Source organism: Burkholderia reimsis (assembly GCF_003294055.1).
Lineage (GTDB): Bacteria > Pseudomonadota > Gammaproteobacteria > Burkholderiales > Burkholderiaceae > Burkholderia > Burkholderia cepacia.
In genome coordinates this window covers 1-43,843 of the sequence record NZ_QMFZ01000056.1, presented here as the reverse complement: position 1 = coordinate 43,843, position 43,843 = coordinate 1, and the positions used below count along the sequence as shown (strand labels likewise).

The 43,843-nt window shown below is 66.8% G+C and carries 44 protein-coding genes and 1 tRNA gene; 36 read left to right on the top strand and 9 right to left on the bottom strand.

The annotated features are described in order from the left end of the window. Nucleotides 1-123 precede the first annotated feature (123 nt). From fliL to DPV79_RS37805, 16 genes are all read left to right on the top strand, one after another. Complete coding sequence (gene fliL / locus DPV79_RS37880; protein WP_048024006.1) at nucleotides 124-660, top strand: flagellar basal body-associated protein FliL; 537 nt, start codon at nucleotides 124-126, stop codon at nucleotides 658-660. A gap of 22 nt (nucleotides 661-682) precedes the next feature. Then, nucleotides 683-1,681: a flagellar motor switch protein FliM gene (gene fliM, locus DPV79_RS37875; protein WP_021162234.1), complete on the top strand. Its 999-nt coding sequence runs from the start codon at nucleotides 683-685 to the stop codon at nucleotides 1,679-1,681. Next, on the top strand, nucleotides 1,674-2,165 hold the full coding sequence (fliN, locus tag DPV79_RS37870; protein ID WP_021162235.1) for a flagellar motor switch protein FliN: 492 nt from the start codon (nucleotides 1,674-1,676) through the stop codon (nucleotides 2,163-2,165). Before fliM ends, fliN begins: the two co-directional genes overlap by 8 nt. Next, on the top strand, nucleotides 2,162-2,734 hold the full coding sequence (gene fliO / locus DPV79_RS37865; protein WP_113047809.1) for a flagellar biosynthetic protein FliO: 573 nt from the start codon (nucleotides 2,162-2,164) through the stop codon (nucleotides 2,732-2,734). Before fliN ends, fliO begins: the two co-directional genes overlap by 4 nt. A 36-nt stretch (nucleotides 2,735-2,770) precedes the next feature. Continuing rightward, nucleotides 2,771-3,532, top strand: coding sequence for a flagellar type III secretion system pore protein FliP (gene fliP / locus DPV79_RS37860; RefSeq protein WP_027788754.1), 762 nt, complete (start codon nucleotides 2,771-2,773; stop codon nucleotides 3,530-3,532). A 19-nt stretch (nucleotides 3,533-3,551) separates the two neighbouring features. Then, a complete protein-coding gene (fliQ, locus tag DPV79_RS37855; protein ID WP_021162238.1) occupies nucleotides 3,552-3,824 on the top strand; it encodes a flagellar biosynthesis protein FliQ in 273 nt (90 codons plus the stop codon). A gap of 25 nt (nucleotides 3,825-3,849) precedes the next feature. Further along, nucleotides 3,850-4,632, top strand: coding sequence for a flagellar biosynthetic protein FliR (gene fliR, locus DPV79_RS37850; protein ID WP_113047808.1), 783 nt, complete (start codon nucleotides 3,850-3,852; stop codon nucleotides 4,630-4,632). A gap of 511 nt (nucleotides 4,633-5,143) precedes the next feature. Next, nucleotides 5,144-6,502: a TolC family outer membrane protein gene (locus tag DPV79_RS37845; protein WP_244321874.1), complete on the top strand. Its 1,359-nt coding sequence runs from the start codon at nucleotides 5,144-5,146 to the stop codon at nucleotides 6,500-6,502. Further along, on the top strand, nucleotides 6,499-7,758 hold the full coding sequence (locus DPV79_RS37840; RefSeq protein ID WP_021162243.1) for an HlyD family secretion protein: 1,260 nt from the start codon (nucleotides 6,499-6,501) through the stop codon (nucleotides 7,756-7,758). Before DPV79_RS37845 ends, DPV79_RS37840 begins: the two co-directional genes overlap by 4 nt. A 40-nt stretch (nucleotides 7,759-7,798) precedes the next feature. Then, nucleotides 7,799-9,946: a peptidase domain-containing ABC transporter gene (locus DPV79_RS37835; RefSeq protein WP_113047806.1), complete on the top strand. Its 2,148-nt coding sequence runs from the start codon at nucleotides 7,799-7,801 to the stop codon at nucleotides 9,944-9,946. Nucleotides 9,947-10,051: 105 nt separating this feature from the next. After that, nucleotides 10,052-10,366: a colicin V precursor gene (locus DPV79_RS37830; protein ID WP_021162245.1), complete on the top strand. Its 315-nt coding sequence runs from the start codon at nucleotides 10,052-10,054 to the stop codon at nucleotides 10,364-10,366. Nucleotides 10,367-10,417: 51 nt separating this feature from the next. Further along, entirely contained in the window at nucleotides 10,418-10,657 is a 240-nt protein-coding gene (locus DPV79_RS37825; protein ID WP_059568812.1) for a hypothetical protein, read from the top strand. A gap of 184 nt (nucleotides 10,658-10,841) precedes the next feature. Continuing rightward, nucleotides 10,842-11,393 carry a fimbrial protein gene (locus DPV79_RS37820; protein WP_060048910.1) on the top strand — a complete coding sequence of 184 codons (552 nt, stop codon included), beginning with the start codon at nucleotides 10,842-10,844 and terminating at the stop codon, nucleotides 11,391-11,393. Nucleotides 11,394-11,539: 146 nt separating this feature from the next. Next, complete coding sequence (locus DPV79_RS37815; protein ID WP_165843616.1) at nucleotides 11,540-12,310, top strand: fimbria/pilus periplasmic chaperone; 771 nt, start codon at nucleotides 11,540-11,542, stop codon at nucleotides 12,308-12,310. Between the two features lie 164 nt (nucleotides 12,311-12,474). After that, nucleotides 12,475-15,066: a fimbria/pilus outer membrane usher protein gene (locus DPV79_RS37810; RefSeq protein WP_244321873.1), complete on the top strand. Its 2,592-nt coding sequence runs from the start codon at nucleotides 12,475-12,477 to the stop codon at nucleotides 15,064-15,066. 77 nt (nucleotides 15,067-15,143) lie between these two features. Continuing rightward, the gene (locus DPV79_RS37805; protein WP_059493833.1) at nucleotides 15,144-16,103 is read left to right on the top strand and encodes a fimbrial protein; all 960 of its coding nucleotides are present in this window, start codon (nucleotides 15,144-15,146) and stop codon (nucleotides 16,101-16,103) included. Between the two features lie 8 nt (nucleotides 16,104-16,111). Here DPV79_RS37805 and DPV79_RS37800 read toward each other — a convergent pair whose 3' ends face one another. Continuing rightward, complete coding sequence (locus tag DPV79_RS37800; RefSeq protein WP_051392351.1) at nucleotides 16,112-16,756, bottom strand: response regulator; 645 nt, start codon at nucleotides 16,754-16,756, stop codon at nucleotides 16,112-16,114. Nucleotides 16,757-17,267: 511 nt separating this feature from the next. Between DPV79_RS37800 and DPV79_RS37795 the strand changes: the two genes are divergently transcribed. The 9 genes from DPV79_RS37795 to DPV79_RS42350 all read left to right on the top strand — a co-directional run bounded on the left by DPV79_RS37795 (nucleotide 17,268) and on the right by DPV79_RS42350 (nucleotide 29,291). Continuing rightward, nucleotides 17,268-18,272, top strand: a complete 1,005-nt coding sequence (locus tag DPV79_RS37795; protein ID WP_021162252.1) for an ABC transporter substrate-binding protein — start codon at nucleotides 17,268-17,270, stop codon at nucleotides 18,270-18,272. Between the two features lie 114 nt (nucleotides 18,273-18,386). Beyond that, nucleotides 18,387-19,184, top strand: a complete 798-nt coding sequence (locus DPV79_RS37790) for an ABC transporter ATP-binding protein (RefSeq protein ID WP_027788757.1) — start codon at nucleotides 18,387-18,389, stop codon at nucleotides 19,182-19,184. Nucleotides 19,185-19,222: 38 nt separating this feature from the next. After that, nucleotides 19,223-20,080 carry an ABC transporter permease gene (locus tag DPV79_RS37785; RefSeq protein ID WP_104767571.1) on the top strand — a complete coding sequence of 286 codons (858 nt, stop codon included), beginning with the start codon at nucleotides 19,223-19,225 and terminating at the stop codon, nucleotides 20,078-20,080. 88 nt (nucleotides 20,081-20,168) lie between these two features. After that, nucleotides 20,169-21,536 carry a sensor histidine kinase gene (locus DPV79_RS37780; RefSeq protein ID WP_021162255.1) on the top strand — a complete coding sequence of 456 codons (1,368 nt, stop codon included), beginning with the start codon at nucleotides 20,169-20,171 and terminating at the stop codon, nucleotides 21,534-21,536. 13 nt (nucleotides 21,537-21,549) lie between these two features. Then, entirely contained in the window at nucleotides 21,550-22,227 is a 678-nt protein-coding gene (locus tag DPV79_RS37775; RefSeq protein ID WP_021162256.1) for a response regulator, read from the top strand. 281 nt (nucleotides 22,228-22,508) lie between these two features. Next, entirely contained in the window at nucleotides 22,509-23,639 is a 1,131-nt protein-coding gene (locus tag DPV79_RS37770; protein WP_059709599.1) for a porin, read from the top strand. A 350-nt stretch (nucleotides 23,640-23,989) separates the two neighbouring features. Continuing rightward, the gene (locus DPV79_RS37765) at nucleotides 23,990-26,008 is read left to right on the top strand and encodes a site-specific DNA-methyltransferase (RefSeq protein WP_059490348.1); all 2,019 of its coding nucleotides are present in this window, start codon (nucleotides 23,990-23,992) and stop codon (nucleotides 26,006-26,008) included. Continuing rightward, nucleotides 26,008-29,034, top strand: coding sequence for a type III restriction-modification system endonuclease (locus tag DPV79_RS37760; protein ID WP_113047803.1), 3,027 nt, complete (start codon nucleotides 26,008-26,010; stop codon nucleotides 29,032-29,034). The genes DPV79_RS37765 and DPV79_RS37760 overlap by 1 nt, the downstream gene beginning before the upstream one ends. 14 nt (nucleotides 29,035-29,048) lie before the next feature. Then, nucleotides 29,049-29,291 (top strand): hypothetical protein, encoded by a 243-nt coding sequence (locus tag DPV79_RS42350; RefSeq protein WP_133295764.1) that lies wholly within the window; start codon nucleotides 29,049-29,051, stop codon nucleotides 29,289-29,291. 56 nt (nucleotides 29,292-29,347) lie between these two features. Here DPV79_RS42350 and DPV79_RS37755 read toward each other — a convergent pair whose 3' ends face one another. The 4 genes from DPV79_RS37755 to egtB all read right to left on the bottom strand — a co-directional run bounded on the left by DPV79_RS37755 (nucleotide 29,348) and on the right by egtB (nucleotide 32,453). Then, a complete protein-coding gene (locus tag DPV79_RS37755; protein ID WP_113047802.1) occupies nucleotides 29,348-29,602 on the bottom strand; it encodes a hypothetical protein in 255 nt (84 codons plus the stop codon). 37 nt (nucleotides 29,603-29,639) lie between these two features. Further along, complete coding sequence (locus DPV79_RS37750) at nucleotides 29,640-29,945, bottom strand: hypothetical protein (RefSeq protein WP_027788766.1); 306 nt, start codon at nucleotides 29,943-29,945, stop codon at nucleotides 29,640-29,642. A 287-nt stretch (nucleotides 29,946-30,232) separates the two neighbouring features. After that, on the bottom strand, nucleotides 30,233-31,246 hold the full coding sequence (gene egtD, locus DPV79_RS37745) for an L-histidine N(alpha)-methyltransferase (protein ID WP_059493823.1): 1,014 nt from the start codon (nucleotides 31,244-31,246) through the stop codon (nucleotides 30,233-30,235). After that, on the bottom strand, nucleotides 31,230-32,453 hold the full coding sequence (gene egtB, locus DPV79_RS37740; protein ID WP_113047801.1) for an ergothioneine biosynthesis protein EgtB: 1,224 nt from the start codon (nucleotides 32,451-32,453) through the stop codon (nucleotides 31,230-31,232). The genes egtD and egtB overlap by 17 nt, the downstream gene beginning before the upstream one ends. A gap of 558 nt (nucleotides 32,454-33,011) precedes the next feature. Between egtB and DPV79_RS37735 the strand changes: the two genes are divergently transcribed. Together DPV79_RS37735 and DPV79_RS37730 are read left to right on the top strand one after the other, a co-directional pair. Beyond that, complete coding sequence (locus tag DPV79_RS37735; protein ID WP_113047800.1) at nucleotides 33,012-33,488, top strand: carboxymuconolactone decarboxylase family protein; 477 nt, start codon at nucleotides 33,012-33,014, stop codon at nucleotides 33,486-33,488. Then, the gene (locus tag DPV79_RS37730) at nucleotides 33,488-34,369 is read left to right on the top strand and encodes a sigma-70 family RNA polymerase sigma factor (protein ID WP_113047799.1); all 882 of its coding nucleotides are present in this window, start codon (nucleotides 33,488-33,490) and stop codon (nucleotides 34,367-34,369) included. Before DPV79_RS37735 ends, DPV79_RS37730 begins: the two co-directional genes overlap by 1 nt. A gap of 107 nt (nucleotides 34,370-34,476) precedes the next feature. Here the strand turns inward: DPV79_RS37730 and DPV79_RS37725 are convergent, their stop codons facing one another. Together DPV79_RS37725 and DPV79_RS37720 are read right to left on the bottom strand one after the other, a co-directional pair. Next, nucleotides 34,477-34,992 carry a DUF2628 domain-containing protein gene (locus DPV79_RS37725; RefSeq protein WP_113047798.1) on the bottom strand — a complete coding sequence of 172 codons (516 nt, stop codon included), beginning with the start codon at nucleotides 34,990-34,992 and terminating at the stop codon, nucleotides 34,477-34,479. 321 nt (nucleotides 34,993-35,313) lie between these two features. Then, nucleotides 35,314-35,390 (bottom strand) — tRNA-Val (locus DPV79_RS37720). A 587-nt stretch (nucleotides 35,391-35,977) separates the two neighbouring features. Here DPV79_RS37720 and DPV79_RS37715 point away from each other — a divergent pair. The 7 genes from DPV79_RS37715 to DPV79_RS37685 all read left to right on the top strand — a co-directional run bounded on the left by DPV79_RS37715 (nucleotide 35,978) and on the right by DPV79_RS37685 (nucleotide 40,085). Next, entirely contained in the window at nucleotides 35,978-36,232 is a 255-nt protein-coding gene (locus DPV79_RS37715; RefSeq protein ID WP_059650048.1) for a hypothetical protein, read from the top strand. A 25-nt stretch (nucleotides 36,233-36,257) separates the two neighbouring features. Then, complete coding sequence (locus tag DPV79_RS37710) at nucleotides 36,258-36,569, top strand: Imm53 family immunity protein (RefSeq protein ID WP_113047797.1); 312 nt, start codon at nucleotides 36,258-36,260, stop codon at nucleotides 36,567-36,569. Further along, nucleotides 36,566-36,784 (top strand): hypothetical protein, encoded by a 219-nt coding sequence (locus DPV79_RS37705; protein WP_034195832.1) that lies wholly within the window; start codon nucleotides 36,566-36,568, stop codon nucleotides 36,782-36,784. The genes DPV79_RS37710 and DPV79_RS37705 overlap by 4 nt, the downstream gene beginning before the upstream one ends. A 107-nt stretch (nucleotides 36,785-36,891) precedes the next feature. Then, complete coding sequence (locus tag DPV79_RS37700) at nucleotides 36,892-37,500, top strand: hypothetical protein (protein ID WP_165843615.1); 609 nt, start codon at nucleotides 36,892-36,894, stop codon at nucleotides 37,498-37,500. Nucleotides 37,501-37,516: 16 nt separating this feature from the next. Continuing rightward, on the top strand, nucleotides 37,517-38,434 hold the full coding sequence (locus tag DPV79_RS37695) for an Imm72 family immunity protein (RefSeq protein ID WP_244321872.1): 918 nt from the start codon (nucleotides 37,517-37,519) through the stop codon (nucleotides 38,432-38,434). Between the two features lie 15 nt (nucleotides 38,435-38,449). Continuing rightward, nucleotides 38,450-38,767: a hypothetical protein gene (locus DPV79_RS37690; protein ID WP_059620799.1), complete on the top strand. Its 318-nt coding sequence runs from the start codon at nucleotides 38,450-38,452 to the stop codon at nucleotides 38,765-38,767. 751 nt (nucleotides 38,768-39,518) lie between these two features. Continuing rightward, complete coding sequence (locus DPV79_RS37685; protein WP_113047795.1) at nucleotides 39,519-40,085, top strand: hypothetical protein; 567 nt, start codon at nucleotides 39,519-39,521, stop codon at nucleotides 40,083-40,085. A gap of 247 nt (nucleotides 40,086-40,332) precedes the next feature. Here DPV79_RS37685 and DPV79_RS37680 read toward each other — a convergent pair whose 3' ends face one another. Further along, nucleotides 40,333-41,091 carry an anti-sigma factor family protein gene (locus DPV79_RS37680; protein ID WP_059591613.1) on the bottom strand — a complete coding sequence of 253 codons (759 nt, stop codon included), beginning with the start codon at nucleotides 41,089-41,091 and terminating at the stop codon, nucleotides 40,333-40,335. After that, nucleotides 41,088-41,609 carry a sigma-70 family RNA polymerase sigma factor gene (locus DPV79_RS37675; RefSeq protein ID WP_059857553.1) on the bottom strand — a complete coding sequence of 174 codons (522 nt, stop codon included), beginning with the start codon at nucleotides 41,607-41,609 and terminating at the stop codon, nucleotides 41,088-41,090. The genes DPV79_RS37680 and DPV79_RS37675 overlap by 4 nt, the downstream gene beginning before the upstream one ends. A 156-nt stretch (nucleotides 41,610-41,765) precedes the next feature. On the opposite strand from DPV79_RS37675, the gene DPV79_RS37670 reads away from it, so the two are divergent. Together DPV79_RS37670 and DPV79_RS37665 are read left to right on the top strand one after the other, a co-directional pair. Then, entirely contained in the window at nucleotides 41,766-42,860 is a 1,095-nt protein-coding gene (locus DPV79_RS37670) for a catalase family peroxidase (RefSeq protein WP_113047794.1), read from the top strand. Beyond that, a complete protein-coding gene (locus DPV79_RS37665) occupies nucleotides 42,860-43,390 on the top strand; it encodes a cytochrome b (RefSeq protein ID WP_208866770.1) in 531 nt (176 codons plus the stop codon). Before DPV79_RS37670 ends, DPV79_RS37665 begins: the two co-directional genes overlap by 1 nt. Nucleotides 43,391-43,843: the final 453 nt, after the last annotated feature.

The following is a 43,843-nucleotide window of genomic DNA, read 5'->3' as shown; positions in this document are numbered from 1 at the left end:
GCCCCCGGCCGGTTTCCCCCGCCGTTCCTGCCCTGCATCGAGCCGCGCCGGCCGACAATCGGCTGAGATAGCCGCAAATCCCCCCTCTTTTCCGCCCATCAGGCTCGGCCCGGATGCCGAACAATGCATGCTACGAGACATCACGCACGCATCCACATGGCCTCCACGACCGCAAACCCGACCGCCGACAAGCCGGCTTCGTCCGGCAAGTTCAAGCGCATCGCGCTCATCGCCGTCATCGCGCTGGGCGCGGCGGCCGCCGCAGCCGGCGGCATGTACGTGTTCCTGAGCAAGGCAGGCGTCGGCCATGCGAGCGCGCCCGCCGAGCCGGCGCCGCTGGCCGCGCCGGTGTTCTTCCCGCTCGACCCGCTGACCGTGAACCTGCAGTCCGACGACGGCGCGCAGCACTACCTGCGGGTCGGCCTGTCGCTGAAGCTCACCGACCCGAAGGCGCAGGAGCAGCTGACCGCGCGGATGCCGGAGATCCGCAGCCGGATCCTGCTCGCGCTGTCGAACAAGCATCCCGAGGATCTGGCGACGCCGGACGGCAAACGTTCGCTCGCGAAGGAACTGCGGGAACTGATCGAACAGCCGACGCAGCCGGGCAACCAGCGCGCGAAGGTCGACGACGTGCTGTTCACCGAATTCGTCGTCCAGTAACGCGGCCGCGAAAGGAGCGCGTATGGGCCACCAGGAGTTCATGTCCCAGGAGGAGGTCGATGCCCTCCTCAAGGGCGTCACGGGCGAAACCGATTCGGTCGACGAGCAGCGCGACACGTCGGGCGTCCGCCCCTACAACATCGCGACGCAGGAGCGGATCGTCCGCGGCCGGATGCCCGGCCTCGAGATCATCAACGACCGCTTCGCGCGCCTGTTGCGGATCGGCATCTTCAACTTCATGCGGCGCACGGCGGAAATCTCCGTCAGCCAGGTGAAGGTGCAGAAGTACAGCGAGTTCACCCGCAACCTGCCGATCCCGACGAACCTGAACCTCGTGCACGTGAAGCCGCTGCGCGGCACGTCGCTGTTCGTGTTCGACCCGAACCTCGTGTTCTTCGTCGTCGACAACCTGTTCGGCGGCGACGGGCGCTTCCACACGCGCGTCGAGGGCCGCGATTTCACGGCCACCGAGCAGCGGATCATCGGCAAGCTGCTGAACCTCGTGTTCGAGCACTACACGACCGCGTGGAAGAGCGTGCGGCCGCTGCAGTTCGAATTCGTGCGCTCGGAGATGCACACGCAGTTCGCGAACGTCGCGACGCCGAACGAGATCGTGATCGTCACGCAGTTCTCGATCGAGTTCGGGCCGACGGGCGGGACGCTGCACATCTGCATGCCGTACTCGATGGTCGAGCCGATCCGCGACGTGCTCGCGTCGCCGATCCAGGGCGAGGCGCTCGAAGTCGACCGCCGCTGGGTGCGCGTGCTGTCGCAGCAGGTGCAGGCCGCCGAGGTCGAGCTGACGGCGAATCTCGCCGAGATCTCGTCGACCTTCGAGAAGATCCTGAACCTGCGCGCGGGCGACGTGCTGCCGCTGGAGATCGAGGACACGATCACCGCGAAGGTCGACGGCGTGCCGGTGATGGAATGCGGCTACGGAATTTTCAATGGTCAATATGCGTTGCGCGTGCAGAAGATGATCAGCGCGGGCGACGCGATGAAGGAAGGTGGATATGAGTGAGCTGAACCAGACGCCCGAGGACGACGCGCAAGCGATGGCCGACGCGGCCCTCGCGGCCTCGGCCGCCGCCGCGCAGGCGGCACCGGCCGCAGCGGAGGAAGATCCGGGCATGGACGACTGGGCCGCCGCGCTCGCCGAGCAGAACCAGCAGCCGGTGCAGCCGGGCGCGACGGGCGCCGGCGTGTTCCAGCCGCTGTCGAAGGCCGCGGCCAGCTCGACGCACAACGACATCGAGATGATCCTCGACATCCCGGTCAAGATGACCGTGGAGCTCGGCCGCACGAAGATCGCGATCCGCAACCTGCTGCAGCTCGCGCAGGGTTCGGTCGTCGAGCTGGACGGCATGGCCGGCGAGCCGATGGACGTGCTCGTGAACGGCTGCCTGATCGCGCAGGGCGAGGTGGTGGTCGTCAACGACAAGTTCGGCATCCGCCTGACCGACATCATCACGCCGGCCGAACGCATCCGGAAGCTGAATCGATGAACGTGGCGAAGCCCGGCCGCCGTGCGCGCGTCGCGAGCGCGGTGGCGGCTGTCGCGGCCATCGCGGCGTCGCTCGCGTGCGCACCGGCCGGTGCCGCCGACATGAACGCGGTGAACCACGCCGGGGCGATCGCGTCGAGCGTGACCGTCGGTTCGGCCGCGCCGTCGCTGGGCATCGGCGCGGTGCTGCAGACCCTCGTCGGGCTCGCGGTCGTGATCGGTCTCGTGTTCGCGTGCGCGTGGCTCGCGCGCCGCTTCGGCTTCCAGCACGTGCGCCGCGGCGGCCCGCTGAAGGTCGTGTCGAGCGTCGCGGTGGGCGCCAAGGAAAGCGCGACGATCGTCGAGATCGGCGACACCTGGCTCGTGCTCGGCGTCGCGCCGGGCAACGTGCGGCTGCTGCATGCGCTGCCGGCCGGTTCGGCGGCGGCCGGTGCGACGACCGCCTCGACCGGCGCACCTTCCGGCGCCGCACCGTCCGAAGGCGGCCTGCCCGGCACGTTCGGCTCGCGGTTTCGCGACGCGCTCGCGGGCGAAGCCGCGAAGCGCTTCGGTCGCGGCAAGGACCGCTGACATGGCGCCGCGCCCTCTTTCCGACTCCGCATTTCGATGAAACACGCATTCCTGCATCGCGCGGCGCGCTTCGCGCCCGTGCTGATCCTCTGCCTCGCCCCCGCGCTCGCCTGCGCGCAGGCGAACGGCCTGCCCGCGTTCAACGCGAGCCCGGGCCCGCACGGCGGCACCACCTATTCGCTGAGCGTGCAGACGATGCTGCTGCTCACGATGCTGTCGTTCCTGCCGGCGATGCTGCTGATGATGACGAGCTTCACGCGCATCATCATCGTGCTGTCGCTGCTGCGCCAGGCGCTCGGCACCGCGACGACGCCGCCGAATCAGGTGCTCGTCGGCCTCGCGATGTTCCTCACCTTCTTCGTGATGTCGCCGGTGCTCGACCGGGCCTACAACGACGGCTACAAGCCGTTTTCCGACGGCTCGATGCCGATGGAGCAGGCCGTGCAGCGCGGCGTCGCGCCGTTCAAGACCTTCATGCTGAAGCAGACCCGCGAGACCGATCTCGCGCTGTTCGCGAAGATCTCGAAGGCCGCGCCGATGCAGGGCCCGGAAGACGTGCCGCTGTCGCTGCTGGTGCCGGCGTTCGTCACGAGCGAGCTGAAGACCGGCTTCCAGATCGGCTTCACGGTCTTCATCCCGTTCCTGATCATCGACATGGTCGTCGCGAGCGTGCTGATGTCGATGGGGATGATGATGGTGTCGCCGTCCACCGTGTCGCTGCCGTTCAAGCTGATGCTGTTCGTGCTGGTCGACGGCTGGCAGCTGCTGATCGGCTCGCTCGCGCAGAGCTTCACGTAAGCCGCGGAGGAAACGCACGATGACGCCCGAACAGGTGATGACCCTCGCGCACCAGGCCATGATGGTCGGCCTGCTGCTCTCCGCCCCGCTGCTGCTGGTCGCGCTCGCGGTCGGCCTTGTCGTGAGCCTGTTCCAGGCCGCGACGCAGATCAACGAAGCGACGCTGTCGTTCATCCCGAAGCTGCTCGCGGTCGCCGCGACGCTCGTGATCGCCGGCCCGTGGATGATGACGACGATGCTCGACTACCTGCGGCAGACGCTGCTGCACGTCGCGACGCTCGGCGTCGGCTGAGCCGCGCGCGCACGATCCGGCGGCGATGTTCTCGGTTACCTACGCGCAGCTCAACGGCTGGCTCACGGCGTTCCTGTGGCCGTTCGTGCGGATGCTCGCGCTCGTCGCGACGGCGCCCGTCGTGGGCCACGCATCGGTGCCCGCGCGCGTGAAGATCGGCCTGGCCGCGTTCATGGCGCTGGTCGTCGCGCCGACGCTCGGCGCGATGCCGGACGTCACCGTGTTTTCCGCGCAGGGCATCTGGATCGTCGTCACGCAGTTCCTGATCGGCGCCGCGATGGGCTTCACGATGCAGATCGTGTTCGCGGCCGTCGAGGCGGCCGGCGACTTCATCGGGTTGTCGATGGGGCTCGGCTTCGCCACCTTCTTCGATCCGCACACGAGCGGCGCGACGCCCGTGATGGGCCGCTTCCTGAACGCGGTCGCGATGCTCGCGTTCCTCGCGGTGGACGGCCACCTGCAGGTGTTCGCCGCGCTCACCGCGTCGTTCCAGTCGCTGCCGGTGTCGGCCGACCTGCTGCACGCGCCCGGCTGGCGCACGCTCGCCGCGTTCGGCACGACGGTGTTCGGGATGGGGCTGCTGCTCTCGCTGCCGGTGGTCGCGGCGCTCCTGATCACGAACCTCGCGCTCGGCATCCTGAACCGCGCGGCGCCGCAGATCGGCGTGTTCCAGATCGGCTTTCCCGTCACGATGCTCGTCGGGCTGTTGCTCGTGCAGCTGATGGTGCCGAACCTCGTGCCGTTCGTGTCGCACCTGTTCGACATGGGGGTCGACACGATGGGGCGGGTGCTGATCGGCTGGCGGTGATGCGTCGGTGATTCGTCACGAGATCGGGGTGCCGCCTCGGCCAATTCATCGCGATCTCGTATCGATTCAGCGCGCATTCGCCCGGCTAAATGGCGGCGATTCTGCCGATCGATCCGGAAAGGATTCGATCGTCGGATGACGATACTCGCCAGCGTGTTGCGAGCAGCATGGCCAAGCGTTGACCGCCGCCAACGGCGGAGCGCTCGTGCCGCGGTTGCAACTGTGCGGCCTTGTCAGACTGTCGATGTGTTTGCTGGTGGTTGTGTTTCGTGCCGGCCGGACGTCCTCGGTGCGCTCCTGTGCAGCAACGCGCACGCCGGTGCCTTGCACGGCCTGCCGCTATTTCCGCTCGGCGCTCCGCCGCGTCGCACTGTCCGCAAGCCTGCCTGCACCTGTCCGAAATTGGACGAACGACGATATCGTGCCGCTCCCCGCCACTGAATAATCTCCGCTTTGCGGCGCGACATCGCCGCGGTTCTCGCGACCGTCAGGCAGCGGCGCGTACAGGCAGATGATTTCGACACGATCCTTCCGGCTGGTGGCCGTTCTCGGCTGGCTCGGCGCCGCATGGCCGGCGCCCGCGGCCGACCTGCTCGACGCGGTGAACGCGGCGCGGCGGTTCGATGCGGGCATCGGCGCGGCACGCAACGCGCAGCTCGCCGGCCGCGAGAAACGCTGGCAAGGTCTTGCGGGGCTGCTGCCGCGTGCGGAGCTCAACGGCAGCTACACGAAGCAGGACCAGCCCACCGCCGCGTACGCAGCGGCGGTCCGCCGTCATAGCGTGTCCGCAACCGTCACGCAGCCGCTGTTCGACGTGTCCCGCGTCGCCGATTTCAAGCGCGGCGGCACGCTCGCCGACCAAGCCGACATCGAGTACGAGAAAGCGTCGCAAACCCTGATCACCGATGTCGCCGGCGCCTATTTCGACGTCCTGTTCGGACGCGAAGTGCTGCAGGCCGCCGAAGCCGCGCAGCAGGCATTCCACAAGCAACTCGATCAGGCGCAGGCCGCGCTGCGGATCGGCGACGGCACGCGGACCGACGTCGACGAGGCGCGCGCGAATCTCGACGAAGCGCTGGCGCGTACGGTGAGCGCGCAAACGGATCTGGCGATCGCGAACGGCACGCTGCAGAGAATCACCGGGCTGACGGCGACCGAGCTGGCGCCGATCTCGTGGCAATGCGCGCCGCAGGCCGCGCCGGTCGATCTCGGGACCGCGATGGACGACGCGGCCCGCGACAACGTCGACGTGCGGATCGCCGGCAAGCTGCTCGACCAGTCGCAGGCCGACATCGTCGCCGCGACGGGCGCGCACCTGCCGGTCGTGAACCTGCAGGCGAGCTACGGCACGAACTGGAGCCGCGGCGCCAACGAGAACGGGCTCGACACCGTGTTTGGCACGACGTCGAAAACCCGCTCGTCGATGATCGGCGTGACGGTCACGATCCCGCTGTTCGCCGGCGGCGGCCCGCTGTCGGCGAGCCGCGAAGCGTACCGCCGGCGCGACCAGGCGCGCGACGCGCTCGAGGATGCGCGCCGCAAGGCCCGCGAACACGCCCGTGCCGCGTATCTCGGCATCACCAACGGCATCGCGTTGATCCGCGCGCAGGAGCGCGCGCTCGCGTCGGCCGACAGCAAGGTGAAGTCGACCCGCCTCGGGCGCGAAGTCGGGCTGCGCACGCAGATCGACGAACTGAATGCGCAGCAGCGCTATTTCGAAGCGATCCGCGATCTCGCCGACGCCCGCTATCGCTACCTGCGTGCGCGGCTGCAGCTGTCCGCCGCGCTCGGCACGCTCGGCGACGACGACGTGGCCGCAATCGGCTGCCGCGCTGACGGCCCGGCGCCGGCCGCGGGAGTCCGCTCATGACCGATTCCCTGTTCCGCCAGGAAGCGCTCGACGCGACCCGGCACAAGCTGATGGGCACCGTCAGCCTGTATTCGCCGCCCTGGCGCTGGCTGACGATCGGCGTCGCGACCGCGCTGACGCTGGTGGTCGTTGCGTTCTTCGTGTTCGGCAGCTACACGAAGCGTGAGCGCGTGGCTGGCCAGCTGTTACCGGCGCAAGGGCTGCTGTCGGTGGCGCCGCCGCTGACCGGCACGGTGACCGGCCTGCGCGTGCGCGAAGGCCAGACGGTCGCGGCCGGGGCGGAATTGCTGGCGATCTCGGCCGAAGTGGCGACCGAGCTCGGCGGCACGCGCGAGACGGTGGCGCGGCAACTGAAGTTCCAGCGTTCGCGCCTGGAGACCGATCTGACCAGCCAATCGCAACTGAGCAGAGAAGCGCAGCGCGGCCTGCGCACGCGCGAGGCGGCGCTGGACGACCAGCTCACGCAGATCGCGCGGCAGCACGCGCAGCGGCTGCGCCAGGCCGAGCTCGCGCAACGCCAGCTCGACAAGCTGCAGTCGATGCGCGCGCAGGGTTATGCGTCGAACAGCCAGGTCGAGCAGCAGGAAGGCGTGCTGCTCGACGCGCAGGCGCGGCTGCAGGAACTCGCCCGCCAGCGGCTCGAAGTCGGCCAGCAACTCGACCAGACCCGCCAGCAGCTCCGCGAGCTGCCGCTCACCACCCGCAACCAGCAGAACGACATCGAGCGCAAGCTCGCGGACGTCGAGCAGTCGATCGCCGAGAACGAAGCGCGTCGCACGGTCATCCTGCGCGCACCGCAGGCGAGCGTCGTGGCCGCGCTGCTCGCGAAGCCCGGGCAGATCGTCAACGCGGGCCAGTCGGCCGTGTCGCTGTTGCCGCAAGGCGCGCCGCTCGAAGCGCAACTGATGGTGCCGAGCCGCGCGATCGGCTTCGTGCGCACCGGCGCGCGCGTCGTGCTGCGCTACGAGGCGTACCCGTTCCAGAAATTCGGCCAGCAGTTCGGGCACGTGACCGAGGTGTCGCGTACCGCGCTGTCGCCGCAGGAAGTCGCGAACCTGACCGGGCGCGCCAACGTGCCGGAGCAGCTCTACCGCGTCGTCGTCGCGCTCGATCGCCAGGACATCGTCGCGTACGGCAAGCACGAGGCGCTGCGGCCCGGGATGGCGCTCGAGGCCGACGTGCTGATCGACCGGCGCCGGCTGGTCGAGTGGGTGCTCGAGCCGCTGTATGCACTCGGCCGCCGCGTGTCGGCCTGATGCGCACCCCCAACGCATTCGTCACGGAGCCCGTTCAACCATGAAATGGATCGATGCGCTGCAATTCGGCTGGCGCCGCCGCCTGCCGGTGATCCTGCAGACGCAGGCGGCCGAATGCGGGCTCGCGTGCGTCGGGATGGTCGCGAGCCACTATGGCCACGACCTCGACCTCGTCAGCCTGCGCCGGCGCTTCAGCCCGTCGCTGAAGGGGGCCACCCTCAACGACGTGATGCTGATCGCGTACCGGCTCGGCCTCGCGTCGCGTGCGCTGCGGCTCGAACTCGACGAACTGGGCAAGCTGCGCCGCCCGTGCATCCTGCACTGGGACATGAACCACTTCGTCGTACTGAAGTCGGTGTCGCGCGGCCGGATCACGATCCACGATCCGGCGCGCGGGCGTCGCGACGTGCCGCTCGCCGAAGTGTCCGAGCACTTCACCGGCGTCGCGCTGGAGCTGATGCCGTCGCCGTCGTTCGAGCGCACGCAGGCACGCGAGGCGATCTCGATGACGAAGCTCGTCGGCGGCGTCACGGGCCTCCGAACGACGTTCGCGCAGGTGCTGCTGCTGTCGGCGGCGCTGGAAGTGTTCGGCATCGTCACGCCGTTCTACATGCAGTGGGTGATGGACCAGGTGCTGGTATCGGCCGATGCAGACCTGCTGACGCTGCTCGGCATCGGCTTCCTGCTCGTCGTGCTGTTCCAGAACGCGGTGTCGGCCCTGCGCTCGTGGGTGGTGACGTGGTTCTCGAGCCTGCTCGGCGTGCAGTGGACCGCCAACGTCTGCGCGCACCTGCTCAGGCTGCCGATGGCGTATTTCGAACAGCGCCACATCGGCGACGTGGTGTCGCGATTCGGCGCGATCAATACGATCCAGGCCACGCTGACCACGCAGTTCATCGGCGCGCTGCTCGACGGCGTGATGGCGGTCGCGACGCTCGCGATGCTGTTCGTCTACAGCCCTTCGCTCACGTGGCTCGTACTCGGCCTGTTCGCCGCGTACGGCGCGATCCGCTGGATCGCGTACCGGCCGTTCCGGCAGGCGAACGAGGAACAGATCGTCTACGCGGCGCGCGCGCAGTCGAACCTGCTCGAATCGATCCGCGGCGTGCAGGCGATCAAGCTCGCGAACAAGCAGGAAGCGCGTGTCGCCACCTACGCGAACGCAGTCGTCGAAACCACCAACAAGCACGTCGCGATCGAGCGGCTGTCGATCGGCTTCTCGACGCTGCAGGGCGTGATTTCGGGTGCGGGCCGCGTGGTGCTCGTGTGGCTGGCGGCGAAGCAGGTTCTCGACGGGCAGTTCTCGGCCGGGATGCTGGTCGCGTTCGTCAGCTTTGCCGACCAGTTCATGGCGCGCGGCGCCGGGCTGATCGGCACGCTGATCGATTTCCGGATGCTGCGCCTGCATGGCGAGCGTCTCGCCGACATCGTGCTGACCGACGTCGAAGCCGACATGGAGGCGAAGGTCGTGCGGCCGCCGCGGGCGGGCCATGCAACGCCACCCGCGATCGACGTGCGCGACGTGCGCTTCCGCTACGCGGAAACCGAGCCGTGGGTGCTCGACGGCTGCTCGTTCTCGATCGCGCCCGGTGAATCGGTCGCGCTGGTTGGCCCGTCGGGCCAGGGCAAGACGACGATGGCGAAGCTGCTGCTCGGCCTGCTCGCGCCGGAGCACGGCAGCGTGCAGGTCGACGGCATCGACATCCGCAAGCTCGGCCTGCATCCGTATCGCGACCGGATCGGCTGCGTGATGCAGGACGACATCCTGTTCGCGGGCTCGATCGCCGACAACATCGGCTTCTTCGACCCGCAGCCCGACGACGCGCGCGTCGAGCATGCCGCGCGACTCGCTCAGATCCACGACGACATCGTCGCGATGCCGATGGGCTATCGGAGCCTCGTCGGCGACATGGGGTCGTCGCTGTCGGGCGGGCAATGCCAGCGCGTGCTGCTCGCCCGCGCGTTCTACCGCCAGCCGGCGATCCTGGTGCTCGACGAAGCGACGAGCCATCTCGATCTCGCGCGCGAACGCCTGATCAACGATGCGGTGCGGGCGATGAACGTCACGCGGATCATCATTGCGCACCGTCCGGAAACGATCCGCAGCGCGGATCGCGTGATCGAGATCGCGGGCGGCGCAGCCCATGAGCTACCCGTCGGCGCGCGCGCCGCGCCCGAGCCGGCGTAGCGCCGCGGCGTCGCGAAGCATTCGGCCGCCCGACGGGCGGCGAAACGGCCGATGCCGATCCGGCCTTGCGCGATCGGCACCCTGCAGTAACAAGGAGAAACGCAAATGCGTGAGTTGACCACGATGGAATGCCATGAAGTGAGCGGCGGCGGCTTTTTCGGCACCGTCGGTGCAGCGCTGCTCGGCGCCACGGCCGGCCTGGTCGCCGGCGGCTTCAAGGGTGCGGCGACGGGCGGCAGCCAGGGCGGGATCCTGGGCTTCGGCATCCTCAGCGCGGGTGTCGGCCTGATCGCGGGCGCGGCGCTCGGCGTGATCGGCGGCAACGCATACGGCCTCGTCAATGGCGTGGCGCAGACGCTCAGGATCTTCAATCGCGTGATGGAAGGCCTGTTCGACCCGAACCTGCCGGCACAGAAGTGAGGCGCGGCGGGCCCGTTTATCCATTCCAGTTTTTTCCAGAGGGCAAACATCATGCGTGAAATGCACCATGCGGAATGTGCGGCCGTATCCGGCGGTCTGTCGTCCAGCGATCTTGTCGGCTGGCTCAACAACCTGTTCGCGCCACGCGAGCCGCGCGAGCCGTGGGTCAATCCGTTCCCGTCGGACAACAGCGGGACGGAGGCAGTCGGGACGCTCGGCAAGATTGCCGTCGCGGTGGGCGTGACGGCGATCGCCGTCTCGCTGGCGGTACTGGGGCGCGCAGCGCGATAGCCAGCGCGCTGCCCGAACGGGCGCCACGTTGTCTCAATATTCAGGAATGCTGATTCAATGGAAAACGCGGCATTTCTGGATCGTTTGCGATTGTGGCGCCCTTTACTGGAAAGCTAAATTTATCCGCCCGGATCGTGGAACGGCCGGCGGAGTTTTTTCGAGCAAATCACAGAGGAAGCAGAACATGATCAAGCAACTTACCCTGGCGTCGGCGATCACTGCCGCGATGGCGCTCGCGCCGCTCACCGCGCATGCGTACGACGGCACCGTGACCATCACGGGCACGCTGAGCGGCGCGACCTGCGACGTCAAGATCAACAACGGCAGCAACAACGGCACGGTCGGGCTGCCGGGCGTGAGCGCGAGCACGCTGTCGTCGAAGGGCGCAACCACCGGCGCGACCAATTTCACGATCGCGCTCAGCAATTGCACGAACGCGACCGGCAAGTCGGTGCGCACCTTCTTCGAAGCCGGCCCGAACGTGAACACTGCGGACGGCACGTTGACCAACCGGGCGGTCAGCAACGCGGCCACCAACGTTTCCGTGCAGTTGCTCGACATCGATGGCAATGCGCTGAAGGCGGGTGACGCCAGCCAGCGCAACCCGAGCAAGACCTCGGTGCCGATCGTCAACAACAGCGCCACGATGGTCTACGGCGCGCAGTACTACGCGCAGGGCGCGGCGACTGCCGGTGACGTGAACACGTCGGTCACCTACTCGATCGACTACCTCTGATCCCCAGGCTGCCGCGACGGGCAGCACGCGTGGCGTGCGCGCCCGTCGCGGCGATATCGGCCGGCGGCACCGCGGGTGTCGCCGGCATGACCGTGCCGCACGGGTGCGCCGGCCGCCGGCGTTCCCTGCCCATAGCGCTACATATGATGATTCCGATTCTCCCGTCCCTTTTGCGCCCGTTCTCGCTGTGCATCTGCGCCGCGCTCGTGTGCTTCGCGCAGCAGGCCGCGGCGAGCGTCATCGTGTCCGGCACCCGCGTGATCTACCCGGGAGGCGACCGTGAAGTGACCGTCAAGCTCGACAACAACGGCGCGCAACCCGCGCTCGTGCAGACGTGGCTCGACGACGGCGACCCACGCGCACGCCCCGGCACCACGAAGGTGCCGTTCGTGCTGATGCCGCCCGTGTTCCGGATCGACCCCGGCCGAGGGCAGACCGTGCGGATCGTCTACACCGGCGACGCGCTGCCGCAGGACCGCGAATCGGTGTTCTGGCTGAACGTACTGGACGTGCCGCCCGGCGTCGACGAAACGCAGTCGACCACCGTTCTGCAACTCGCGTTCCGTTCGCGGATCAAGCTGTTCTTCCGGCCGGTCGGACTGAATGCGAACGGCGCCATTGCCGCCGCGAGGCAACTGAAGTGGTCGCTCGCGCCCGCGCCGGACGGCAAAGGCCACGCACTGCGCGCGACGAATCCGACGCCTTATAACGTCGTCGTGCTGTCGGCGCGCGTCGTGCATGGCGGCCGCACCTTCTCGCTCAGCGACGGGGCAATGATCGCGCCGCAGGCATCGCATGTTTTTCCGCTCGATGCGGCACTGCCGGCGTTGCCGCCCGGCGCGACGTTCGACTACGCAACCATCAACGACTTCGGCACCGGCGTCGAGTGGCGGGCGGTGCTCGACGACACCCGCTAGCTGCGCCGTCCGCACCGCGAAGCCGACACCTTCAGCGCCGGGGCGCCGCCCCGTGCGCGACACGTTCAATTCGAGTATCTGGAGCGAATTTCATGGAACGCGCTGACCGTGCAACGAGGTGGTGCGCCCGCCTGGCCGTGCCCGTCCCGCGCCGATCGTACGCCATGGCGTTGCTCGCGTGTTCGGCGCTGCCGCTCGGCGCCGCCGCAAGCGAGCACGAACCCGAACCCGCCGACGACCGGCCGCCGAGGATCGGCGAGGCCGGGACGGGTGCCGGCGCCGTGCGCTTCAACCCCGATCTCGTCGCATCGCCGCCCGGCGGGCTCGACCTGTCGCGCTACGAACGGGGCAATCCGGTCTGGCCCGGCCAGTATCGTTCGGATATCTACCTGAACGGCGTCATGCTCGGCCGCGACGACGTGACGGTGCGCGAGGTGCGCCCGGACGTCGCGCAGGTATGCATCGGCCGCCCGCTGCTGGACAAGTTCAATGCGGACCCGGGACGGTTCGCACCCGACGCGCTCGTGCTGCTCGATGCGGCCGACGCGTGCCAGCCGCTCGAAGCGCTGCTGCCCGGCGCAACCGCGTCGTTCGATGCAGGCGCGGCGCGCCTCGACGTGCAGATCCCGCAGGCGCTGCTGCGGCGCTCGGCGCGCGGCTACGTCGATCCGTCACGGTGGGACGACGGCGTGACGGCCGGCTGGGTCGGCTACAACACGAACCTGTACCGCAACGTCACGCACGGCCAGGGCGCGACCACCGCGTACGTCGGCCTGAATGCGGGCATCAACATCGGTGGCTGGTATTTTCGCCACGACGGCGCGTTGAACTGGCAGCAGCACGGCGGCCGCCACTACAGCGTGGCGAATACCTACGTACAGCGCGACCTGTCGGCACTGACGGCGCGCGTGCGGATCGGCGACGCGAACACGTCCGGGGAGCTGTTCGATACGTTCGCGTTCCGCGGCGTGCAGCTCGCGACCGACGACCGGATGTGGCCCGATTCGCAGCGCGGCTACGCACCGGTCGTGCGCGGGATCGCCAACACCAGCGCGCGCGTGAAGATCCGCCAGAACGGCGCGGTGATCTACGACACGGCGGTGCCACCGGGCCCGTTCGTGATCGACGACCTGTTCCCGACCGGTTATGGCGGCAACCTCGTCGTCACCGTCACCGAGGCGGATGGCAGCGAGCGCACCTTCAGCGTGCCGTACGCGGCGGTCGCGCAGTCGCTGCGGCCGGGGCGCAGCCGGTTCGGCTTCGTCGCGGGCACCGTGCGCAACGTCGACCTGTCGTACACGCCGCGCGTGGTGCAGGCGACCTACAGCCGCGGCGTGAACAACCTGCTGACGCTGTACGGCGGCGTGCTCGCGAACGAGCACTACCGGAACGTGCTCGCCGGAGGTGCGTTCAACACGCCGCTGGGCGCGTTGGCGCTCGACGTGTCCGGCGCGTTCACGTCGGCATACGGGCAGCGGACGCGCGGCTCGAGCGTGCGCGTCACGTACAGCAAGACGATCGACGCGACGAACAGCAACCTGTCGGTGGCCGCCTATCGCTTCTCGTCGTCGGGGTATCTCGACTTCGGCAATGCGCTCGCGTTCGTCGACAACGCGAAACGCAACCTGACCGGCGCGGCCGCGCGACCCGCGTGGCGCGCGCGCAACCGCGTGTCGGTCACCGCCGCGCAGCCGTTCGGCGAGCGCTGGGGCCAGCTGTATGTGAGCGGCTACACGCAGAACTACTGGACACGCAGCGGCACCGACACGCAATTCCAGATCAGCTACAGCAACCGCTACCGCCAGTTCGACTACACGATATCCGTGAACCGCTCGCTCGCGTCCGGCGGCAACGCCGATACGCAGGCGATGCTGAGCGTGTCGGTCCCGCTCGGCGCGAGCGCGCGATCGCCGCGACTGAGCGTCTATGCCACGCGCGACAGCCTGAACGGCTTCACGTCGACGGCCACCGCAACCGGTTCCGTCGGCGCGGCGTACGAGGGCAATTACTCGGTTTCCGCGGCACGCAACGCCGACGCGACCTACGCGGGCACGGTCTCGGGTCAGTACCGGACGCCGGTCGCCGCACTGCAGGGGATGCTCGGCAAGGGCAACGACTACGGCTCGGCGTCGCTGGGCGTCAGCGGCACGGTCGTCGCCCATCCGGGCGGCGTGACGGCGGTCCCGTATACCGCCGACACAATGGCCGTCGTCGCGGCGCCGGCCGCCGGCGGCGCAACCGTGGCCGGCTACAGCGGCATCCGTCTCGACCGGCGCGGCTACGCGGTCGTCCCGTACCTGAGCCCGTATCGCGTGAATCAGGTCGAGATCGATCCGCGCGGCCTGCCGGCCGACGTCGAGCTGCAGACGACGAGCCAGCAGGTCGCGCCGCGCCAGGGGGCGATCGTGATGCTGCGTTATCCGACGGTGACGGGCCGCCCGCTTCTGATCCATGCGGCGGCGCCGGCGGGCACGGAACTGCCGTTCGGCGCGCCGGTGTTCGACGGACGCGGCAACAACGTCGGAATCGTGTCGCAGGGCGGCCAGGTCTACGCCCGGCTATCCGAACCGAACGACACGCTGACCGTGAAATGGGGGCACGCCGACGCGTGGCGGTGCACGATCCGGGTCGCGCTGCCGCCGCTGGAGCAACGCGCGGCGCCGATCGGCATCGAGCGCATCGAGGCGCCCTGCAAACTCGACAACCCATCCGCTGACGCGCCCGAGGTCCGGCGCGCCCCGGCAGGAGAATCGTGATGGAACACCGCAGAATGAATCGAAGCCTGCACCCGCGACCGTGCGCTCGCGACGGGAATCGCGGCGCCGGCCTTCGAATGGCGCTGACCGCGCTGGTGCTGGGCGCGGCCGGCGTCGGCCATGCGCACGCGTCCACGGCCACCTGCATCAACACGTCGTCGTCGAAGCTCGGCGAGCTGCCGTCCGGCTTCAAGATCGCGGCGGACGCCCCGATCGGCACCGTGCTGTGGAGCAAGGAAGGCATCGAGATCGCCGCGAGTTGCTGGATGAAGGTACCCGGAAGCAGGGCCGTCGAGGCCACGCTGTATCGATGGGCGGACGACCCGGACCTGACGGCCAACGGGCTCACGCTTTACGTGACCTATGACGGCAACCGCGGGCACGGCACGTCGTCGCTGCCGATGGGCACGACGATCAAGTCGATCGGGAAGACTGCCGTTACCGCGAAAGTGGACGTCGAGCTGGTCAAGAGCGGCGCGACACCGTCGGTCGCGAAGCCGTTTCCGGTGCTGTCGGTCCTGACGGCGCTGATCGGCGGTCCGGACAATTCGACCGCCGACGCAACCCGCTACCTGATGTACGGCTTCGACAACATCTCGTTCCAGCCGACGACCTGCACGACGACCACCCCGTCGGTGTCGGTCGACCTCGGGGCCCATGCGTTGAACGCGTCGTCCGGCATCGGCTCGGGCGCCGGCTCGACGTCGAAATCGAAGGGCTTCGCGATCGGCCTGCGCTGCGATACCGGCGTGGCGGGCGCGTTCGAAGTCAACCTGACGCTGGACGGCAAGGCAGTCGATGCATCGAAAGGCGTGCTGGCGCTGTCGTCGTCGAGCGACGCCTCCGGTGTCGGCATCCAGTTGCTCAAGGGCGACGACACGCCCGTCGAGCTCGGCACGCCGTGGAAGGTCAGCGACTCGCCGTCGGCGTCCGCGACCTTCTCGGTGCCGCTGTCGGCCCGCTACTACCAGACCGGTGCAACGGCGAAGCCGGGCATCGCGAACAGCTCGGCTACCTTCACGGTCACGTACAAATGACCGCGCCGTCAGATCAGCCCGTTTTCGTACGCGTAACGAATCAGGTGGGTGTTCGAATCGGCCTGCAGCTTGCGCATCGCCGTGTATTTCTGCGTCGACACGGTGCTGACCGAGCGGCCGAGCTGCTTCGCGATGTCCTGCAGCGTATGCCCGGATGCGAATAACCGTACGACTTCGAGCTCCCGCGCCGTGAGCGCCGGGTGCCCGCCGAGCGTGCCCGCCTCGCCGCGCTCGACGGCCGCCCGCGCCGTCGGCGACAGGTAACACGCGCGGGCCGTACCGACCCGCCGGCACGCGCCGACGATCTCGGCGAGCGGGTCGTCCTTGCTGACGATCGCGGCGACCCCGAGCTTCAGCGCGGCCGCAAGCACGCTCGGATTCGAATGCGCGGTGAACATCACGCAGCGCGTGCGGGGCGCGATATCGCGCAGCTTGCGCAGCAGCGGGAGGCCGTCGAGCGGCCGCTCGCCGCGACTCATCGAATAGTCGACGACGGCAATATCGACAGGAGACTGCGTCAGCGCGGCAATCAGTTCCGTGCCGCTGCGGCAGGTATGCACGACGCGAAAAGGCGGATGCCGTTGCAACAGTCGATCAAGCGACTCCAGGACTACCGGATGGTCGTCGGCCACGGCGACGGTTATTGTTTTCATATCTCGCATTGCGTTTTTCAAAAAACATGACGACGTCTGTCGATACGGCCTGACTGCATCAAACGGCACTCACGGAAGGCGCTCACGGAACCCACGCGTGCGCCACGCCAGACTTTAATGCTCGTGATTATTTAATGAAAGGGCATTTATTATTGATTGATTATTCCGAAATTAAGGATCTTATGCGCATATCGCAACGGAATACCACCTGAACAAGCCGATAACGATCCTGTCCACTCATGTTTATCGCGTTTATCGAACTCGTCCTAATTCAAATTGGATAAATCGATTGCCGGTCCGCAACTGCACGGGTTCGCCGTGGAGCGCACACGGCCGCGCGAGACGCGAGCCGGTCGCGTGCCGCGCCCCCCGTTCCGGCCCCCCGTTGCTGGAAAACCCCTAAAGGAATCGCCGGCCCGCGAAAGGTAGCGGAAGGTTTCGCCTCCCTATACTCGTCGTGACGATGCAGCAAGCATCGCGCCAGACGAATACAACGAACGGAGACGACCCGATGCGACCCATCCTGCGCACCCTCGCCGTGGCAGCCAGCCTGAGCTGCGCGCTCGCCGCTCACCCCGCCTTCGCCGACGACGGCGGCAAGATCACGATCATGGTCGGCGGGATCGCGAAGCTGATCTACCTGCCCGCGCGGCTCACGCAGGAGCTCGGCTACTTCAAGGCCGAAGGCCTCGATGTCGAGCTGCTGTCGCAGCCGGCCGGCGTCGATGCCGAGAACGAGCTGCTCGCGGGCGCCGTGCAGGGCGTCGTCGGCTTCTACGACCACACGATCGACCTGCAGAGCAAGGGCAAGGACGTGAAGGCGATCGCCGTGTTCGGCCAGGTGCCGGGCGAAGTCGAGATGGTGTCGACCAAGGCCGCGCCGACGTTCAAGTCGATGGCCGACGCGAAGGGCAAGACGCTCGGCGTGACGGGCCTCGGCTCGTCGACCAGCTTCCTCACCCAATACCTCGCGCTCGCGCACGGCGTGCCGTCGACGCAGTACACGATGCTGCCGGTCGGCGCCGACGCGAGCTTCATCGCCGCGATCAAGCAGGGCCGCATCGACGCCGGGATGACGACCGAACCGACGGTGTCCGCGCTCGAGAAGATGGGCGACGCGAAGGTGCTGGTCGACCTGCGCACGCTGGAAGGCACGCGCGCGGCGCTCGGCGGCACCTACCCGGCCGCGAGCCTGTACGTGCAGTCGGCGTGGGCCGATTCGCACAAGGCTGAAGCGACCAAGCTCGCGCACGCGTTCGCGAAGACGATGCAGTTCATCCACACGCACAGCGCCGACGAAATCGCCGCGAAGATGCCGGCCGACTACCAGAAGGACAAGGCGCTGTACGTGAGCGCGCTGAAGGCGTCGCTGCCGATGTTCACCGCCGACGCGAAGATGCCGGCCGACGGCCCGGCGACCGTGCTGAAGGTGCTGTCGGCGTTCAACCCGTCGGTGAAGGGCAAGCACATCGACCTGGCGCGTACCTACACGAACGATTTCGTGAACGCGAAATAAGCAGCGGCGCCGGCGGCGGCGATCCCGCCGCCGTGCGTTCCCCGTTCCGGCCCGTTTGACCGGCCCGGCGTTGCGTCACGATGCGACGCCCTCCTCACCCGCAGGACGAATGCGATGAACCAGGCAGTCTCCCCGAGCACACCGGCGATCGAGTTTCGCAACGTGTCGTGCCGCTTCATTTCGCCGGAAGGCAAGGCCACCGTCGCGTTGCGCGACTTCAGCATGAGCGTCGCGCGCGGCGAGTTCATCGCGATCGTCGGGCCGACCGGCTGCGGCAAGTCGACGACGCTGAACCTGATCACCGGGCTGCTCAAGCCCGCGTCGGGCGAAGTGCGCGTGATGGGCCGCCCGGTCGACGGGATCGATCCGCGCATCGGCTTCGTGTTCCAGGCCGACGCGGTGTTCCCGTGGCGCAACGTGATCGACAACGTCGCGGCGGGCCCGCTGTTTCGCGGCCGTTCGAAGGACGTCGCGTATGCGCAGGCCGAGGAATGGATCCGCAAGGTCGGCCTCGACAAGTTCACGAAACACTACCCGCACCAGCTCTCCGGCGGGATGAGGAAGCGCGTCGCGCTCGCGCAGACCTTCATCAACCAGCCGGAAATCCTGCTGATGGACGAGCCGTTCTCCGCGCTCGACATGCAGACGCGTACGCTGATGCAGGACGAGCTGCTGCAGCTCTGGTCCGCGAACAAGGGCTCGGTCGTGTTCGTCACGCACGATCTCGAGGAGGCGATCGCGCTCGCCGACCGCGTGTTCGTGCTGACCGCGCGCCCCGCGACGCTCAAGCGCGTGTACGAGATCGACCTGCCGCGCCCGCGCGTCACGTCGGAGATCCGCTACGACACGCGCTTCATCGAAATTTCCAAGGACATCTGGCACGACCTGCGCGAAGAAGTGCAGATCGGCTGACGCATACGCCGCACGGCAAGGACAGCAAGGACAGGAGCATGACCGACATGACGCTTCCCCCCACCGCCATTCCGGCGAAGTCGCTCGACGACGAGTCGCGCGCCGCGCAAACCCGGCTGCGCCGCCGCCGGCAACTGATCATCGGCCTGCGGATCGCCGTGCTCGTCATCGTGCTGGGCGGCTGGGAACTCGCCGCGCGGCTCAAGTGGATCGATCCGTTCTTCTTCTCGCAGCCGACGCTGATCTTCGCGCAGATCCAGGACTGGTTCGTGAACGGCACGTCGCAAGGCCCGCTGCTCACGCAGGTGTGGGTGACGCTCGAGGAAACCACGATCGGCTTCCTGATCGGCTCGGTGGCCGGCGTGATCTGCGGGATCGTGCTCGGCCGCAACAAGCTGATGGCCGACGTGTTCGGCCTGTACATCCAGATCGCGAACTCGATCCCGCGCGTCGTGCTCGGCTCGATCTTCGTGATCGCGCTCGGCCTCGGGATGGCGTCGAAGATCGCGCTGGCCGTCGTGATGGTGTTCTTCGTCGTGTTCGGCAACGCGTTCCAGGGCGTGCGCGAAGCCGACCGCTACCTGATCGCGAACGCGCAGATCCTCGGCGCGTCGCGCCGGCAGATCACCACGTCGGTCGTGATCCCGTCCGCGCTCTCGTGGATTCTCGCGAGCCTGCACGTGAGCTTCGGTTTCGCGCTGGTCGGCGCGGTCGTCGGCGAATTCCTGGGTTCCAAGCAGGGCATCGGTTTGCTAATCTCCACCGCCCAGGGCGCGTTCAACGCGAGCGGCGTGTTCGCGGCGATGATCGTGCTGGCCGTGGTCGCGCTGGCCGCCGACTACCTGCTGACCTGGCTCGAGAAGCGGCTGCTGAAGTGGCGGCCCGCGGCGTTCTGAACGCCGCCGGCGCACGCCTGACATGACACTTCCGACCGCGCCGGCGCTCCCGGCGCGGTTCGGCATTCCGGAGAAGGAGCGCAACAGGATGGCGCACAGCCTGCGCGGGCGATTGCTGTGGTGGCTGCTGCTGCCGCTCGCGGTGTTCGTGCTGATCGCGGGCGCGATGTCGTACGACACCGCGCGGACCACGGCCGCGCTCGTGCAGGACAGCGCGCTCGTCGCGTCCGCACGCACGATCGGCGAGGACGTCGAATGGCGCAACGGCCTGCCGGTCGCCGACGTGCCGCCGGCCGCGCTGGAGATCTTCGAGTCGCCGTCGGGCGATTCGGTGTTCTACAAGGTGATCGACGGGCACGACCGCCTGCTCGCCGGCACGCCGGCGCTCGACGTGCCCGCGCGGCACGGCGTCGAGCCGACGCTGTACGACACGTCGCTCGACGGCGTGCCGCTGCGCGCGGTGGCCTACGATCGCCAGCTGTACGACGAAGGGCAGGTCGAGACGGTCACGGTGGTCGTCGCGAAGACGACGCGCTCGCATCGCGCGATGGTCGCCACGATCTGGCGGCCGCAGCTCGTGCGCCTGTCGCTGATGCTGATGCTCGCGATGGGGCTCGTGTACCTCGGCCTCACCTTCGAGATGCGCCCGCTGATGAAGCTGAAGGACGACGTGGCCGACCGCGGGCCGATGGAGCTGGAGCCGATCCGCCCCGAGCGGCTGCAGAACGAGCTGCGGCCGATCGTCGATGCGATCAACCAGTGCATCGCGCGGCTGAACATGCACACGGCCACGCAGCGCCGCTTCATCGCGGATGCCGCGCACCAGTTGCGCACGCCGATCGCGGTGCTCGACACGCAGATCCAGTACGCGCAGCGGCGCGGACACGACGATCCGGAGCTCGCGGCGGTGCTCGACAGCATGCAGCGCAGCAGCCGCAAGATGGCCGACGTGACCGACAAGCTGCTGCTGCTCGCGCACGCGGAGGCCACGCCGTCGACGCTGCTGACCCAGCGCGTCGATCTCGCGGCCGTGGTATCGAGCGTGCTCGAGGAAACGATCGTGCTCGCGCAGCGGCGCGATATCGATCTCGGCGCCGATCTCGGCGAGCGGCTCGACGTCGCGGGCAGCGACAGCCTGCTGACCGCGCTGGTGATGAACCTCGTCGACAACGCGGTGCGCTACACGCAGCCCGGCGGCTGCGTGACGGTGGCCGCACGCCGCGACGGCGACGCGATCGTGCTCGATGTGATCGACAACGGCCCCGGCATCCCGGCCGAAGCGCGCCCGCACGTGTTCAAGCGGTTCTACCGCGTGTCGGCCGACACCGAAGGCTCGGGCCTCGGGCTCGCGATCGTCCGTGAAATCGCGCAGGCGCACGGCGGCAGCGCGTCGCTCGCGCCGGGGGCCGGCAATCGCGGTATCGTCGTGACCGTACGGCTGCCCGCCTACGATTGAAGAGAAAGCCGTCATGAAACTCCTGCTGGTCGAAGACAACGCCGAACTCGCGCACTGGATCGTGAACCTGCTGCGCGGCGAGGACTTCGCGGTCGATTCCGTCGGCGATGGCGAGCGCGCCGACACGGTGCTGAAGACCGAACGCTACGACGCGGTGCTGCTCGACATGCGTCTGCCCGGCATCAGCGGCAAGGAAGTGCTCGCGCGGCTGCGGCGCCGCAACGACAACGTGCCGGTGCTGATGCTGACCGCGCACGGCTCGGTCGACGACAAGGTCGACTGCTTCGGCGCGGGCGCCGACGACTACGTCGTGAAGCCGTTCGAATCGCGCGAACTGGTCGCACGGATTCGCGCGCTGATCCGCCGGCAGGCCGGCGTCGGCACGACGCAGCTCGTGTGCGGCGATCTCGTCTATGCGTTCGGCACGCGCGAATTCCGCTGCGGCGAAACGGTGCTCACGCTGCGCCGCCGCGAGCACGCGATCCTCGAGACGCTGATGCTGCAGCAGAACAAGACGGTGTCGAAGGCGCGGCTGATGGACAGCGTGTTCGCGCTCGACGACGAGCCCAGCGCCGACGCGATCGACATCTATATTCACCGGCTGCGCAAGCATCTCGCGGGCAGCACGGCCGAAATCATCACGCTGCGCGGGCTGGGGTACATCCTGCGCATGAAAAGCGCGCAGGACTGACGGGCACGCGCCCGCCGCACGGAACATCGATTCGTAGCACGAAAAGTCGTTAAGGCCAGCCGGACACCCCGCAGGCCCGCTTGCGCACGCCTGCCTGATCCGTGATCGTTGCGCGTTCGGTGTTTTCACCGATCCGATTCCTGCGTCCGGGAAAGCGTCGTGAAGGATTGCACGCTCTACGATGTTACGCGTCGGCCCTCTCGCTGTGGCCGGCACGAGTCGGCATACATTACGTACTGCAAACGACAAGATTTCAATGCGGCAGCTCGGAGGAGACGATCTTGAAACGAAAAACCCTTGCCCTTTCCATCGCGGCGGCCGGCCTGTGCGCCGGTACGCACGCGCAAGCGCAGTCGAGCGTGCAGCTCTACGGCCTGATGGACCTGAGCTTTCCGACCTACCGGACCCACGCCGACGCGAACGGCAATCACGTGATCGGGATGGGCAACGAAGGCGAGCCGTGGTTCAGCGGCAGCCGCTGGGGCCTGCGCGGCGCAGAAGATATCGGCGGCGGCACGAAGATCATCTTCCGCCTCGAAAGCGAATTCGTGGTCGCGAACGGCCAGATGGAAGACGAAGGCCAGATCTTCGACCGCGACGCGTGGGTCGGCGTCGAGGACGAGCGCTTCGGCAAGCTGACGGCCGGCTTCCAGAACACGATCGCGCGTGACGCATCGGCGATCTACGGCGACGCGTACGGTTCCGCGAGGCTGTCGACTGAGGAAGGCGGCTGGACCAACTCGAACAACTTCAAGCAGATGATCTTCTACGCGGCCGGCCCGACCGGCACGCGCTACAACAACGGCGTCGCGTGGAAGAAGCTGTTCAGCAACGGCATCTTCGCGAGCGCCGGCTACCAGTTCAGCAACTCGACGTCGTTCGCGACCGGCTCCGCCTACCAGGCCGCGCTCGGCTACAACGGCGGGCCGTTCAACGTGTCGGGCTTCTACAACCACGTGAACCACAACGGCTTCCGGAACCAGACGTTCTCGGTCGGCGGCAACTACACGTTCGACATCGTGCGCCTGAATGCCGGCTACTTCCGCTACAACGGCGACCAGGGCCCGCTCGGCCAGCGTCACGACGATTCGTGGACGGTGTCGATGAAGATCGCCCCGAAGGGCGCGCTCGACTACGAGCTCGGCTACCAGCAGATGCGCATCAAGAACGCCGCGAACAACTCCGACGGCTTCACGCCGAACGCGAACCTCGGCGCGTTCAGCCTGACCAACGGCGTCGCCAACGGCTTCAAGGAGACGATCTACGGGTCGGTGTTCTATCACCTGAGCAAGCGCACCGAGGTGTACCTCGCCGGCGACTACATGAAGCTGCACGGCGGCTACACGGCTGCGTCGACGTTCGGCGCGAAGAACCAGCTCGAACTGACGTCGGGCATCCGCACGCGTTTCTGACCTGCGGGCCGGCCATCCGGGCGGGGCTTGCGGTACCCCGCCTTTCCCTGCCTCCAGGATTTCTCCATGCGGGCACGGCGGCGCTTTGCGCCGACCGTGCCCTTTTTTTCGTCCTTTCCGCGGCGCTCCGGGGTGCCCGGACAACGGCCGCCGGCCGCCCGTGCGACAACCGGCCCGAAGCCGCTTGCGGCCCGTGGGGCGGGCGATCGCGGCCGATGCGCGCACGCTCGGCCCACATCGGCGCTTGACCTCGGCCGGTCGACTCGATAGCGTTTCGGGTTTGCCCGGGTGGCCATTGCCGCCGGTGCCGTGAGCGCGCCCGACGTCCTGGCGCGCGCGGCCGGGCTCCGATGGAAAAGACGATGCAGAAACTCGATGCGGCCAGCCCGCAGGCGATGTCGACCGATTTCACCGCCGACAACGTCGCGCGCCTGAAGGCGCTGTTCCCCGAACTCGTGACCGAAGGCCCCGGCGGCGCGTCGGTCGACATCGACGTGCTGAAGGCGCTGGTCGGCGATCGCACGGTCGGCGACGCCGAAGAACGCTACGGCTTCCACTGGCATGGCAAGCGCAGCGCGCGCCAGGCCGCGCTCACGCCGTCGACCGGCACGCTGCGGCCCTGCCCCGACGACAGCGTCGCGTGGGACGATACGCGCCATCTCGTGATCGAGGGCGACAACCTCGACGTGATGAAGCTGCTGCACAAGAGTTACGCGGGCAAGGTGAAGCTCGTCTACATCGACCCGCCGTACAACACCGGCAGCGATTTCGTCTATCCGGACGACTTCAGCGACAGCATCCGCCACTACCTGGCGATGACCGGGCAGACCCAGGGCGGCGTGAAGCGCAGCACCAACACCGAGGCGAACGGCCGGTTCCACACCGACTGGCTGAACATGATGTATCCGCGCCTGAAGCTCGCGCACGCGCTGCTGTCCGACGAAGGGCTGATCGCCGTGCACATCGACGAGCACGAAGTGCACGCGCTGGTGCTGATGCTGCGCGAGATCTTCGGCGAGGAGAACGAGCTCGGCGTCGCCGTGTGGGACAAGCGCAACCCGAAGGGCGACGCACGCGGCGTCGCGTACCAGCACGAATCGCTGGTGCTGTTCGCGCGCAACGCCGAGACGCTGCTCGAACGGGCGCCGCTCAAGCGCCCGAAACGCAATGCGCAGCGCATGCTCGATGCCGCGCACGACGCCGTGTACCGCAGCGGCAACGCGAAGGACGCGCAGAAGGCGTACCGCGCGTGGATGAAGGCGCAGACCAACCTGTCCGGCGGCGAGGCGATGTACGACCGGCTGTCGGCCGACGGGCGCGTGTACCGCCTCGTGTCGATGGCCTGGCCGAACAAGAAAAAGGCGCCGGAAGAGTATTTCACGCCGCTGATCCACCCGGTCACCGGCAAGCCGTGCGCGATGCCGGCGCGCGGCTGGCGCAACCCGCCCGCGACGATGCAGGCGCTGATCGAGCGCGGCCAGATCGAGTTCGGCGCGGATGAAACCACGCAGCCGCAGCGGATCTACTACCTCGACGAGAACATGTACGAGAACGTGCCGTCGGTGCTGCCGTTCGCCGGCTCCGACGATGCGCTGCTGAAGACGCTCGGCATCCCGTTCGACCTGCCGAAGCCGGTCGATTTCGCGGCGGCCGTGATCGGCTGGTGCACGCGCGGCGACGACATCGTGCTCGACTGCTTCGCGGGCTCCGGCTCGACCGGCCACGCGGTGATGCAGGTGAACGCGACCGACGGCGGCGCGCGCCGCTACGTGCTCGTGCAGCTGCCCGAGGCGCTCGACCGCCGCGACAAGACGCAGCTGGCGGCCGCCGATTTCTGCGCGAAGCTGAAAAAGCCGCTGACGCTCGCCGAAATCACCAAGGAACGCCTGCGCCGCGCCGCGCAGCAGGTCGCGCGCGATTACCCGGAAAGCTATGGCGACCTCGGTTTCCGCGTGTACCGGCTCGACACGACCAACGTGATCGAGTGGGACCCGCGCCGCGACGACTTCGACCATGCGCTGTTCGCATCCGTCGAGCACGTGAAGACCGGCCGCACCGAAGACGACCTGCTCGCCGAACTGACGCTGAAGCTCGGCCTCGACCTGTGCACGCCGGTCGAGCATCACCAGGTGGCCGGCAAGACCGTGCACCTGATCGGCCGCGCGATCGTCGCGTGCTTCGATGCGCGCATCTCGCGCGACGACGCGGGCCCGCTCGCCGACGGCATCGTCGACCTGCTCGATGCGACCGGCACGACGCACGACGTCACGTGCCTGTTCCGCGACAGCGGTTTCGTCGACGACGTCGCGAAGCTCAATCTCGCCGCGCTGCTCGAACAGCACGGCGTGAAGCGCGTGCGGAGCCTGTGATGCGGCTGCATTTCGAAGCGGATCTCGACTACCAGCGCGAGGCGATCGACGCCGTCTGCGACCTGTTTCGCGGGCAGGAATCGTATCGCGGCGACTTCAGCGTGCTCGCGAACGCCGCGCCCGGCACGACGGCCGCCGCGCAAGGCTCGCTCGGCTTCGCGGTGTCGGAACAGGGCGTCGGCAACCGGCTGTCGCTGACCGACGACGCGCTCGCGCGCAATCTCGCCGACGTGCAGCTGCGCGGCGGGCTGCCGCCGTCCGGCCTGCCCGGCTCGCGCGACTTCACCGTCGAGATGGAGACCGGCACCGGCAAGACCTACGTGTACCTGCGCACGATCTTCGAGCTGAACCGTCGTTACGGCTTCACGAAGTTCGTGATCGTCGTGCCGTCGATCGCGATCAAGGAAGGCGTGCACAAGACGCTTTCCATCACCGAGGATCACTTCCGCGCGCTGTACGCGGGCGTGCCGTACGACTACTTCCTGTACGACTCCGCGAAGCTCGGCCAGGTGCGTCACTTCGCGGCGAGCGCGGCGATCCAGATCATGGTGATGACGGTCGCCGCGATCAACAAGAAGGAAATCAACAACCTCTACAAGGACAGCGAGAAGACCGGCGGCGAGAAGCCGATCGACCTGATCCGCGCGACGCGGCCGATCGTGATCGTCGACGAGCCGCAAAGCGTCGACGGCGGCCTCGAGGGGCGCGGGCGCGAAGCGCTCGCCGCGATGGCGCCGCTCTGCACGCTGCGCTATTCGGCCACGCACGTCGACCGTCACCACATGGTGTACCGGCTCGACGCGGTCGACGCCTACGAACGCAAGCTCGTGAAGCAGATCGAGATCGCGTCGGCGATCGTCGAGGACGCGCACAACAAGCCGTACGTGCGGCTCGTCGGCGTGTCGAACCGGCGCGGCGCGATCAGCGCGCGTGTCGAGCTCGACGTCGCGACGGCGGCCGGCGTGAAGCGCCAGATCGTGACGGCCACCGACGGCGACGATCTCGAACGCCTGACCAAGCGTGCGCTGTACGCGGGGCTGCGGATCGGCGAGGTCCATGCGGTGAAGGGCGCCGAATACGTCGAGCTGCGCCATCCGGAAGGCGAGGCGTTCCTGTCGCTCGGCGAGGCGTTCGGCGACATCGACACGCTCGCCGTGCAGCGCGAGATGATCCGCCGCACGATCCGCGAGCATCTCGACAAGGAACTGCGCCTCGCGGAGCGCGGCGTGAAGGTGCTGTCGCTGTTCTTCGTCGATTCGGTCGAGCGTTATCGCCGCTACGACGAGAACGGCATGCCCGTGAAGGGCGATTACGCGCTGATCTTCGAAGAGGAATATGCGCGTGCGGCGCGCGTGCCGGCCTACCGTGCGCTGTTCGACGGCGTCGACGTGGCGCAGGAAGTCGGGCGCGCGCACAACGGCTACTTCTCGATCGACCGCAAGGGCGGCTGGACCGACACGAGCGAAAGCAGCGCGGCGGCCCGCGAGAACGCCGAACGCGCGTACGGCCTGATCATGCGCGAGAAGGAAGCGCTGCTGTCGTTCGACACGCCGCTGAAGTTCATCTTCTCGCACTCGGCGCTGAAGGAAGGCTGGGACAACCCGAACGTGTTCCAGATCTGCACGCTGCGCGACATCCAGACCGAACGCGAGCGCCGCCAGACGCTCGGCCGCGGGTTGCGCCTCGCCGTCGACCAGGACGGCGAACGCGTGCGCGACCCGGGCGTGAACACGCTCACCGTGATCGCGACCGAGCGCTACGAGTCGTTCGCGGAGAACCTGCAGAAGGAAATCGAGGCCGATACGGGCATTCGTTTCGGGATCGTCGAGGAACACCAGTTCGCAGCGCTGCCCGTACAGGAAGGCGACGCGCCCGCGCATGCGCTCGGCATCGAGCTGTCGCGCGTGCTGTGGAATCATCTGCACGAGCAGGGTTACGTCGATGCGCAGGGCAAGGTGCTCGACCGGCTGAAGGATGCGCTGCGCCAGAGCGCGCTGGTGCTGCCCGAGGCGTTCGAGATGCTGCGCGCGCCGATCGTCGCGACGCTGCGCAAGCTGTCGGGCCGTTTTGCCGTGCGCAACGCTGACGAGCGCCGTGCGATCGCGCTGCGGCGCGATGCGTCGGGCAAGGCCGTCGTGTTCGGCGAGGATTTCCGCGCGTTGTGGGACCGCATCCGTCATCGCACCGTGTACCGCGTCGAGTTCGACAACGCGAAGCTCGTGCGCGACTGCGCGGCCGTGCTGCACGATGCGCCGGACATCGCGCGCGCACGGCTGCAGTGGCGCAAGGCCGAGATCGATATCGGCAAGGCCGGCATCGAGGCGATCGAGGTGGCCGGCGCCGGCACGGTGCTGCTCGACGAAGGCGAGCTGCCGCTGCCCGACCTGCTCACCGAGCTGCAGGACCGCACGCAGCTCACGCGCCGTTCGCTTGCGACGATCCTGGCCGACAGCGGCCGGCTCGACGATTTTCGCGTGAATCCGCAGCAGTTCATCGCGGTCGCGGCCGATGCGATCAACCGCTGCAAGCGGCTCGCGCTCGTCGCGGGCATCGCGTATCGCAAGCTCGGCGAGCGCCATGTGCATGCGCTCGAATCGTTCGAAAGCGAGGCGCTGACGGGTTACCTGCGCAACCTGCGGCCCGACGCGCGGAAGTCGATCCACGAAGCGGTCGTGTGCGAGACGGACGCGGAGCGCGCGTTCGCCGATGCGCTCGAGGCGCACGACGGCGTGAAGCTGTACGCGAAGCTGCCCGCGTGGTTCCGCGTGCAGACACCGCTCGGCAGCTATCACCCCGACTGGGCCGTGCTCGCGGAGCAGGACGGCGGCGAGCGGCTGTACTTCGTCGTCGATACGCCGAATACCGACGGCCATGTGCCGAGCGAGCACGAGCGTGCGAAGCTCGCGTGCGGCGAAGCGCATTTCCGTGCACTGGTGGACGGCGACGGCGCGGCGCGCTTCGTGCGCGTCAGGCAGGCCGATGCGTTGTTCGAACCTGCGGTGCCGCTGGCAGGCGCCGGGCGGTGATACGAAGGGCGGCGATGAGCCGCCCTTTTTTCTGCGTTGGTGAGCGTGCCGGACACGCTCGCGGCGCCTTCTTCACGCGCCGGTTTCTCTTCCGTCATCCGCGTGAAGGCGATCCCTATTCCTGCATGAGTACGACGCGGTTACGGCTGGTTGCAAATCGGGCCGGCACGACGTTTCCGCGCGACGGCGGCAATGCGTTGCCTCGATTAACGATGCGCGCGGTGCGCATTCGTCGGATCGATCCGGGTGTTGCATGAACGGGGAGCGAAGCAGGCGGCGGCGGCGCGTTGGCGCCGCCCCCGTGATGAAGTGCTTACTGCGTGGGCTGCATGCCCTGCGCGGCGGCCTTGTGCTGCGCGGCCTGCTCCTGCGCCTGCTTCTTCGCCATGTGGTGACCGACGATACAGCCGCCGACCGCACCGACGACCGCGTGGTGCCCCGCGTAGTGGCCGGCGACCCCGCCGACCACCGCACCCTTCATGCAGCCCGCCGCATGCGCGCTGCCGATCGTTGCGAGCGCGACGACAGTGGCGGCGGCGCACAGCCTGATGTGACGAATGGGCATCATGTTGTCACTCTCCTCTCGTGGTGATCAGCCGGGCCGCTCAGTCCCAGCGGCCGCCGCGCCAGCCGCCGCGGTCGCGCCACTCGTGCTCGCGCCATTCACGACGGCGCCACTCGTGTTCGCGCCATTCGCGCCGACGCCAGCCATCGTCACGCCAGCCGTCATCGCGGTAGCCGACCGGCGCGTACATGACAGGCGGCGGCGGCGCGACGTAGACCGGTGCGGGCGCCGCGTAGACGCCCGGCACGCCGATGCCGACCGACAGGTCGACGTGGGCCGACGCGACGCCCGAAGCTGCCAGCGCCGCTACACCGAGAACTGCACCGAGAATAAGTTTCTTGCTCATCTCGCGACTCCCTGCACGTGTCGTGCGTCATGTGAATACGGTTCGGAGTCTAGGCACCGGACACAGACACAGGTGAAACGGGTATGCGAGACCAGTAACGGACGTTTACGGATGCCCGCAAAGCCTTGCGGGGCAAGGGAGAGGCCGTGCTCGAAACACCGTTGCGGCGATGCATCGGGCCGGTAAAAAAGGCGTTTCGGCACGAAACCGGGCGATTCGATCGCGCTCGCCGGCGTGCGCGGGAAGCGAACCGCTCGCGCGGTGCGAGCGGTTCGCAACAGCGGGCGTTACGCGCGGATATCGTCGACGCTGCGCAGCCAGTGCACGCTGAACAGGTTGTCCGCGTCGGTCCACACGGTATCGGGCTCGAATCCCGCGCGGCGCGCGATCGCATGGAAGCCGTCGATCGTGAACTTGTGCGAGTTCTCCGTGTGGATGCGCTCGCCGGCTTCGAAGCGGAACGCGTGGCCGCGCACGTGCACCGTCTGCGCGACATCGCTGACGAGATGCATCTCGATGCGCTGCCGCTCGCTGTCGTAGAACGCGTAATGCGAGAACGCGTCGACGTCGAAATCCGCGCCGAGCTCCGCGTTCGCGCGCACCAGCAGGTTCAGGTTGAACCGCGCGGTCACGCCCTGTGCATCGTTGTACGCGTCGTGCAGCGTGCGCGCGTCCTTCACGAGGTCGGCACCGACCAGCAGGCCGCCGCCGCGCAGCAGCCGTGCGGCATCGCGCAGGAATGCGTCGGCCTCTTCCCGCGAGAAATTGCCGATCGTCGAGCCGGGAAAGAAACCGATGCGCCGCGCCGGTGTCGCGGTCAGCGCGGCCAGTTGCTCGGCCTTCGTGTAGTCGGCCGCGAGCGGCGCGACGTCGAGCCACGGATAGGCCGAACGCAGTCGCGCGGCCGCGCCGTGCAGGTAGTCGGCCGAGATGTCGACCGGCACGTAGCGCGCCGGCGCGTTCGCATAGTTGCCCGCGAACGCGTCGAGCAGCACGCGGATCTTCTCGAGCGAGCCGGCGCCGAATTCGACGAGTTCCGCATGCGGGCCGACGCGCCGCACGATCTCGGCCGCGCGGTCGCGCAGGATGCCGAGCTCGGTGCGGGTCGGGTAATACTCGGGCAGCTCGCAAATGCGATCGAACAGCGCGGAGCCGGCCGCATCGTAGAAGTATTTCGGCGGAATGCTGCGCGGCGTGCGCGACAGTCCGTCGATCAGGTCGCGCTCGAACGCGCTCGGCCGCGAATCGCGGGCGGGTTGCTGGCCACCGCTCGTGGCCGTCTGGTCAGACGTCTCGCGCAAGTCGCACTCCCGTGAATTGCCAGCGTGCCGCCGGCGGAAAGAAATTGCGGTACGTCGGCCGTTCGTGCCCCGGCGGCGTCGCGATGCTGCTGCCGCGCAGGACCTGCTGGCCGACCATGAACTTGCCGTTGTATTCGGCGGCGACACCCGCGAGCGGCCGAAAGCCCGGGTACGGCTCGTACGACGAGCGCGTCCATTGCCACACGTGCCCGAGCATCTGCCGGATGCCTTCGGAGGGGAACGCTGCTTCCCATTCGAATTCAGTCGGCAGGCGGGCGCCGGCCCATTCCGCGTACGCAGCCGCTTCATAGAAGCTCACGTGGCACACCGGTGCGTCGGGCGCGAGCGGTTCGATGCCGTGCAGGCCGAACGTGCGACGTACGCGCGTGGCGGCCGCATCGTCGTCGTCGGGCATCCAGTACGCGGGCCCTTGCCACCCTTCCCGCTGCACCGTGGCCCAGCCGTCGGACAGCCAGAACTCGGGGCGGATGTAACCGCCGTCGGCGACGAACGCCGCGAACTCCGCGTTCGTCACGAGGCGGTTCGCGATCTCGTACGGCCGCACGAGCGCCGTATGACGCGGCCGTTCGTTGTCGAACGAGAACGCATCGCCGTCGTGGCCGATCTCGACGAGCCCGCCCGGCTGGTGAAGCCAGTGCAGCGCGCCCGCATCGCCCGCGGCCATCGCGTCCGCGTCCGTCCCGTTGCGCGGCCGGAACGCCGGCTTCAGCGGGTTGCACGAGAACGCGTGCAGCATGTCGGTGACGATCAGTTCCTGGTGCTGCTGCTCGTGATGCAGGCCGAGCACGATCTCGGGCGCGATCGTATCGAGCAGCGCCGCATCGGCACCGGCCAGCGCGCGCAGCATCGCGTCGTCGACGTATTGCCGGTACGCATGCACCTCGTCGAGCGACGGACGCGTGAGCAGCCCGCGCTGCGGCCGCGGATGGCGCGGGCCGAGCGCTTCGTAATAGGAATTGAAGAGGAACTGGAATGCGTCGTCGAACGGCGCGTAGCCGGGCACGCGGCGCATCAGCACGACGGTTTCGAAGAACCAGGTCGTATGCGCGAGATGCCATTTCGTCGGACTCGCGTCGGGCATCGACTGCACGGCCTGGTCTTCGGCGGACAACGTCGCGGTCAACGCGACGCTATGGGTGCGCACGTCCTGGTAACGGCGCTGAAGCTTTGATGCAAGGAGGCTCATCGGTTTACCGTCCACGTCGCGATTCGCTGCGTTGCGTTGCCGGAAAAGGGAAAGCCTTGCGCGTGATGCGCGCGGCTGACGTGCGACCTGCTGCTGCGTCGACGGGCAGCCGGCGCGCGCGCCGGGCCGCGAATGCGGCGTCACTTCATCTGCCCGTGCAGAACAGTATGGTCCAGAAATGTGAATGCTGCGAATCGGGATGCCGGTGAAACGCGAACGAAAGAAAAATGAAAGTGTTGGCCGCGCGCGTGTCGCACGCGTGACACGCCGGGCAGGCCTGCCGGTTCGGGCGTGAACGCCGTGCACGACGCGCTGGGGCGCGCAGGCGGGCTGCTGACACCCCATGACATCCGCGCGGCGATCGTGAGTGCATGCGCCGGGATGCCTGGATTTGTCTGACGAACGTATGCGTGCGCCGCGACCGGCACGGCGATGAACCGCCCCGCCCTTCGTCCGGGTCCGCGGCCAAACGCGCTTCGAAAAAATTTTCAGCCGATGTCACACACGCGGGGGGCTCGCTCGTCATGTCACCGGAACCCACACGAAAGGAGAAGGACCATGACTGCGAAACTCAATCCGTTTGCCGCCGCACCCGCACTGATGAAGAACTGGATGACCGTGTCGGTCGCCGCTGCCGGGAGCCTCGAGCCGACGCTGATCGAGCTCGTCAAGATCCGCGCATCGCAGATCAACGCGTGCGCGAACTGCATTAACATGCACACGGCCGAGGCCCGCGAGCAAGGCGAGACCGAGCAGCGCATCTATCTGCTCGCCGCGTGGCGCGAAGCGCCCTGCTACACCGACCGCGAACGCGCGGCCCTCGGCTGGACCGATGCGCTCACGCGGCTGTCGGAGGGCCACGCCGCACACGAGGCAGCCTACGCGGCGCTGAACGACCACTTCAGCCAGGAGGAACAGGTGAAGCTCACGCTGATGATCAACGTGATCAACGGCTGGAACCGGCTCGCCGTCGGCTTCGGGCTGTGGATCGACCCGGCCGACGCGAAGGCCGACGCCGCGAAGATGGTGGCCTGATGCCGCCTCTCGACCCGGCCAGGGGCAGCGCCGAAGAACGGGCCGACGCGGCGGCGAGCTTCGACCCGCTGCGTCGCACGCTGATCCGCGTCGCGTACCGGATGCTCGGCTCCGTCGCGGATGCCGAGGACATGGTGCAGGACGCGTTCATCCGCTGGATGGACGTCGACCGTACCGAGGTGCGCGTGCCCGAGGCGTTCCTGCGCCGCATGGTGATGCGCATGTGCCTCGACCAGCTGAAGTCCGCGCCGCACCAGCGCGAGACCTATATCGGCCCGTGGCTGCCCGAGCCGGTGGTCGACGAAGACGAACAGGAAGACGTCACGCTGCCGCTGCTGCTCGCGCTCGAACGGCTCTCGCCGCTCGAACGCGCGGCGTTCCTGCTGCACGACGTGTTCGGCCTCGAGTTCGACGAAGTGGCCACGACGATCCAGCGCGACCCGGCCGCGTGTCGGCAGCTCGCCGCACGGGCCCGCACGCATGTGCGCGAGGCGCGGCCGCGCTTCCATGTCGAGAAACAGCGCGGGATCGAATTGGCGGAAGCGTTTTTTGCCGCGTCACGCAGCGGCGACATGCGCACGCTCGGCGCGATGCTCGCCGAGGACGTGAGCCTGCATTCGGACGGTGGCGGCAAGCGCTCGGCGGCGGGCAAGCCGGTGTTCGGCTTCGAACGCGTGATGAAGGTGCACGAGTATCTGGCCGAGCTGTTTGCGACACATGCATCGAAGCTCGTGCGTGCCGGGTTCATCAACGGGCTGCCGGGTTTCGTCACGCTGGAATCCGATGGCGAGCTGCAGACCACGGCGCTCGAGATCGAGGACGGCAAGATCGTCGCGATCTATGTCGTGCGCAATCCTGACAAGTTGAAGCATCTGCACTGAGGGTGGCGGAGTCGCGCATCGGGTGCCGTGGACATCCACGGCCGCGATGCGCGCTGTTCACCGTCCTGCCGCCCTGCTTTACCGGCCGCCGGTTCGTGCTCGTGCAATCAATACGTGCCGACCACGAGGTTGCGGATCACGATCATCAGGAAGCCGAGCAACGGCGTCGCGATCGCGAAACCGGTCGCCGCGAGCCAGTTCGTGCCGCCCTGCGCTTCCAGCAACGCGAGAAACGATTCGCGCGACGCCGCATTCGGGCGCAGCTTGTCGATCCGGCGCTCGACGTGCGCCTTGTAGAGGCCGTTCCCGTACCAGCCGAGCGACACCGCGATCCCGATCGTGACCGGGTCGAGCGTGCTCGATTCGAAGTATTTCGGGAAGAACAGCAGCTCGACCAGCGTGATCGCGAGCGACGCGCCAAGGACGGCCGCCGCTTGCCAGTACATGCATCGATATGCCATCCAGACCGGGCCCAGGAAACAGGCTGCCCAGTTCCACGACTGCCGGTTCTTGCGCGACGCGGCGATCGTCCATTTCCGCTCGAACCAGGCAGCCTTCTTGCCGACATAAGCGGCGATTTCGTCGTTGCTCGCGGACGATGCGGCGGTCGTGACGTCGGACATGGTCGGGTGCTCTCAGTCGCGCGGGTCGCGCGTTGTTGTTTTGATGTGGTCGGATGCGGTGAAAGTCGAACGGCGCAGCCGCTTCGGTCGCACACGATTCTACCTGCCGTGCAGCGCAGGTCGCAGCGTCACGGGCCAGGATGTCGGTGGAGATGCGATGCCGTGGATCGCGCAACGCATCGGGGCGACATGCGTCGTTTCGCGTTGTTTCGGCCGGAAAAAGAAAAACGCCACGCGAGGTTGCCGCGTGGCGTTTGTATGTTTGGCGAGCCGCGTTGCCTGTAGGCAATTTGCGCTGCCGGACCCCTTCATTTTGTTCGTTGGTAGGCTCGATTGGATTCGAACCAACGACCCCCACCATGTCAAGGTGGTGCTCTAACCAACTGAGCTACGAGCCTAAGAAGCCGCGAATTATAGAGAGGGTTTTTGAGGAGCACAAGCCCCTTCGTGAAAATTTTTTGAATCGCGGTGCGAAGGGCCCGACGATCGATGTTGCCTCGCGATGCCGGGAGCGTTGGCTTCACCGCTTCGAATCACAGCAAAACGCGTCGATGTGCTGTGAGGTTATCCACATTCCCCTCTGGATAACCGTCCGGCAAGCCTCTGGATTCACAGTGGAACGATTGAGGATATGTCGGCGAGTCTGTGAATCGACGAAAAGTTGTTCTGTGCTGCGCGGAGCTGTTCACGTGCGACACCCATGGTTATGCATCTCGCTTCGTGCTGAAAATTCAGTGTGTTACGGAGGTTATCCACTGTGAGGCACAGCGCTTGTTAACTATCACTACGTATATATACGAACCCTGTTAACACCTTTGGATAAGCACAGTCCGTCGACTGTGATCCGCCCGGGATATGCACTGCGTGCGGCGAACAGAAGAACGAATCGGGAAGCTGTGAAGCGCGCGGGTGATGGGCGGACCCTTATGTCTGTAGAATCGCCGGCATCCAGGATGCAAAGGCCCGTCGAACAGGCTCACGACACATGACCGATTCTTCGTTGCCCAGGCTCGACACGCTCGATATCGACACAGTCGTGCATCGAATGCAGCAACATCCGGGCGACATCGTGTTCGAGCAACGCGTGTCGATCCCGGAAGCCGACGTCCTGTGCTGCCGCTACAAAGGCGAGCGATTCAACGTGAAGTTCGATCTCGGCTACGGGGTATTTGTCGATCGCGTCGGAAAGCTGTCTCGCCAAGACATCGAAGACATCATCAGATGGCTCGCAACGATGTGAACCGGATGACGGGAGGCACAGGCACATGATCGATTCCTTGACTACGCTGCAGCGCTGGTACGAATCGTGTTGCGATGGCGTCTGGGAACACGCGCACGGCATCGAGGTCGTCACGCTGGACAATCCGGGATGGAAGGTGAAGCTCGACGGCGCAACGTCTGGCAAGGTGATCGATCTGTCGATCGAGCGCAACGAGTCGGACTGGATATCCGTGCGTGCGACCAGCGCTGAATTCGCCGGCTACGGCGGCCCGGGCAATTTGCCGGAGCTCCTCTTGCTCGCGGTCGAGTGGATTGACTGGCGCGCGACGAACGACGAAGGACGAAGCGATCGATGAAGGCACCTGTCGACGAAATGCTGGTGACGGAGATTGCCGGCCGTGTTGCGGTTGTCGTGACCGAGGTGGTCGCCGTCGCCGATGGGCTGGCACGATTGGGCTTCGCTCGGCAATCCGGTCGCGGGAATGTGCGATCGCTCGATGTCTTTCATGGCGCGACGAAACCGAAGAAAGAACAGGGCGACGCAAGCGGCGCTCGCAACTGGAGTGAGTAATGGGACCGATCGTTTGCCATCGACACGGACGCGCTTCCACGGCGACAACATCGAAGGGTGTGGACGCACGCATCAGGTTGCGCGGGCAGTGTGTGCCCGGTGAACTCGTGAAGGTCTCGCTCGACCGGCCGAGATACAGCCGGGAGATGTGGATGTTGCGCGCCGAGCTCGACGAGCACGAGGTCGATGCGATCTTCGTCGACCAGGTCGCGCACGTGAAGGCATTTCCGAAGATCGCGGCATTGGAGCGCTTGCGCGCGTATGTCTGTCTGGCGTGTCTGGACGAACTGCTCGTGCGTTCCGGCGAGGTGCCTCATCAACCGACGACGAAAGAGCAGGCGTTCGATACGTCCGTCGTCGCGGCGAATGCAAAGTGGCCGAGCGATTTCGCGCGATGCGAACTTCACGGGCTGATCCGGCCGACGCGGTCGTCGCCGGATATCGAAACGGCGATTCTCACGATCGATGTGATCCGTGATTGTCACGTCGTGCGGGTGATCGATGCCCGTGTGAAGCACGAGCCCAAGTATTGGTTCGACGAAGCGTTTTTGCGCAAGGTGCTCGGGCCGGATATCGACATCGTCGATTCGACGTTCCGGATCGACGATCCGGCCATGTTCGTGCGGCTGCGGGACGCCGGTGAGTATGTGTGTCCGGTGTGCCTGCGGGAGGTGTTGAAACGCAGCGGCCTGGGCGATGACGCTGCGCCAGCGTGAACGCAAAGGAGAGGGCATGACGGGCAGGCAACCGGCGCCGTTTGCGATCGAGCACGACGACATGACGGACGACGCTACCCGGCGCAAGATTTTCTGGCTGCTGCAACGCCTGACGAGCCTGTCGCTCTGGACGCGCAAGCGCGAGGCATTCGAGCGCTTTGCGAACGCGTACGAGCATGCAGTGAACACGTGGCCCGATGGTGATCCGGAGGCCATCCAGCGCACCCACTTTCCGATCATCGCCGACATTCTCGCGACTTATGATCGAGGGCTGACCGAGCTGGCCCGAGGGAACCGGATTGGCTGGCGGAGCGGTGGCCCGTTCAAGCACGTGTACCGGCAATACCATCTTCTGGACGCGTATTTCTACCCGAATCCCGATTACTGGGATCGCGGTGGGCAGGTTGCCCCATACCCGCCGAAGATCGACGCGCTGGCCCGGCTGCTGCACGCATCGGAATACCAGATGGAGTCTGCGCCGTTCGATTCGGACGATCGATTCGGCAACCTCGCGCGTCTGCGCTCGGCAAGACAGCTGTTGTCCCCGGATGCCCATGAGCGCAACTTCCACACGCTTCCGTATCCGGTGTTTCCGGAGGAACTGCCCGCGGTTCCAGAAGCGGTGGGCCCGATCATCTGGACCAGCCGGAAAGTGCCTTGCGACGGCATCTGGGAGCCTGTCGTCGTCAAGTGGTCGAGGCGGCCGGGCCTCGTGCCGATCGTCATGCCCGGCTTGCGTAATGGAGGTTGCTTCAATTATTTCGTTCGGGGCACGCGTGCGCCGAACATCACGGACGATTTCCCGGGATTGTTCATCCCGACGTGCTGGCGATTGCTGTGGGAAGACCGGCGTTACGTGAACGGCGTCATTCCCGACGAATCGCAGTATTTCCTCGAGCCGCGGCAAGCGCCGCAGACGAGCCCGAACCCGTGATATCCGGAGAACACCATGAGCAAGCTGAATTTCGGCGAAGTCGATCGATGTTCCGTCCGGCTCAATACCGCGATGCTGCTCGGTCTGAAAGCCGCCTATGACGACTTCGCGAAGACCGGGCAGGATTTGCACAACTTCGAGATCTGGATCACGGACGAAAGTGCCGCGACGGTCGATCCGAAACCGGACGACCACGTCATCGGCGTGACGTTTCTGGCGAAGATGCCTCCCGGCATGCGCGGGCTCGGCAATGCAAGCCCGCTCGGGACGTCGATGAAATATGTCATCTCCCCGGAGACAGGCGAGATTCTCAAGGTTTATCTGACCAAGTGACCTGGGCGGCGGTGAGGGTGGTCAGCCTTCGTATGTGGGTAACTGCGGCGCAAACGACGTGAAACGCTGTGCGAGCAACAGGTGAGCATGCGCTCGGATCGCAAGCGGGGGGCTGATCCCGACGAATTCTGACCGTGACGAGCCGATCCGGATACGTGAGCCCGCGACTGAGCGCAGAAATGCCGGCTCCACGATGCGAGCGCGGGGGAATGTGCATCACGTTCGTGCGCTTGCCGACGTGCCGCATGTGGACAACCCGCACGCCCAGCCAGTCGAATCGCTGTGCCTCGGACAGGTGAGCGCCATGCACTCGACCATGTGAAACAGCCCGAATGCCTTGCTGGACAGGGATTGTCCGGAATGGAGCAGGTGATGGGGAGAATGTTCGCGCGATCCGCCGTGACTGAGTGCCGTGTGGATATCGAGCAGCCAGGACACTCGAAATCCTGTGCATTCAGCGGGTGAGGGTACGCGAATGCGGTGAGGATGTTTGCGTCACCTCTCGGGTTGTGGATATCACGCTTCCACGCAACTCGAAACACTGTGCAGACCCAAGGTGAGCGAACCTAACGATATCAGCATGTAGCGTCACCACGATCAAGCTGACTGGCCTCCACGATTCCCGGTGCGGTTCGGACACCGACTCGACTGGCGTCGCGAGAGAAGGCGGCATATACCAGGACAAAGTCGCACGGCGAGGACGATCGTTCGCTATGCTGCCGGTGACAACGCACCTATCCATCGGATACACATGAGCGCAACTGCAACTGCACGGATCATTCTCAAAGCCATGCTGAGCATTCCCATTGCTTTTGGGCTCGCCTATCCCCTTGTCCATCCTTCAGAAGAAGGTGGCGTTCTCGGCGAAATGGAGAGGCTTGGGACAATCGGCGGCATCGTCGTCATCACGGTTTTCCTGGCTCTGGTCTATGCGTACGCGAGCGACCTGAGGACTACCCTGAAATCGGTCAACCAAGGATCGCGTGCGGCCGAACCCAACAGCGTCTGGCTCATGTTCCTCTTGCCGTACAACTTCATCGAGGACTTCTTCATTATTTCCAACGTTGCGAAGTCCCTGGAAGCGGAGTCTCGTATCAATCCGGCGCTGTCGGGTCTGCGCTCGTTCGGCCGGATCAGTGGCATCGGGTGGTGTCTTGCGCAGGTTGTTTCGTTGATACCCGATACCCTTGGCTCCATCGCCGGTGGCGTTGCAGTTTTCCTCTGGGTTTGGCACTGGGTGTTCGTGCGTCGAGCGAACAAGATGCTTGCCGGCAGCCAGGTCTCGGTGGCGACTCTACCTGGACGGACAGGATCGTAGCCATCCTTGGAAGCCGGATCGCTTACCCGTGATCGATGTGGACATCCTGTTCCGCAGCGACTCGAAACCCTGTGATTCCAAAGGTGAGGGCACCGGAGCGGCTTCGATGTGCATAACAGCCAGGGAAAGTCAGTCGAAACACTGTGCAAGCGAGTGGTGAGCGTGCGCCCGTTCAAGCCCGCCGGGCCGCGCCACAAAAGGCGCTGGCGGCCACCCCCGACCGCCGACCGGGCGCGCATCGCACCACTCAAGTCTGCTGATCGAGCGCCTGCGCGACCGCTTTCTCCGCGAGACTCCCGGCCGGCCCGACCACCGCATAGTTGAGCCCGTTCACCGACCCGTACCGCGCGAGCAACGCGCCATCCACACGTTGCCCGGCCGGCAGCAGACGATGTTTCGATTCCGCCGGCCGCAGATAGAAGCTGAGCGTCCGCCCGGCCTCGTCCTCGTAGAGCACCATCGCAGCAGTAGCTCCGCTGTCGGTCGTGAACAGCCGTCCGCCGACCGGCCTGAACCCCGCCGCGCTCAGATCCGGCAGCCTTGCCGATGCCCCCACTCGCCGGGTGAGCCACCCCTGCAAATCTCCCGCACCCGTCGGCCGGTAATCGACCTTGGCCGTCTGATCGACCACCATCATCCGGTAGGCCTCGACCGCATCGCTCATCGGCGCGATGGGCGGCGCCGCGTTCCATCCACGCGCCTGCCATCCGCCGAATGTCCCCAGCCCGACGCAGAACACGAACGAAGCCGCGATCGCGAACCGCATCCGCGTGCGCTCCGCCTGCCTGCCGCGAATGGCGGCAGGATCCAGCGCAAGGTTATCCGCCGGCATCCGCACGCTTTCCAGCGCGGCCCGCAACCGCTGCGCATCCTGCTGCCATTGCTTCACCTGTTCCGCGCGCTCCGGATGCAGCGCGAGATAACGCTCGACCGCGGCGCGCGCATCGTCGTCGAGCTGGCCGTCGACGTAGGCCTGGAGGTCGTGTTCGTTCGGAGGCGTGTTCATTTCGTCATCAATCGCAAAGAAGGAGCAGGAAGCTCGCCGTCGCTGAGCTGGCGCAGCGCCTGGCGCGCGCGAGAGAGCCGCGACATCACGGTGCCGATCGGCACCTCGAGCAGGTCGGCGACTTCCTGATAGGTGAAGCCCTCGACCGCGACGAGCAGCAGCAGGCTGCGCTGCTCGTCGGAGAGCCGGCCGAACGCTTCGAGCGTCGCGCGCGCCGCGAATTCACGTTCGGCGGACGGCCAGTGCGCTTCGTCGTCGTCGCGGATGCGCCCGAGCAGCCACGCGTAGCGCTTCGCGCTGCGTTTGCCGTCGAGAAACTGCCGGTACAGGATCGTGAAGAGCCAGCTGCGCAGCGACGCGTCGTCGCGACGGCTCGTCCAGCGCGACAACGCGCGCTCGAGCGTCGACTGGACGAGATCGTCGGCCGCGTGGACGTCACGCGCGAGCCAGAGCGCGAAGCGTCGCAGCCTGGGGATGAGTTCGCGCAATGCGTCGTCGTCGAGGGCGGTGGAGGGCATGGCCGGGCCGGTTGCCGAATGGGTAGAGATGCCGCGTAAGACGCTGGTGGGCGCCGCTTATTCCACCAGCATAGGAAAAAAATTATCGTGGAATAAAGCGGCGCGGGTGGCGTCCTACGCGGGTTCGACAATGACCTGATGGTCGGGAGCACATTCATGGAGCGATCTTCTTCCTCTTCTTCGCCGCAGCGCGAGCCTGGGCGCGGGTGGTGGCGCTGGGCCGCGATCGGCGGCGCGGTGGCCGGCGTGGCCGTGGCGTTCGGCTACGCGGGCGGCTGGCTTGCGCCGGCGCGTCTGACCCCGCACCGGATCGTCGACGCATTGCAGACGGCCGGCGGCGGCATTCACCCGGGCTTCCGGCGCAATCACGCGAAGGGCGTGTGCGTGACCGGTTACTTCGAAGGCAACGGCGCCGCGAGCGCGTATTCGGTCGCGCCGTTCTTCAAGGCGGTGCGCACGCCGGTGGTCGGGCGCTTCGCGTTGCCGGGCGGGAACCCGTACGCGCCCGACAGCAGCGTGCCGATCCGCAGCCTCGCGCTGAAGCTCACCGCGCCCGATGGCGAGCAATGGCGAACCGGGATGAACGCGATGCCCGTGTTTCCGGTGGCGACGCCGCAGGCGTTCTACGCGCAATTGATGGCGACCCGGCCCGATCCGAAGACGGGCAAGCCCGACCCGGCGAAGGTAAAGGCGTTTTTCGGCGCGCACCCGGAGGCGGGTGCGTTCCTGCAATGGGTGAAGGGTGCGAAGCCGAGCGCGAGCTACGTCACCGAAAGCTATTACGGATTGAACGCGTTCTACTTCGTCGACGCGGCCGGCAAGCGCCAGGCGGTGCGGTGGCGCGTCGTGCCGGAGCAGACGGCCGGCGCCGGCGACGTCGCGACGGCGGCGGACCCGAACGTGTTGCAGCAGGACGTGACGCAGCGCATCGCGGCGGGTGCGCAGAAGTGGAAGCTGCTGGTCACGTTGGCGGAGCCCGGCGATCCGGTGGACGACGCCACGAAGGTCTGGCCCGCGCAGCGCACGACGATCGACGCGGGCACGCTCGTGCTCGACCGCGTGGATGCGCAGGACAGCGGGCCGTGCCGGGATGTGAATTACGACCCGACGGTGCTGCCGCAGGGGATCCAGGTGTCGGGGGATCCGTTGCTGGCGGCGCGCTCGGCTGCCTATGCGGATTCGTATCTGCGCAGGACGAGTGAAGAGGCCGGCGTGGCGGGCGTGGCCAGGTTGAGTTCGGAGGGACGGTGATGAAGACTTCTGCGACGTTTGGTTTGCCCGCGAGGGTGCTGCACTGGGTGATGGCCGCGATGATTCTCGCGATGCTGTTCATCGGGGTGGGGATGGTGGCGTCCGTTTCCGGGCGGCACGAGGTTCTGGTGGCGATTCACAAGCCGCTGGGTGTGGCCGTGCTGGTGCTGGTGTGCGTGCGGATCGTGGTGCGGGTGTTGTCGAAGCCGCCGGCGTTACCCGAGGATCTGCCGTGGTGGCAGAAGGTGGCCGCGCACGGATCGCATCTCGTGCTGTATGCGCTGATGGTCGCGATGCCGCTGATCGGGTGGGCGATGCTGTCGGCGGGCGGGTATCCGGTGACGTTGGGCGGCGGCGTGCAGCTGCCGGCGCTGGTGTCGGCTGATCCGGTGACGTTCGCCTGGCTGAGGGTCGCGCATCGTGTGCTGGCGTATCTGTTCTTCTTGACGTTCCTCGCGCACTTTGCGGCGGCGCTGTATCACGGACTGATCCGGCGGGACGGCGTGGTGAGGGCGATGGTCGGGCGGTAACCGACGGGAAGGTCGAGTTCGCGGCGGCGGGGCTGGACACGGGCGACCGGGGCAGCTCTTGCCGTGCCGCTTATATATGGCCACTCGGGCAGGCTCGGCTGCGCCCGGCATAGCATGTCAAAAATATTTCACGAAAGGGGTTGCGGAGACTGGGGCAGGTGCTTAGAATCACGCCTCTTTCGCGCTAACGGAAACGCAGCGCGGGGGAAGAAGGGAAGCGGTGCTGTAGAAGTTGGTTTTAGCAACTCCAGTGCATACGAAATTAAACCGCAGTCGTCACAACGAAGTAGTTAAAAAAGTTGTTGACGAGTTTTAAAAAACGGTTAATAATCTCGCTTCTCTGCTGCTGAAAACGCAGCGCTGCTGAGAAACACGAAGTTCCTCGCAGATTGCTCTTTAAAAATTAACAGCCGATAAGTGTGGGCGCTTGATGAAAGCGAGCTGATCCTCGGA

What these genes read in the sequence shown, in the direction of transcription:
- DPV79_RS37710 (WP_113047797.1), top strand. Translation starts at nt 36,258, where the DNA reads ATGATCGATTCCTTGACTACGCTGCAGCGCTGGTACGAATCGTGTTGC.
- DPV79_RS37765 (WP_059490348.1), top strand. Translation starts at nt 23,990, where the DNA reads ATGGAAAAGACGATGCAGAAACTCGATGCGGCCAGCCCGCAGGCGATG.
- fliR (WP_113047808.1), top strand. Translation starts at nt 3,850, where the DNA reads ATGTTCTCGGTTACCTACGCGCAGCTCAACGGCTGGCTCACGGCGTTC.
- DPV79_RS37845 (WP_244321874.1), top strand. Translation starts at nt 5,144, where the DNA reads ATGATTTCGACACGATCCTTCCGGCTGGTGGCCGTTCTCGGCTGGCTC.
- fliM (WP_021162234.1), top strand. Translation starts at nt 683, where the DNA reads ATGGGCCACCAGGAGTTCATGTCCCAGGAGGAGGTCGATGCCCTCCTC.
- DPV79_RS37775 (WP_021162256.1), top strand. Translation starts at nt 21,550, where the DNA reads ATGAAACTCCTGCTGGTCGAAGACAACGCCGAACTCGCGCACTGGATC.
- DPV79_RS37755 (WP_113047802.1), bottom strand. Translation starts at nt 29,602, where the DNA reads ATGATGCCCATTCGTCACATCAGGCTGTGCGCCGCCGCCACTGTCGTC.
- DPV79_RS37665 (WP_208866770.1), top strand. Translation starts at nt 42,860, where the DNA reads ATGAAGACTTCTGCGACGTTTGGTTTGCCCGCGAGGGTGCTGCACTGG.
- DPV79_RS37815 (WP_165843616.1), top strand. Translation starts at nt 11,540, where the DNA reads ATGATTCCGATTCTCCCGTCCCTTTTGCGCCCGTTCTCGCTGTGCATC.
- DPV79_RS37670 (WP_113047794.1), top strand. Translation starts at nt 41,766, where the DNA reads ATGGAGCGATCTTCTTCCTCTTCTTCGCCGCAGCGCGAGCCTGGGCGC.
- DPV79_RS37705 (WP_034195832.1), top strand. Translation starts at nt 36,566, where the DNA reads ATGAAGGCACCTGTCGACGAAATGCTGGTGACGGAGATTGCCGGCCGT.
- DPV79_RS37810 (WP_244321873.1), top strand. Translation starts at nt 12,475, where the DNA reads ATGGCGTTGCTCGCGTGTTCGGCGCTGCCGCTCGGCGCCGCCGCAAGC.
- egtB (WP_113047801.1), bottom strand. Translation starts at nt 32,453, where the DNA reads ATGAGCCTCCTTGCATCAAAGCTTCAGCGCCGTTACCAGGACGTGCGC.
- DPV79_RS37820 (WP_060048910.1), top strand. Translation starts at nt 10,842, where the DNA reads ATGATCAAGCAACTTACCCTGGCGTCGGCGATCACTGCCGCGATGGCG.
- DPV79_RS37780 (WP_021162255.1), top strand. Translation starts at nt 20,169, where the DNA reads ATGGCGCACAGCCTGCGCGGGCGATTGCTGTGGTGGCTGCTGCTGCCG.
- DPV79_RS37800 (WP_051392351.1), bottom strand. Translation starts at nt 16,756, where the DNA reads ATGAAAACAATAACCGTCGCCGTGGCCGACGACCATCCGGTAGTCCTG.
- DPV79_RS37825 (WP_059568812.1), top strand. Translation starts at nt 10,418, where the DNA reads ATGCGTGAAATGCACCATGCGGAATGTGCGGCCGTATCCGGCGGTCTG.
- fliP (WP_027788754.1), top strand. Translation starts at nt 2,771, where the DNA reads ATGAAACACGCATTCCTGCATCGCGCGGCGCGCTTCGCGCCCGTGCTG.
- fliN (WP_021162235.1), top strand. Translation starts at nt 1,674, where the DNA reads ATGAGTGAGCTGAACCAGACGCCCGAGGACGACGCGCAAGCGATGGCC.
- DPV79_RS37795 (WP_021162252.1), top strand. Translation starts at nt 17,268, where the DNA reads ATGCGACCCATCCTGCGCACCCTCGCCGTGGCAGCCAGCCTGAGCTGC.
- fliL (WP_048024006.1), top strand. Translation starts at nt 124, where the DNA reads ATGCATGCTACGAGACATCACGCACGCATCCACATGGCCTCCACGACC.
- DPV79_RS37760 (WP_113047803.1), top strand. Translation starts at nt 26,008, where the DNA reads ATGCGGCTGCATTTCGAAGCGGATCTCGACTACCAGCGCGAGGCGATC.
- DPV79_RS37715 (WP_059650048.1), top strand. Translation starts at nt 35,978, where the DNA reads ATGACCGATTCTTCGTTGCCCAGGCTCGACACGCTCGATATCGACACA.
- DPV79_RS42350 (WP_133295764.1), top strand. Translation starts at nt 29,049, where the DNA reads ATGAGCCGCCCTTTTTTCTGCGTTGGTGAGCGTGCCGGACACGCTCGC.
- DPV79_RS37675 (WP_059857553.1), bottom strand. Translation starts at nt 41,609, where the DNA reads ATGCCCTCCACCGCCCTCGACGACGACGCATTGCGCGAACTCATCCCC.
- fliO (WP_113047809.1), top strand. Translation starts at nt 2,162, where the DNA reads ATGAACGTGGCGAAGCCCGGCCGCCGTGCGCGCGTCGCGAGCGCGGTG.
- DPV79_RS37805 (WP_059493833.1), top strand. Translation starts at nt 15,144, where the DNA reads ATGGCGCTGACCGCGCTGGTGCTGGGCGCGGCCGGCGTCGGCCATGCG.
- fliQ (WP_021162238.1), top strand. Translation starts at nt 3,552, where the DNA reads ATGACGCCCGAACAGGTGATGACCCTCGCGCACCAGGCCATGATGGTC.
- DPV79_RS37725 (WP_113047798.1), bottom strand. Translation starts at nt 34,992, where the DNA reads ATGTCCGACGTCACGACCGCCGCATCGTCCGCGAGCAACGACGAAATC.
- DPV79_RS37840 (WP_021162243.1), top strand. Translation starts at nt 6,499, where the DNA reads ATGACCGATTCCCTGTTCCGCCAGGAAGCGCTCGACGCGACCCGGCAC.
- DPV79_RS37830 (WP_021162245.1), top strand. Translation starts at nt 10,052, where the DNA reads ATGCGTGAGTTGACCACGATGGAATGCCATGAAGTGAGCGGCGGCGGC.
- DPV79_RS37790 (WP_027788757.1), top strand. Translation starts at nt 18,387, where the DNA reads ATGAACCAGGCAGTCTCCCCGAGCACACCGGCGATCGAGTTTCGCAAC.
- DPV79_RS37735 (WP_113047800.1), top strand. Translation starts at nt 33,012, where the DNA reads ATGACTGCGAAACTCAATCCGTTTGCCGCCGCACCCGCACTGATGAAG.
- DPV79_RS37695 (WP_244321872.1), top strand. Translation starts at nt 37,517, where the DNA reads ATGACGGGCAGGCAACCGGCGCCGTTTGCGATCGAGCACGACGACATG.
- DPV79_RS37690 (WP_059620799.1), top strand. Translation starts at nt 38,450, where the DNA reads ATGAGCAAGCTGAATTTCGGCGAAGTCGATCGATGTTCCGTCCGGCTC.
- DPV79_RS37785 (WP_104767571.1), top strand. Translation starts at nt 19,223, where the DNA reads ATGACCGACATGACGCTTCCCCCCACCGCCATTCCGGCGAAGTCGCTC.
- DPV79_RS37730 (WP_113047799.1), top strand. Translation starts at nt 33,488, where the DNA reads ATGCCGCCTCTCGACCCGGCCAGGGGCAGCGCCGAAGAACGGGCCGAC.
- DPV79_RS37750 (WP_027788766.1), bottom strand. Translation starts at nt 29,945, where the DNA reads ATGAGCAAGAAACTTATTCTCGGTGCAGTTCTCGGTGTAGCGGCGCTG.
- DPV79_RS37835 (WP_113047806.1), top strand. Translation starts at nt 7,799, where the DNA reads ATGAAATGGATCGATGCGCTGCAATTCGGCTGGCGCCGCCGCCTGCCG.
- DPV79_RS37680 (WP_059591613.1), bottom strand. Translation starts at nt 41,091, where the DNA reads ATGAACACGCCTCCGAACGAACACGACCTCCAGGCCTACGTCGACGGC.
- DPV79_RS37685 (WP_113047795.1), top strand. Translation starts at nt 39,519, where the DNA reads ATGAGCGCAACTGCAACTGCACGGATCATTCTCAAAGCCATGCTGAGC.